This is a genomic window from Vibrio sp. D401a (assembly GCF_030248515.1).
In the GTDB taxonomy this organism is placed as follows: Bacteria; Pseudomonadota; Gammaproteobacteria; order Enterobacterales; family Vibrionaceae; genus Vibrio; species Vibrio rotiferianus.
Window position 1 is genome coordinate 114,475 of the sequence record NZ_JAHGAI010000034.1, and the last position, 57,671, is coordinate 172,145.

The following is a 57,671-nucleotide window of genomic DNA, read 5'->3' on the forward strand; positions in this document are numbered from 1 at the left end:
AGAAGACGTATTTAAAGAACTGGTTGCAGTTCTACACGCCCAAGGTCGTATTTCAGACCAAGAGCAATTTCTAACAGATATAAAAGCACGTGAAGAATTAGGTAATACCGGATTTGAAGATGGCGTAGCTATCCCACACGCAAAAAGTGCAGCAGTCATCGAACCAGCGGTTGTGATCGGCGTAAGCAAATCTGGTATCGAATACGGCGCGGAAGACGGTTTGCCTTCAAAACTGTTCTTCATGATCGCTTCTCCAGACGGTGGCGATAACCACCACATCGAAGTACTTGCAGAGCTGTCTTCAAAACTGATTGAAGATGGTTTTATTGATGCGTTCTTAGGTGCAGCAAACAGCCAAGACGCACTGGCACTCCTACTTGCTAAAGAAGAGCCGCAAGCAGTGGCAGACGCACCAGCAAACCAAGGTTTCATCATTGGTGTTACTGGTTGTCCTGCAGGCGTTGCACACACTTACCTAGCGGCAGAAGCGCTTGAGAAAGGTGCAGCAGCGATGGGTTACGAAATCAAGGTTGAAACGAATGGTTCAATCGGTGTGAAAAACAGCCCAACCGCAGAAGAAATCGAGCGTGCAGATGCAATCATCGTAGCGTGTGACAAACAAGTCGACATGAACCGTTTTGCGGGCAAACGCGTGGTTAAAACCAACGTTAAAGCCCCTATCCGCGATGCACAAGGTCTGATTAACGAAGCGTTAAGCGCTCCAGAATACCAAGCAGATGCAAGCAGCAATGCGCAAACTTCTGTTGCAAACAAAGCCTCTCAGGCTCGCTCTGACCTTTACCGCTACTTGATGAACGGCGTATCACACATGATCCCATTCGTTGTCACGGGTGGTCTGTTGATTGCACTTGCTCTTGCAGTCGGTGGTCAGCCAAGTGAAGCGGGCATGGCTATTCCTGAAGGCAGCATGTGGAACCAAATCCTCAACGTTGGTGTAGTTGCCTTTACGCTGATGATCCCAATCCTAGCCGGTTACATTGCTTACGCGATTGCTGACCGCCCTGCTCTTGCTCCTGGTTTGATCGGTGGTTGGATTGCAAACAACGGTTCTTTCTATGGCGCAGAAGCTGGTACAGGCTTTATCGGTGCCATCATCGCTGGTCTGCTTGTGGGTTACTTCGTGAAGTGGATTACGTCGATTAACTATCACAAGTTCATTCAACCTTTGGTGCCAATCATGATTGCACCAATCACAGGTTCGCTATTCATCGCTGGTCTATTCATTTTCGTTATCGGCGCGCCAATCGCAAGCCTAATGGACGGTTTGACTGCGCTACTAACGAGCATGAGCACAGGTAACGTCGTTCTACTGGGTATTGTACTTGGTGGTATGGCTGGCTTCGATATGGGTGGTCCATTCAACAAGGTCGCATTCCTATTCTCTGTGGGCATGATTGCGAGCGGTCAAACTCAATTTATGGGTGCGATGGCGTGTGCAATCCCTGTTGCACCTCTAGGCATGGCACTGGCAACGGCGCTTGGTCGTAAGTTCGACCTGTTCGAAGAATCAGAAACCGAAGCGGGCAAAGCAGCTGGTGCAATGGGTCTGGTTGGTATCTCTGAGGGTGCGATTCCGTTCGCAGCGCAAGATCCAATGTCAGTGATTCCTGCAAACGTACTTGGCTCAATGGTAGCGGCAGTAATGGCGTTCTCATTCGGCATTACCAACAGTGTTGCTCACGGCGGTCCAGTTGTGGCTTTACTTGGCGCGATGAACCACCCAGTACTTGCTCTGATTTGTATGGCAGCTGGCGCAGTAGTTACCGCAGTAACGTGTGTAACTCTGAAGAAAGTTCGCAAAGCAAAAATGATGCAAGCAGCCGCTTAATCACCCCTACCCCCAAATGGCTCCTATGGCTTGGGCAATGTCGCCCAAGCCATGATTTTCTCTCATGGTGACACTCTATGTCTGATTTAACGATGTCCGATACACAAACGATTCAAACTCAAGCTAAGCATCCGATGTTTTTCCTGATGAACAACGTGATTCAAAACTACGCTTGGGGCAGTACTACTTCTGTTAACCAACTGTTTGGCATTGAAAACCCAACGGGCGAACCACAAGCAGAAGTATGGATGGGCGCGCATCCAAACGGTTGCTCATTGGTGATGGTAAACGGTGAGGAGACCAAACTGTCTTCACTGATTGCTCAAGACATGAATGCCTTTCTGAGTGAAGAAGTCACAAACCGTTTTGGTGAACTTCCATACCTGTTTAAAGTGCTTGCCGCTGAGAAAGCACTGTCGATTCAGGTTCACCCAAACAAACAGCAAGCAGAATTAGGCTTTGCACTGGAAGAAAAACAAGGCATTCCCTTAACTGCTGCAAACCGTAACTACAAAGATCCAAACCACAAACCTGAATTGGTTTACGCGCTAACCGAATATCAAGCGATGAATGGCTTCCGCCCAACCAGTGAAATCATCAGCTTCTTCTCTGAACTGGCGATTCCTGAGCTACAAGGCTTGGTGGATGACCTTCTCGCAAACCAAACGCCAACGGGCTTGGCGACCTTCTTCTCGGGTCTACTGTCACTAGAAGGCGAACAGAAAGAGATGGCGTTGATGGTGCTATTGGCTCAAGCTCGCATCACCGACTTACCTCTGTTCAACCTGATTCTTGAACTAGAGAAGCAATACCCTGGCGATATTGGTTTGTTTGCACCACTGATGCTCAATGTGATTACCCTACAACCGGGTGATGCCATGTTCTTGGATGCAGAAACGCCACACGCTTACTTAAAAGGTACAGGTCTTGAGATCATGGCAAACTCAGACAACGTACTGCGCGCGGGTCTGACACCAAAATACATGGACGTGAAAGAGCTCGTTGCATGTACACGCTTCAACGAGAAGCCATTCGACAGCTTATTGCTTGCACCCAATGAAATCGACGACATGTTGGAATACCCAATCCCTGTCGACGATTTCAAATTCGCTATCGTTAAGCAAGCTCACCAGCGTACTCTAGAAGTTCAAACCGCTGAGATCCTCATGCCTCTGGATACCAAGCTTGTGCTAACTCACGCAAACGGCGAAACGTGCGTGGTTGAAAAAGGACAATCAGTTTTCATTCCGGCTTACGCAAAACAGGTCACTTTGGATTGTGAAGGTCGTGTCGCACGCGCTTACAGCTAATCGTAATTATTAATAGTACACCCCTAAAACCAACGCCTCGCCACTCGCGGGGCGTTTTGCTTTTAACCCTAGTCTTTTTAACCCTAGTAAAGCAATGGTTAATTGAGCACTATAGTCTTGATCCAAAACAGAAAAATTTCCCTACAAAACCAAGAAACTGTGTAAGACTTATTGAGTAGCCCTGTTGATAAAGGTGGCAAGATGACTCATAGAAACGCTCGCTCTCTTCATGCCATTATCGGCGCACTCGTCGGTGATGCAGCATCTCTCGGATTTCATTGGCTTTACGATCAAGAACTCATCAGGCAGTTTGGTTCTCCGCATCCCGAATTTCATCAACCTAACCGAACTGAATACCATGACAAAGGTTATTTTGCCCACGGTAACAAACAAGTCGGTGATCTCACCCACTATGGCGCACAGCTTGTTGCCATGTTAGACGCTCTAGTTCAAACCGGACACTACGACGAGGCGCGTTACATTCGCTCCTTTCGAGAGTGGTTTGATTTTGGCGGTAAATGGCAGGGCTACACAGACAAACCGACTAAACAAACACTGCTCAACATTCATGAGTTGGAAGACAAAGAATTACGCGTAACTTTGTGCGGGGCTGACGACACACAGAACCCAGCATTATCCAAGCTTCCGCCGTTGGTGGCTTTTCACTCCGATGATGACAAACTCGCTAAACTGGTTGATTCCGCGGTGCGGGTTACCAATAACAACGACACCGCAGTTATGTATGCCCAAGCTGTCGCAGTGATGATTCAGATGGCGTTGCAAGGCGCTGCGCCCAAAGCGTGTGTGATGGCAGCTCAGACGGTTTCTCCGACGATTGCCAACGACATTCAACGTGCAGAAGCGATGAGCGGCAGAACCGCCACCAGCGTTGCGGAGTCGATTGGGATGCATTGCGGTTTAGACGCTTCGTTTGTGGTGATTTGTCATTTGTTGATGAATTCCGAAAGTTACGAAACCACCATGCGTGAGAACATTTACTGTGGCGGCGATTCAAGTGGACGAGCTATACCGCTAGGTGCCATTCTTGGGGCAAGTTACTACGACACACCAATGTCGATTCCAAATCACTGGATGGATAAAACATCGCTTCCTCGTCGTTTATTGCAGTGTTTATAGATGCAAAGAAACACTTATTAACACACGATTCCCTGAAGACAGAAAAAAGCGATATCAATATTGATATCGCTTTGGATAAGGTTGCTAGACCAGTAAATATTCCGGAAAAATCGATCGGACCCCTCCATCTCTCTAAACGGATATTAATAGCCCGGCACAAGCAACAAACCTAAAATCACTTTTACTCTTTAACCGTTCCCAACAGCCTCTATGTTGAGAGATACGCTGTTTTAGCTAGCTCGAACGGTCACTAAACTATGTTATAACATAACACTTATTTCATTAGTGAGTAGCGATTGCTTAGTGATAATAGTCACAAAATAAACTCATGAATGGCTTAAAGCCCCTACCTCAGAAGCAAATAAAGAGCAGAGACGAATCTCTGCCCTTTTACTTAGCTTAATGAATAAGCTTGATAGTAAACGCCTCTTCCCGACAAATTAGCGCTGTATTAACTTCTGTATGCGTTATTTCTTCGTGTGGAACATCGCTTGTCCACTCTTGTCTTTATTCGACCAAAAATTGATGTTGAACTGAGCATCATCACTCATCTCAATACGGTGCCAATATTGCGGAGGGCTGGTAGCAAACTGGCCTGCATTAATCACCACCATCACTTCTGCTTCTGTAGCATGTTCATCAGCAAAGCCGTAGTAAGTCACTTGCCCTTCCATGACGCACAGCTGTCCAAATACACCCTCAGCAGTATTGTGATGAGTCAGTAGCGCTGGTGGTACATTCTCTTTAGTGAAGAAAGGCGTTGAACGTTGAACGGTCCAGTCTTTAGGAATTCGTAAATGCGACATAATGATAACCTCTCTAATTACAATTCTTTTCGTTTAAATCAGTCAAGCCTGACCGGCTTGAGACAACTCTCTAAGTAATGGAAATGCTTGCGTAACTTGTTCTCCCGTCACGACGAAGCCCATGAGTCGGCTATTTTCATCTTGTGCTTTCGCGGCAATGCCAGTTTGAGAAATCTGCACACTCCAACTCGTCACCGAACTGAAATCACCCGCCAATTGAATTGGATAACTCGGTGTTTTGACCTTTACCATCATAGGCGGAAGCTTCAACTCAGCTTCCTGTCCCAATAGTTGCTTGCCTAACACATTGGCGCTTAGCACGATTGGTTGGAGATACGGCATCATTCGGCCTTGAATCTCAGCACAATCACCTAATGCAAACACATTGGCTACTGATGTCTGTAATCGAGCATCCACCTCAATGCCTTTATTGACACGCAACCCACAAGCCTTCGCTAACCAAGTGTTAGCACGTAGACCCGCCGCTGAAATCACTACATCGGCTTCGATTGCTTTACCTTTGCTCAAGCTTGCCACCAGCGAATCATCTGAGTGATTGATCGCGACAACCCCAGTCTCCAAGGCAAGTTGAATACCTTGCTGCTTAAGTTGGTTCTCCAGCGGCAATGCGACGAATTCAGGAATCAAGTTAGCGAGCAAACGGGGATTTGGCTCAACCACCGTAACCGCTTTACCACTGGTTGCGAGATCCATGGCGATCTCGACGCCGATCAAACCACCACCCATTACTAGAATTCGTTTCGCACGACTGATTTGCTCTTCCGCTAATTGATATTCTTGTAGCGAGTTCAGCGTTATCACCTCAGGTGCTGCATCACCAGATATTGGCGGCACAAAGGCTTTCGCGCCTGTCGCAAAGACCAGTTTGGAGTAAGGATAGGTTTGGCCGTTGGCTACCACTTGCTGGGCTTGCACGTCGACATGCTCAATCATGGTATGGGCGAACAGTTCGATGTTGTGTTCCTGTGCAAACGCCTCACCACTTTTAACCACTAAGTCTTGGGCAGTTTGTTTGTTACTGAATACATGACTCAAATCAGGCTTGTTGTATTCCGCGCCATCATCAGCAGTAAACACTTGCAGCGGAATATGTGCGTCCAATCGACGCACTGTTTTCACCAATTGGTAAGCCGCAAATCCGCTACCAATAATCACAATAGGTGCTTGCATATTCGCCCCCTTACCCGTTGTATTCGACAAAGACGTCTTTACCCAAATGGCATTCTGGGCACAAGAAGTAATCTGGCACTTCCGACCAAGCTGTACCCGGTTCAACACCTTGGTTAGGCTCGCCTTGAGCTGGGTCGTATACCCAATTACAAACGGTGCAAACCATGCATTGGCAATCTGCTGGATGCGCCTCTGTACTAGGGTTGCTAGGAGCAGCATCTACTACCGCTTGTGTTGTCGCTGGCGCAGCGGGTTGTGATTGAACTTGTGGTGCGGACGAAGTAATCGCCGGAGCAAGAACAGGACTAGTCAGGTCATGCTTTGCCCACAATTTCGCGATGTTCTGACCATGTTCGCGACATTCACGCATCGCTTTACCATCTGGTCGCCATTTGGTTTTCAGACTGACTGCAGTTTCAAAGCCTGCATCAGTTAATCGAGCGTGGATACGGTCTACCGCACCACCATTCCAACCATAGCTACCAAATGCAGCGGCTTTTTTAGCTTTAAAACGTAGACCAGTAATTTCTTCTAGCATGCCAGCGATCTTAGGCATCATGACGTTGTTCATGGTAGAAGAACCAACCAAGATGCCTTTTGAGCGGAATACGTTGGCGAGAATTTCATTCTTATCATGCTTAGAGACATTGAAGACTTTGACCGCCACGCTAGGGTCGACATCATGAATGCCTTGCGCGATAGCATCCGCCATCATTCGGGTGTTGTTTGACATAGAATCGTAGAAAATCGTAATGCGATCTTCTTGATAATTGTCTGCCCACGCCAAGTATTGCTCGATGATTTGAACCGGATTATCACGCCATACAATACCATGTGACGTGGCGATCATGTCGACAGGCAAATTGAAGCTCAGCACTTCTTTGATTTTGGCGGTTACCAAACTGCTGAATGGCGTTAGGATGTTTGAGTAGTAACGCAAACACTGTTCCATCAACTCATTTTGGTCCACTTCATCATTAAATAAGCGTTCATCGCAGTAATGCTGACCAAATGCATCATTACTGAATAACACCGCATCGCCAGTTAGGTATGTCATCATGCTGTCTGGCCAATGCAGCATTGGAGCTTCCACGAACACCAATTGCTTACCGTTACCAATATCGATGCTATCGCCCGTTTTTACGGTTTTGAAGTTCCACTCAGGATGGTGGTGATGACCCACAATCGAATCAATCGCCGCTTCTGTACAGTAAATTGGCGTGTTCGGAATCTTCTCCATTAATGCCGACAATGCACCTGAGTGATCTTCTTCAGCATGGTTTACTACGATAAAGTCGATAGACTTAAGGTCGATTTCCATTTCTAAATTTTGGATGAATTGTTGACTGAATCGATGATCGACCGTATCAATCAGTACGGTTTTTTCTTCACGAATTAGATAACTGTTGTAGCTGGTACCTTTTGTCATTTTGTATTCTGTACCGTGGAAGTCTTGAACTTCCCAATCGCGTTGACCTACCCAGTGAATGTTGTTTTTTACGTGAATTGTCATAATTACTACCTTGAATGACGGGATAAACAAAAATAATTTCTTCTTGTATTGCACTGGGCGTGCCAACTTTTAATTGCTATACATTTCAATACTTTAATTCAAACCCAACTTTAACAACTGTCATTTAGACATAGTTGAAAATTGTCATTAAGACACTACAATAGTCATATTGACACAATCGGTATTGGCTATGACTTCTTTAATCGCGCAATGGCTACACATCACGCAAGACCTTAACTCGGCGCTCACTCAACAGGCTCGCTTTGATACGTTATTAACCACGATTCGAGAGGTATTGAAGTGTGACTCTTCTGCCCTGCTTTTGTATGAAGACCAGCACTTTAAACCTCTAGCGATCAATGGATTGGCGAAAGAAGTGCTTGGACGCCGTTTCTCCATTGAGCAGCATCCAAGATTAGAAGCCATTGCCCGAGCTGGCGACATCGTGCGCTTTCCCTCTGACAGCGACTTACCTGATCCTTATGATGGCTTGATCCCAAACCACGAAGACAAACTCCATGTCCATTCGTGTATTGGCTTACCTTTGCTGATAGACGATCAACTGATTGGCGCAATAACTATCGATGCCTTCGACCCCAACCAGTTTGATGGGCTACGCAACCAAGAGTTACGTTTTGTCAGCGCATTGGCAGCAGGTGGCTTGCACACTGCACTCCTACTAGAGCAATTAGAAACACAAGCGAGCTTGCCACGTGATTCTTACGCTGAGAAACGCACCCTGAGCAATGAAATCATTGGTCATTCTCAAGGCATGAAAAATCTTCAAGAGCAGATTGATGCAGTCGCCGATACTGAATTGTCCGTGCTGATTACGGGCGAGACAGGAGTGGGTAAAGAGTTAGTCGCTAATGCTATTCATCATCGATCCAGTCGCTCTGGTAATACTTTGGTTTACCTAAACTGTGCAGCGTTACCAGAATCGGTTGCTGAAAGTGAGCTATTTGGGCACATAAAAGGCGCGTTTACTGGGGCCATCAGCAATCGAAAAGGCAAATTCGAACAAGCCGATGGCGGCACACTGTTTTTGGATGAAGTCGGCGAACTGTCGTTAGAGCTGCAAGCCAAGTTACTTCGCGCCCTGCAATATGGCGACATCCAACGCGTAGGTGATGACCGCCATATCCGAGTCAACACGCGCATTGTCGCTGCGACCAACCGTGTTTTACATGAGGAAGTCACAGCTGGCCGTTTCCGAGCCGACTTGTATCATCGTTTAAGCGTCTTCCCGCTTCACGTTCCACCTCTTCGTGAACGTGAAGACGATGTGGTGTTACTAGCAGGCTTTTTTGCCGAACACTTAAGAAGCAAACTGGGACTGAACAGCATTCGTTTGTCCCCCACTTTGGTGCAGGCACTTAAAGACTATTCATGGCCTGGCAACGTACGAGAACTTGAACATGTCATTAAACGTGCTGGTGTTTTGGCAAAAGCGCGTACCCACGCCATAGACATTGAGTTGGTTGAGCAAGATTTTGATATTCGAACGCCGAATCAGAACATCAAGAATGTTGAAGAAACGGAGCAAAACTCTCGGCTTGAGCTACCAGAAGGTGGATTAAAGCCTGCCACAGATGCCTTCCAAAAAGCGATGATTGTTCGAGCACTGGAAGAAAACCAAGGCAACTGGGCAGCAACGGCACGTCAGTTGGAACTGGACAACGGCAACTTACACCGATTAGCGAAGCGCTTAGGGATAAAATAGGGATTGAGTAAAAAGCGTGTGAGATGGTGGAATTCAGCAAGAAAATCGATGTTGCTTGTGTCAAAATGCGCCATCTCAATCGACAAGTCATAAAGTAATGAATTATCAAGCAGCTATTTTCGACATGGATGGGTTACTCCTCGACACAGAACGCGTTTGTATGCGTATCTTCAAAGAGGCATGCGAAGCACAAAATCTTCCTTTCTTCGAAGAGGTTTACTTAACCATCATTGGCCGCAATGCCGCTGGCGTTGAAGCGATTTTTCGTAAAACCTATGGTGATGACTTAGACCGTCTGCACAATGAATGGCGTACTCGCTACGATGCGGTCGTGAAGCATCAAGCCATACCGGTAAAAGACGGTGTGGTTGAACTGCTTGAATGGTTGAAAGAACAAGGCTTACCTATTGCGGTTGCTACTTCAACTGCAAAAGAAGTGGCAAAGAAGAAGTTGGAACTGGCGGGCCTAAGCAAGTATTTCGACAACTTAACGACAGGCTGTGAAGTGTCCCACGGCAAACCAGATCCAGAGATCTACCTGCTTGCAGCAAGTCGTCTAAACGTAGATCCAACCAAATGTATCGCATTTGAAGATTCCAACAATGGCGTACGTTCTGCAGTAGCGGCGAACATGGTCACTTTCCAAATCCCAGACCTTGTTGAACCTTGCAAAGAAGTTCGTGCCTTTGGCCATACGATTGTACCTTCCCTGCATCACGCATTAGCTGAGTTAAAACAGGCATAACCCGCTTCCTCTCATCTAACTGACTAAAAACGCTCCATCTTTTGGGGCGTTTTTTGTGGGTAATATTTACCCAACTTTACACTGAGATGTGTAGTTCTATTCACAGCATTGATGGATAATTGCTCGCATAACCACAAATAAAACGAGGATTAATTCATGCTCAACAAGAAGCCATTAACTTGGCAAACCATTACATTGCACTGGATAACGGGGCTTGCCTTTATCGGTGTATTCGCGCTTGGCCTTTACATGGTTGATTTGCCGCGCAGCCCAGAAAAGTTTGAGTGGTATGGCATCCACAAATCACTAGGCGCTATCATTTTAGTTGTCGCTCTTATCCGTCTAGTGTGGCGCTTAAAAGAAGGCGCTCTGCCACCCGCTTCAGAAATGCCTGCATGGCAAGACAAAGCGGCCAAAGCAGTACACGGTATCCTTCTGCTTGCTACTTTGGCAATGCCTATCTCTGGTATCGCAATGAGCGCAGGTGGTGGCCGAGCCGTGGATATCTTCGGTTGGGTTATTATCGCTGAAGGTCCAGAAACCCCTTGGCTTCAGGAACTCGGCTCAACCATTCATCACTCTGCAGTGGAAATCTTGATTGCCGTGTTTGTTCTCCACGTTGCTGGCGCCATCAAACATCAAGTGGTCGACAAAGATGGCACCATTTCTCGAATGCTTGGTCGCTCATAGGAAATAACTAGATACCCAAGCAATTTTAGACAGCTTGGGTATCTTTCGTATTGCTCTCAAGGATACAAACTGGCAAGCCTATTTCAATTTCAAACCCTGTTGGCTTAAACATCCCACTCTGTTCATCACGTTGGAAACTAACAATATTATTTGAATGCTGATTTGCAACAATGAACCACTTACCATCAGAACTGATCGTGAAATCTCGGGGAAACGCCCCGCCACAATCAATATCATGGATTCTTTCTGGTTGCCCACTCTTCACATCGAATAGCACAATTCTATTTTGGTGTCGGCACGATACGTATAAGAACTGCTCACATGAAGAAAGCTTAATTGCAGCCGCCGCCTCTCCTTTCTCGCTATCATTTAAAAGATCACATTCATGTTCAATACACCATTCGTTAGCCTGTTTTTTTAGCGTAACGAGTGTTTCAGACAGTTCGCAAACAATGTAAGCAATGTCTTCGTTCTTATTTAATACTAAATGTCGAGGCCCTGCGCCCGCAGGCAATTCTATTGATTGGCGTAACTCAAATTGACTATCCGCATAGCCATAGATGTACACACGATCAGCGCCAAGATCGACAACCCATAATTCGGAACTCCGAAGCAAAAACTTGACTTGATGCGCGTGCGGTGAAGTTTGTCGCTGTAAATTTGGGCCACTACCTTCGTTGAATAAGTTTGCTATCAGGTTTAATGGTTTCCCCTCGCTATCAAGTTGGTAAACGCTCACATTCCCTGAACCATAATTAGCTACGGCAAGCAAACTCTCTGAACTGTCAGAGTCTAAGTGACAAGGATAGTCGCCATTGATATCAATATAATGGGTTTGCTGCTTGGTCAAAAAAATAAGCTGGGCGCCTTCTACTTCTTCCACTTCATTAAAACTATATAAGCCATTTTTGGTTAGGTGCAGATATGAAGGGTTAGAGGTATTCAACAGAGTTGAGTGACTCGATAGTTGACCAGTCGCTGTATCTAATGAAATAGACTCAATTCCTTTGCTCAAGGAATCTGTGTATGTGCCAACCAAAAAACGTAAGCTGTTGCTAACTTCCATGAAAACTAAACCTAAGAGGGACTAAAGAGGTGACTTTGCCTAGTCTTAGTAAGGACTACAAGACCATAGTTGTGGTTTCATGGCGAAATGTGACAATAAACAAGAAGGAATAAATCTCTAGCATTTCATAGTTAACCACCTTATATTAATAAACTCTAAAATAACTATTTACCTAAATAATAATTGAGTTTATTATTTATATATACATACCCCTTCAACTAAAATAACCAAATATCAATAACTTGATAACCAACTTATTTTACAGCGCATTAAAAAATTTCGAGACACCCATCACACAATATTATTATTCCAAGAATTAGAATCCGATCTTTTACAACCTATACATTCAGTGGAATTATGAATTTATCCAATTTAAGTGTTAGAAAAAAAATCGGAGCGCTGATTTTAGTTATTGCATTCTCAGTTATAGCGCTGTCATTCTTTTTTGCTTCTCAAATACAAACAATTGAAGGCAAGTTGGTTGTATTTTCAGAAACAACAGTACCAAGTGTTATTCTAGTAAAGAATACCGAGATTGAACTTGGCATTCTTAGAAAAGATGAGTTTTCTTTACTTACAAACGTTGATCACCCTGAATTTCAAAGCTGGGTAAAAGGTTTGGAAGACACAGAGAAAAAAATCGACCAGTATTTAGATGAATATGAAAAAGGCTTATGGGACCAACGAGATCATAATGCCTTTAATAAAGTTAAAGATGCTTGGATAAGATATCGCGCATTCAACAATAATTATGCACAATTATTGTTGAATGATAACATAGACGAAGCTAATAGAATTCTCCTCAATGGTTTCTCTACGTTCAATGAGCTATCGCAAGCAATTCGTGGACTTGTTGAATTAAACCAAACCTATATTTCTGAAGACATTAACGGTGCGCACATTGTTGTCGCCAACGCAATCAAATACAGCATTGCTGCAATTGTTGGTTTGTTAGTTTTAATGTTTATTGCGGGCATGTACTTAACCAAGCAAATCTGCACACCACTTAATTATGTTGTTGAAATGGCATCAAAAATTGCATCAGGTGATCTGACTTATCAATTACCTCGCGATCAAATCGGCAATGATGAATTGGGCCTATTGGCTGATGCGTGTGTCGACATGCAAGCAAAGCTTCTTAGTCTTGTCGACAGTATTGCTTCAACAACGGCTCAGGTAAGTACCGCGACGGAAGAAGTTAGCGCTATTTCAGAACAAACCTCTTCGGGCATGGATGAGCAGCAACAGCAACTGAACTTAATTGCTACTGCAATGAATGAAATGCAAGCCACGGTCAATGAAGTAGCTAATAATACAGAAGCTGCCTCGGAAACAGCGAATGGCGCATCAAACGACGCTAAGCAGGGTCTAGAAGTCGTTCAAGTGTGTATCGATCAGATTCAAGAGGCTTCTGTGGCCATTCAGTCTGTTGGCACCATGGTGACCGAACTTGAGCATGACGCATCCAACATCAGCGTTGTAGTTGATGTTATTCAGGATATCGCTGAACAAACCAACCTGCTTGCTTTAAACGCAGCAATTGAAGCAGCACGAGCTGGTGAACAAGGCAGAGGCTTTGCGGTGGTTGCCGATGAAGTACGAACCCTTGCAAGTCGTACCCAATCATCGACAGAGGAAATCGTAGCCATCATTAGTAAGCTACAAAATTGCTCGAAAGATGCTGTCTCTTCTACAACGCATAGTAGTGACCTCATTCAGGCTTGCGTCGAGCAAGCTCAAAAAACAGGTGCAACAATTAGCCACCTTGAGCAAGGTGCTGACAACATTGCGGAAATGAGCATTCAAATCGCAAGTGCATGCAGTGAGCAAAGTTCTGTAACGGAAGAACTGCATCGTAATGTTGAGCACATAAATCAGTTCTCCAGTGAAGTGGCGACAGGCTCTCGCCAGACTGCAATTGCTTGCCAAGACTTAAGTGAACTTGCGGTTGGTCTACAAGAAATCGTTGGCCAATTCAAAACTGCGTAACCCTAGTTTATCGCCCTGATAAACTCATCTCAAAAGCCCGATGTTCCCCCTCCGGGCTTTTTATTTGCGTGTTAAACCGAAAATCGGAGCCCGATCTCGACTCTAACTAATCCTCTCTAACGCTACCTTATTTAAGCTAAGCCACTATATTTGAATAAGAATATTCTTAGAAACGCATTTAATAGTGAAGCCAATTTCGATAATTAATCAATTGATGAATATTGAAGTAATTATCTTCCTAGTCGAACAAAACTGACTCACGTTACACTGAATGCAGTCCCACACTCTTCTATAGCTTGATACGAATTCGAGCTCACCTTCTTAGAGGAAGCGTCGCATGATGAAGCGAATCATTCTTGGCACCCTAGCCCTGACTCTTTTAACTGCCTGTTCCAAAGATGACGGACAGCAAGCCCTTGGCACACTAGAGCGTGACCGTGTAACCTTTACTGCAACCTCTAGCGAGATAATTCGTGCCTTACCCATCAAGGAAGGTAGCCAAGTCACCGAAGGAGAAGTGTTGGTTCAGCTCGATACCAAGAACCAAGAAGCCGTTTTAGCTCATGCAGTCGCCGAGCAAGCCAAAGCGGACGCTTACCTTTTGAAATTGACCAATGGTGAACGACCAGAAGACATTGCCGCCGCGCAAGCACGCGTTGCCAGAGCGGAAGCTCAATTGGTTGAAGCGCAAAAGAACTACCAACGCAAAGCGGAGTTAGTTCGCAAGAAACTCATCAGCCAATCAGAAAAAGACACCGCTTTAGCAGCCAGAGATTCTGCCCGTGCAGAGCTAGACTCCTCACAAGAAGAGTTCAGCAAACTGACGGCTGGCTCTCGCCCTGAAGATATTGAACAAGCGAAAGCCGCACTCATGGCAGCAAAAGCCGATGTGGCACTGCAAAAACAAAAACTGGCAGAACTCACCATCACTGCCACGCGTGACGGCTTACTCGACAACCTACCGTTTAACCTTGGCGAACGCGTCCCTGTGAATGGCGTGGTTGCTGTAATACAAGCCAGCCGCGTCCCATACGCTCGCGTTTATGTTCCTGCTAACTATCGAGTCGACTTTGTTCTGGGTAAAACGGTTAACGTACATGTAGATGGCGTTGAGCAACCATATAGCGGCACCGTTCGTTGGGTTGCGACTGAGCCTTCATTTACGCCTTATTTCGCGCTTACCGAGGAAGAACGCTCGCGTTTGATGTACCTTGCAGAAGTCGACCTTCAAGACTCCGCACAATCCTTGCCTTCAGGTATTCCAGCGCAAGTGGATTTGGTGGAGTAAGCCAATGACCGAATACGCGATTCAAGCTGAAAATGTGGTGAAAAAGTTTGGTGACTTCACCGCCATCAACAACATCACGCTCAATGTGCCCAAAGGCAGTATTTATGGTTTTCTTGGCCCGAACGGCTGTGGTAAATCGACAACCATTCGTGTGCTGACTGGCTTGCTTAGCCCAAGTGAGGGCAATGTCGATGTACTCGGGCTAGAGATCCCAAAACAATCTGAGCTTCTGCGCCTTAAGATAGGCTACATGACACAAAAGTTCTCGCTTTATGATGACCTGACGGTTCAAGAGAATCTTGAGTTTATTGGACAAATCTTTGGTATAGAAACCAAGGCACTGAAAGCTCGCATCGAAGAACAACTAGCCACCTACGGTCTCGACCAACTGCGTAAACAGCGCGTGGGCGGAATGAGTGGCGGCCAGAAGCAGCGCTTGTCTCTCGCCGCTGCTACCATGCACAAACCAGAACTGTTGTTTCTCGATGAGCCCACGTCTGCGGTTGACCCTGAGAACCGCCGCGATTTCTGGGAGCAATTGTTTGATCTTTCTGACCAAGGTACGACGATTTTGGTCACAACGCACTACATGGATGAAGCGGAACGCTGTCATCGTCTGGCTATTATGGAAGCTGGGGAAATCCGCGCCGATGGTGAGCCAGAAGAGCTCATGGCGCAAATGGGCGTTAACATCGTCGAAGTCAAAGCGGATAACTTACGCGAGCTAAAAGAGAAAGTCATCCAGCGCGAAGAAATCCGTTCTGCCGCTCAGTTAGGAATCCGCTTACGCATTTTGATCCACCAGCACATCGCACAACCGATCGAATGGTTAACCCAAACCTTTCCTGAGCTTGATGGCTGCGAGATGAACATTGCTCGCCCGAGCTTGGAAGATGTGTTTGTCAGCGTGACGGGAGAAGGTCGCCAATGATGAAATCTATCGCCCGTATGAAAGCGGTAATGATCAAAGAGATCCGTCAGCTTTCACGTGACCGCATTACCTTTGGCATGGTCGTGATGATCCCGTTGATTCAGCTCCTGCTGTTCGGCTTTGCCATTAATACGGATATTCGTAATATTCCCGTTGGCGTCGTCGATCAAAGTGGCAGTACTGCCGGGCGTGTGATCACCGAGTCCGTCAAAGTCACGCAAGTGGTCGATGTGATCGAAACCTTCGCTACCGCATCAGAAGCCGAGCAAGCCATTCAAGACGGCTTGGTACGAGCGGCTTTGATTCTACCTAGCGACCTAACCCAACGGATGGTGCAAGGTAGAGAGCTTGGACAATGGATTGTGGATGGTTCAGACACCATGATCAGCTCAGCGATTCTCTCTCTACAAACCATGCCGTTAACGGATTTTGATTTTGAGATTCGCCCTGCCCCAACCAAAACCTTTGAAGTTGCGCTGTATTACAACCCGAGTCGGCGCTCGGCGGTGAACATTGTCCCTGGTTTATTGGGCGTGATTCTGACCATGACCATGATCTTGTTCACCAGTGCGGCCATTGTTCGAGAACGGGAACGCGGCAATTTGGAGTTATTGATCACTACGCCAATCCACTCCATCGAACTCATGGTGGCGAAGATCATCCCTTACATCTTTGTTGGTCTGATACAGGTGTTTATCATTTTAGGCTTGGGGCACTGGATATTTGGTGTGCCGATAAACGGCGCCATTAGTCAGATACTGTTTGGCACGCTGTTGTTTATCGCCGCGAGTTTAACCTTAGGTTTGGTGATATCCACCATTGCGACGACACAGCTTCAGGCCATGCAGATGACTGTGTTTATTCTTTTGCCGTCGATTCTTCTATCCGGATTTATGTTCCCTTATGAAGGAATGCCCGTCGCGGCACAATGGATATCAGAAGCCCTGCCAGCCACTCACTTTATGCGTATTATTCGGGGTGTGGTGTTGCGCGGTGCAGATTTAATGGAGCTATGGCGAGATACAGTCTGGCTACTTGGCTTTACGGTGATAGGTTTAGTTGTTGCGTCATTACGCTTTAAAAAATCACTCGATTAATCCATCAGATTCCAAAACTAAAAACGCCTCCAGGTTTGGAGGCGCTTTCTAAAACCACTTTTAGTATCAGTAGTATTCACCCAATGAACAATCGTGCAAATCGGAAATACTATAGTTTCTTAATTAATTGATTTTAAAGTTAAAAATCACTTCTTTACAGACATTGTGTCCCCGCTCACTATAGGTGATGTACCCTTCACTATAAGCTCTCTGTCCATCAGATGACGTTACATGGGCAGCAAACTCTAAATGCGCAGTATGTGCGTGAACACGTTTTTTACTCTCATACATATCAAGCCATTCTTCTCGATTGGCCATCTGCATCAACATCGACTCAGCTTGCGACTCTAACTGCTGTGGATACACATAAAATCGATTGTAGGCAAAGTACGAGCTCATCAAAAAAAGTATTAACACTGCTGAGGCTGTTCTTGTCATAGAAGCTTCCTCTTATCTTTATGAATTTTTTATACTCATAAAGTTTAGGTTATGAAACTGACTTGAATAACAGCTTACAGTCAGAATCAGTCAATTCCATGACAAGCCACACCGCGATTTAACCTAATTCTAAATAACTAGACACTTTGCCATTAGCTCATTGCCCGATTAGAGTCGTCACCAACCTGTGATCAGAGCCATTCGGTTGATTTGTCGATGCTCTTGAGCAGATCATCCGATTTGAGTTTTCTGACTTAAGCCAGAGGTGATCAATCCCTATCATGGCGAAAGCAGGAACCGGCAACTCCTTTACTGATGTTGGCCAACTGGCAACAGGTTGAGTTTGGAAACGAGAGAACAGCTTGCTAAACCTTGGGCTTGCGGCTGAAAGGTTGAAGTCCCCAATCACAATCATTTCCGGTGTTGGGTACAAATCAGAAAACGTTTCTATGGTTCGAATCAACGCATTTCTGCGTTGCCACAGCGGCTCGGTTCTTGGTGATGGAGGATGCGCCGTCATTAAGGTAATTGGGTTGTCCACTTGCCATGTTGCTCGAATCACCTCTTGACCATCTGGAGTGTGATAAATCGAAACAGGCTCCAAAGGATAACGGCTCAAAATCATCTGATTTGACGGATAACCAACACCGCGCTGGCCGCCATAATAGAAAGGATAAATATCGTCGAGAAGATGAAGCTTCTCCCCCACTTGAGGTGAGAGCTCTTGCATCACCACCAAATCTGCAGGATGTTTAAGCAAGTAATTGATGAACTGATTGATGTCCGGATTTTCGTAGAACAGGTTGAATTGGACTATCGTCAGCGGATTTTCGCAGGTTTGGTTGTTCGTGATCTGAGTGGGTAAGAGATACGCAATAGAAGCAAAGCCGATTAAAGCAGAGAAAATGGCTTTCGCCCAGTGACGACAAACCAAAAGTACCAGAGCAAAACCTAGATAGACGAATAAAAGGAGAGCGGGAATCGAGGTTAGATTCTCCGCCCACCAAATATTATGATATTGCCTTGCAACCAGCCAAATTGAAGCGGGTAAAAACAACACAATCCATTGAATGACTCTCAGCACACGCACGGCTCATTTAGCGATTACATATCATAAGCTTATATGTAATCGCCCAACTCGCCAGTGCGCTACTGACCTGTATCTAAACAGATTGGCTTAAATGGAATGAACCGCTTCCGTTGCAGGCTCTGTGAGCAGCGCTTTTTCGCTCACTTCCACTTTAACCGCAGCGACCTTGAACTCAGGGATTTTCGCATGCGGGTCAGTCGCCGTTGTCGTTAAACGGTTCACCGGCGATTCAACAAAGTGGAATGGAATGAACACCACACCTTTTTGAATACGCTTAGTCACAAAGGCATTAATCTCAATGCTGCCGCGACGTGTAGACACCGTCAGACGCTGACCATTACTGATGCCAAGTGCTTCTGCGTCTTCCACGCTCACCATCGCTCGTGGGCCAGCAAGGTTATCCAACCCTTTGGTCTTACGCGTCATGGTGCCGGTATGGAACTGCTCAAGTACGCGACCCGTCGTTAACACAAGTGGGTACTCTTCATCTGGCAACTCAGCCGCATAACGGAACGGTACACCCACCATCTGCCCTTTACCACGTGTAAACTGGGTTTGGTGCATGATGCGAGTACCTGCCGGGTTGTTCTTGTTGCTCGGCCATTGCACACCGTTTGGCGTAATTGCGTCCCAACGAAGACCCGCGTATTGAGGTGTCACTCGTGCGATTTCATTAGTGATATCAGACACGCAGTGGTAGTCCCAATCACTGCCCATGGCATTGGCGATTTCTTGAATAATCCACCAATCTTCTTTCGCTTCACCCGGTGCAGTGACAACCGGATTCACGCGCTGAACACGACGCTCCGTATTGGTGAAGTGACCCGCTTTCTCTGCAAACGAGCAAGAAGGCAGAACCACATCCGCGTATTGCGCGGTTTCCGTTAAGAAGATGTCTTGAACCACCAAGAAATCGAGCGCTTCTAAACCTTCAATCACATGCGCTTGGTTCGGGTCACTCAACACTGGGTTCTCACCCATGATGTACATACCACGAACGTCACGATGGCAAGCCGCATCAATGATTTCTGTCAGGGTTAGACCTTGCTCAGAAGGCAGATTAGGTGCGTTCCATTCAATCGCAAACTTCTGACGCACAATTGGGTTGTATACCTTTTGGTAGCCTGGGAAGCTGTTTGGCAAAGCGCCCATATCACACGCGCCTTGCACGTTTGATTGACCACGCAGCGGGTTGATACCACCACCTTCAATACCGATGTTGCCACACAGCAATTGCAGGTTAGCGATAGAACGCACGTTGTCATGACCTGTCGTGTGCTGAGTAATCCCCATCGAGTAGTACACAGCCGTACGATCTGCCGTACCGATCATGCGCGCCATTGCTTGAATGTCTTCGGCTTTTACGCCCGTAACCAACTCCACTTTATCGAGGTTGTAAGCTGGCGACATCACCTCTTGCAACAAGGTATCAAAGCCGTCGACACGTTCTTCGATGTACTCTTGATCGTACCAACCGTTCTTGATGATCTGCTGCATGACGCCGTTCAGGAGCATCACATCCGTACCCGGACGGTGCGCCATATACAGCTCTGCATGCTCTGCCATATCGACACGTTTCGGGTCAGCCACAATCAAGCGAGCGCCGTGGTGACGAATTGCTTGTTTGATGTGTGAAGCGATGATCGGGTGTGCTGATGTAGTATCCGAACCGATAATAAAGATCACATCCGAGTGCTTAATGCTTGGAATGTCGTTGGTCATTGCACCACTACCGAGTGATGCCTCAAGACCGGTTACACTCGATGCGTGACACAAGCGCGCACAGTGATCGACGTTATTGGTGCCTAGTTCACGACGGACAAATTTTTGGAACGCGTAGTTGTCTTCGTTGGTGGTTTTCGCTGAAGAGAAGCCCGCCAATGCGTTGCTGCCAAAATCTTGCTTGATGCCAGAGAACTTGTTCGCAATCAGTTGAATCGCCTCTTCCCAGCTTGCAGGCTGCAACCAACCATCTTTACGGATCAATGGCGTGGAAAGACGCTCTTCACTGCCAATGAAGTCAAAACCAAAGCGTCCTTTCACACACAGCATTCCTTGGTTAACCGGTGAGTCACCGCCTTTCACGTAACGAATCGTATTGGTTGTTTCGTCCACGAACATGGTCAACTTACAGCCCACACCACAGTATGTACAAATGGTGTCGACCGCTTTCAGATCTTCAGTACGGCCTTGCGAACGGTCACGACTATCGACCATTGCGCCCGTTGGACACACTTGAACGCAAGCGCCACATTGCACGCAGTTCGAATCACCCATTAGGGTTAAGCCATTCTTGTTACTTCCAAAGTGTGGACGATCGTCAGGACGTAATGCCGGACGACCTTGTTTATCGCACACGAAGTTCAGTACACCGTGTACGGCTTTGTCGCGGCACGCTTGGATGCACTGACCACAGCTAATACAGCGGTTAGCATCAAACTCAATAAACTCAGAGCTACGGTCAACTTCGTACTTATGACGCAAGTCTTTCGCACGAAGATCTAACCAATCTTGATGCGATTTAATCTGCAAGGAGAAGTCAAAGCTTTGCTCAGCCTCATATTCGGTGGAGTAATCACGCAGCGAACAATCGGTATTTGCCTGACAGCCACATTCTAGACAGCGCGCTGCTTCTTTCATTGCTTCTTCGTTATCAAAACCCAACTCCACTTCAGCGAAGCTTTGCTCGCGTTGCGCTGGAGTCAATTCTGGCATGATAGAGCGAGCGACTTTTTGGATGTTCTCGAAGTGAAGCGGGTCGACTTGAGAGAGTTTCTTCTCTTTACGCGAGTTGAACGCCGCCTTTGGCATGTCTGCCATATCGCCATTCAAAAACAGGTCAATGGCTTTTGCCGCCACGCGGCCATCACCCACCGCTTCAACTGCCGTTGCTGGACCACGGCGGAAATCACCAATACTGAAGATATTGCCCGTGCCGGTGTGCATGGTCTTTTCATCTGCATCGGAGGTGTTCCAACGCGTAAGCGGAATCGACAAATCTTCACCTTCGAGGAAGCTCAGATCTGGCTTTTGCGATACTGCCGCAATCACGGTGTCGAACTCTTCGGTGAAGAACTCGCCGGTTGGTTTAGGGCTTCGACGGCCAGATGCATCCGGCTCACCCAACGCCATGCGCTCTAGGCGAATCGCATTCACGCGTCCGGTTTCATCAGCAAGGTTTTCTGCAGGGTTGGTCAAGAAGTGGAATTTCACCCCTTCGTGTTCCGCTTCGACAATCTCATAGTCTTCTGCTGGCATTTCGTCACGGGTACGACGGTAAATCAACGTGGTGTCTGCACCAGCACGACGCGCAGTACGAGCACAGTCAATTGCCGTGTTACCACCACCGATCACCGCGACTTTCTGACCCGTGACGTAGTTTTGCTCAGTAACGTAATCTTTCAGGTAATCAACGCCCAGATAACAACCTTCAAGGTCGCTGCCTGTGTAATGCATTTCAACCGCTTGAGACGCACCGACAGCCAAACACACTGCATCGTATTCTTCGCTCAATTGAGAAAGCGTGAAATCCACACCCAGTTTTTGGTTGGTGCGAACCTGCATGCCATTGCGGCACATCAGTTCGATTTCTTTATCGAGAATGTCTTTTGGTAGGCGATATTCAGGAATACCATAACGCAACCAACCGCCCGCTTTTGGCATGGATTCAAAGACAGTGACGTCGTAGCCTTCATTCGATAAGTAGTAGCCAGCCGTTAGACCACCAGGACCACTGCCGACGACGGCAATGTTCAAACCTTTGCTTGATTTCTTTTCTGGTACATAGGCTTCATGCGCAGACAAATCCGCATCCGCGGCATGACGCTTAAGCTGACGAATTGCAATAGGCTCATCGACTAACGAGCGGCGACATTCGCTCTCACAGAATGCCGGACACACACGACCAATCGATAACGGCATAGGAAGCGTACGCTTAATCACTTCAATCGCTTTTTGATGATCGTTCTGTGCGATGTGATAAAGGTAGGATTGGATGTCTACACCCGCTGGACACGCGGTTTTACATGGCGCTTCACAATCGGCGTAATGGTCCGTCATGATGCGGTTAAGTGCTTTTCTGCGGTGCTCGCTTAATTGTTCTGATTGCGTGACCACATTAAGGCCGCGGTAAACTTCGAGTTCACACGCACGCTTAGTACCGCCACTTTCGACTTCAACTACACACAAGTCACACGGTACTTTTTCATTACTTTTGTTCATTCCGCACAGCGATGGGATCTCGACCCCACACACTTTTGCTGCTTCTAAAAGGGTTAGACCCTCTTCTACAATTCTATATTTTCCATCGATGACAATTTCTATCATGCAACCCCCGCAGCAAAGCAAATCCAAATCTGCACAAGTAAAACCATGCATTCTATAAGGATAATCATTTGTAAGACAAGTTAGTGTGATGTAAAACTTATAAACCACATTTTTCACGTGTCATAAAAAGCGAGGGCTTCTTTCGCTAACTTTCAACACTCGGTGTTTAACAAACGTTTTACTCCCTCGAAAGTGCGAAAACTGAAGGGTTGGACTATTTTGATAATAAGAGTAATAAATGATTGACCTTACCCTTAGGTTAACCTTTAGAATCGAAGGGTTTTCATCATTTTCATCAAACACATGGGAAAGGGTATGCACTTAAAATCGCTGCATACAATTTGGTTAACTCTCTTCACGACGCTAGTGCTATTGGTATCTAGTGTGGCGAACAGTGAGCCGTTGATGAATATTCAAATGATGTCTACTGGCATGGCTCACCATCCTTCTATGATGAGTGACAGCGAACACTGCGGTATGCCTGGCATGATGGACGTCTCCATGACTGACGCTTCTATGTCCGAAGATGGCGATGCAAGAGAAACCAGCATGAACTGTGGTGGAGGCTCTGGCATGGTTCATACCTGCTGTACTGCTGCGTGTACGATAGTTTTCGTCCCCCTACCGAATCCTGTCAATAGCCCGATGCCCGTCGTCTATCGCGCAACTATTACTCCTGAAGTTGCTTCCCCAGTCGTACACGTCAGCCGCGACCTGTACCGACCTCCAATAGCCTAAATCCATCCTAGCATTCGACCCTGCGCGTGTATCGCAGGTTGTTTTAATGCGCCTGAACGATGAGGTAACAAGGCTTTACTGTTCCCGCAATAAAATCTGCACCTCCATCGATCCGGCGAACACTGGATTTAGATTATGGATATCAAACCATACCGCTTAGCTGCACCTATTTTTATGGTGGCTCTGGTCGCTGCGCCAACCTTGGTTAACGCCGCAGGTAAAGAGACGCACGCAGCGCAAAATTCCACATCAAGTGAGCGAGCTTCAACGACCAAGCTTGCCCAACTGATCAACGTCGCTTTGAGTAACGATGGCAATCGTAAGCAATACTCAGCGCAATCTGCTGCCATGCGTGAAACGGGCGTCGCGAGTGCGACCTTGATGGACCCAAAACTAAAAGTGGGTTTTGGTGGCTTGCCTGTCGACAGCTTCAAATTCGATGAAGACCCAATGACCAATATCTCCGTTGGTTTAATGCAACAGTTTGAGCGTGGCTCTACGCTTGATTTACAACAGAAGAAAGCCAATCAACAAGCCGACGGCCTTGGGCTTCAAGTTCATGCTCGTGAGCTTGAGGTAGCCAACAGCATGACTCAACTTTGGTTAGAGCTTGGTTACCAGCAACACGCGGAGCAAATCATGCTTGAGAACCTCAAGTTGATGAAGGAGATGGAAAGCTTTATTCAAACCAACTATTCGATTGGTAAGAGTGAAGCGCAAGACCTACTCAACGCTCAATTACAAGTCAGCAAGTTGGATGAGAAACTGCAAGCCAACGCACAAATGCAACGTCGTCTTATCTCTCAACTCTCCGAATGGTTGGGGTCAGACTGGTTGGCAAACGAAGAGGCTCTGCACGCGAGCAATCAATTGAACTGGGACACACTGAACAGCAAACTTGCTGCCAGTCAGAATTCCACCAAGCATTATCAGCAACTCAGCCAACACCCGATGGTTAAGATGGCAGACGTTAGCATTTCTGCCAATAAAACTCAGGTGGAGATTGCTGAGCAAGCCTACAACCCACAATTTGGCGTCGAAGTAATGTACGCCTACCGCCAAGCCGACAACATGATGGGCGAACCCGCTTCTGACTTGGTCAGCGCTTACTTAACCATGGACATTCCACTGTTCACTGGTGACCGCCAAGATCGCAATCTTGCTGCCGCTCAATACCAAGTTGGTGCGGCACAATCGCAAAAAGACACCTTACTAACGCAGATGAATGCCAAGGTGAACACTTTGCTGGTTGATCGCGGCAACTTAACCCAACGTTTAGAACGTTATCAATCCACCTTATTGCCTCAAGCGAAAGCGCGCATTCAAGCCGTTGAGCGGGGTTATCAAAACAACACAGCGCAGTTTAACGATGTGATTTCTGCCACGACTGACGAGTTGGCTCTGCAATTAGAGCAACAACGTCTGCTGACCGATCTCAACATCGCAAACAGCAATTTAGCCACCCTACTCGGTGGTTTCGACTACCAAGTGGCTTCACCGGAAGCTCGCTCTATTTCGACATATTAATTTGTGATTCCCCAAGACAGTTGGGGCTACAGCTAGGCGGCAAACGAGAGAATCCCATGAGCATAGATCTGCTATGTGATTTGGGTGAACGAGAGCTGGCAACAACGCTGTAGCGTCAAATGTGAAGGGGAAAATAAGGTAAAACAATGAAAACATTTAAGATTGCAACCATCGCGCTGATTGTTGGTGGTGCTTTAGGGTTTGGTGCTAATCATTTTCTTACGGGCTCGGCTCACAACATGAGTGCGATGGGTGGCGAATCTGCTGCAAGCTCTAATGATCCGCTTTACTGGGTTGCCCCAATGGATCCGAATTACAAACGCGACAAACCGGGTAAGTCCCCAATGGGCATGGATTTGATTCCGGTTTACGCAGAAGACCTATCCGGTGAACAAGATGCACCAGGTACAGTGACTATTGACCCTTCAGTAGAAAATAACCTCGGGGTTAAAACCGCAAACGCGACACTACAGCAGTTGTCACCACGCATCGAAACCGTTGGTTATATTGCCTTTGATGAAAGTCTGTTATGGCAAACCAACGTTCGTGTGGCGGGTTGGGTAGAAAAACTCTACATCAATGCCGTGGGTGAGAAAGTGAAGAAAGGCGATGTGCTTTTCACGCTCTACTCTCCTGAGCTGGTTAAAGCACAAGAAGAATTGCTGAATGCGTACCGCACTGGCCGCAAAGGTCTTGTAAAAGGCGCGACCGAACGCTTGGTAACGCTTGGGGTTGACCGTGCTCAAATCAAATCCATTACTCGTAGTGGTAAAGCATCGCAAACCATTGAAATCAAAGCGCCTGCTGATGGCGTTATCGCGAGCTTAAACGTGCGTGAAGGTGGCTATTTGTCCCCTGCTCAAGCGGTGATCAGTGCAGGTCCTTTGGACAATGTTTGGGTTGATGCAGAAGTCTTTGAGCGTCAAGCACACTGGATGAAAGCGGGTTCTCAAGCCACGATGACCCTTGACGCGATTCCGGGCAATGAATGGCAAGGTGTCGTAGATTACGTGTACCCAATCCTCGATCCGAAAACACGTACGTTACGTGTGCGTCTTAAATTCCCTAATCCAGATGGCGCATTGAAGCCAAATATGTTCGCCAATATTGCCCTGCAGCCTGTCACTGACGACGCAGTATTAACGATTCCTAAATCATCTGTTATCCGCTCTGGCGGTATGACTCGCGTTGTCCTGGCGGAAGGTGATGGCAAATACCGTTCTGCTCGAATTGAAGTTGGCCGCGAAGCTGGCGAACAAATCGAAGTATTACAAGGACTTAAACAGGGCGACAAGATAGTTACTTCATCTCACTTTATGCTCGACTCTGAATCAAGCCAGTCGGCGGATCTATCTCGCATCAATGGTGTAGAAGCGGCAGCAGAAACGGCATGGGCCAAAGGTGAGATCACGGATGTGATGAAAGATCACCGTATGCTGACCATCAACCACCAGCCTGTACCAGAATGGGATTGGCCGGGCATGGTAATGAACTTCACTTTCGCAGATGGCGTTGAAATGGGTGACTTGAAAAAAGGTCAGGCTATCAAATTTGAAATGCAAAAGACAGAGTCCGGTCAGTACCAAATCATCGACTATAAGGCAGACAACAGCGTCATTGCAGCTGAAGTTTGGCTGACTGGTGACATCACAATGCTGATGGCTGATTTTGGCATGATTACCTTAAACCACCTACCGGTTGCAGAATGGAACTGGGATGCGGGCGAGATGAACTTTTCAGTGGGCGAAGACGTTGATTTATCGGATTTTGAAGAAGGACAGAAAGTTCGGTTTCTAGTTGAAAAACAAGGATCTGACTACGTTCTTAAACAGCTAGTTCCTGCAACAACAGCCGTCGAGGGTTAATTATGATCAATGCTATTATTCGTTGGTCACTGAGCAACCGATTCCTAGTGTTGGTCGCGACCTTAGCCCTTGTATTAGGCGGACTTTACAGTGTAAAGAATACGCCTGTTGATGCGATTCCGGATCTTTCTGATGTGCAAGTGATCATCAAGACAAGCTATCCGGGTCAAGCTCCTCAAGTCGTCGAGGATCAAGTTACTTACCCACTCACCACCGCCATGCTTGCCGTGCCGGGTGCTGAGACGGTTCGTGGCTACTCATTCTTTGGTGACTCTTACGTTTATATCATTTTCAACGATGATACCGACATGTACTGGGCACGTTCACGCGTGTTGGAGTACTTAAGCCAAGTAGCACCAAAGCTGCCACCGAACGCAAAACCAACCCTAGGTCCTGATGCAACGGGCGTGGGCTGGGTTTACAGCTACGTATTACAAGACAAAACCGGCAAGCATGATTTGGCGGATCTTCGCAGCCTACAAGACTGGTTCTTGAAGTACGAATTGCAAACCGTGGATGGCGTTTCTGAAGTCGCGACCGTGGGCGGCATGGTGAAGCAGTATCAAGTGCAGATTGATCCTGCCAAGCTGCGTGCGTACAACCTCACTTTGCAACAAGTGAACATGGCAATCCAAAACGGTAACCAAGAAACCGGCGCGTCCGTTATCGAAGTGGCTGAAGCCGAACACATGGTTCGTACCACGGGTTACTTAACCAGCATTGAAGACATTAAATCACTGCCGCTAAAAGTCACCGAGACAGGCACGCCGTTGCTCTTAGGAGACATCGCAGACATTAACCTTGGTCCACAAATGCGCCGTGGTATCTCAGAGCTGAATGGCGAAGGTGAAGCGGTCGGCGGCGTTATCGTGATGCGCTTTGGTGAAAACGCCAGTGAAGTGATTGCAAAAGTCAAAGACAAACTCGCCGACCTACAACGCAGCCTGCCAGAAGGCGTGGAAATTGTTGCAACCTACGACCGCTCTACCCTTATCGATTCAGCGGTAGAAAACCTATGGAAGAAGCTTGCAGAAGAGTTCATCGTCGTTGCGATTGTGTGTGCGTTGTTCTTATTCCACATTCGTTCTTCATTGGTTATCGCTCTGAGTCTACCGGTTGGCATTCTCACTGCGTTTATCGTAATGCATTGGCAAGGCATCAATGCCAACATCATGTCCCTTGGTGGTATCGCGATTGCCATCGGTGCCATGGTGGATGGTGCAATCGTGATGATTGAAAACGTTCATAAGCACATTGAACGAACGCCACTGACCGATAAAAACCGCTGGCAAGTAATTGGCAAAGCCGCAGAAGAGGTTGGCGCACCGCTGTTCTTCTCGTTGTTGATCATTACTCTTAGCTTCGTACCAGTGTTCGCCTTAGAAGGCCAAGAAGGCAAGATGTTCTCGCCGCTTGCATTCACTAAGACTTACGCCATGGCAGCGGCTGCAGGTTTGGCGATCACACTCGTCCCTGTTCTTATGGGCTACTTCATTCGCGGTAAGGTGTTACCGGAACACAAAAACCCGGTTAACCGTGGCTTGGTCGCGTTGTACCGTCCGCTGTTGAACACCAGCTTAAAATACCCTAAGACCATGATTGTTATCGCATTAGGTCTAATGGCATCGGCTTACTACCCAACCAGTAAACTGGGTAGCGAGTTCATCCCGCCGCTGGATGAAGGCGACTTGATGTACATGCCAACGACCTATCCGGGTATCTCGATTGGTAAGGCGCGTGAGCTTCTACAACAAACCAACAAGCTGATCAAAACCGTTCCAGAAGTGAAAACCGTATGGGGCAAAATTGGCCGAGCTGAGACCGCAACCGATCCAGCACCACTCACCATGATCGAAACCGTGATTCAGTTGAAGCCACGCGACCAATGGCGTGAAGGCGTAACAACCGAGTCACTACGCAAAGAGTTCGACAAACTGGTTCAGTTCCCTGGTCTTACTAATGCTTGGGTAATGCCGATCAAAACGCGTATCGACATGCTGGCAACGGGCATCAAAACCCCTATCGGCATTAAAATCGCGGGTCCCGACCTGAAAGTGATTGAGAAGATCGGTTCCCAGCTGGAGCCAATTCTTAATGGCGTACAAGGTACAGCATCGGTTTACGCAGAACGTGTCGCAGGTGGTCGTTATGTCACGATCGACATTAAACGTCGTGCAGCGGCGCGTTACGGCTTGAGCATCAAAGACGTTCAGCAGGTGATCTCGACCGCGGTGGGCGGCATGAATGTAGGTGAAACCATCGAAGGCTTGGAGCGTTACCCAATCAACGTTCGTTACCCACAAGACTACCGTGATTCAGTGGTTAAACTGCAAAACCTACCGTTAGTGACACCAAATGGCGCTCGTATTGCGCTGGCTGATGTAGCGGATATTCGTTACGAAGACGGTCCTCCAATGATCAAGACGGAAAACGCACGTCCAAACGGCTGGGTGTTTGTCGACATCGATGGCCGTGACCTTGGCTCTTACGTCGTGGAAGCACAGCAAGTCGTGGCCGATCAGTTGGAGCTTCCTGCGGGTTACTCGCTGGCTTGGTCTGGTCAATACGAATACATGGAGCGTGCGAAAGACCGCTTGAGCGTCGTGGTACCAATCACCATTGCCATCATTATGCTGCTGCTTTACTTCAGCTTCCGTCGTGTCGGCGAAGTGATGATCATCATGCTTACGCTACCGCTCGCTATGGTCGGTGGTTTGTGGCTCATGCATATCCTCAACTACAACTTCTCGATTGCTGTTGGGGTCGGCTTTATTGCCCTCGCAGGCGTCGCGGTTGAAATTGGGGTCATCATGCTCGTCTACCTCAACCAAGCATGGCACTACAAAAAGCTGGATACGGAAGAGAGCCAACAGAAGCTTGAGGCGAAAGACCTAACCGATGCCATTCGTGAAGGTGCAGGCCTGCGTGTCCGCCCAGTAATGATGACGGTACTGACGGTCATTATTGGTCTGATTCCGATCATGTACGGCGAAGGTACAGGATCAGAAGTAATGCAACGCATCGCCGCACCAATGATTGGCGGTATGGCATCGGCACTGCTGCTGACGCTGTTGGTACTTCCAGCCATCTTCAAGCTGTGGAAACAACGTGAGTTGCGCCCAAACAACTCAACTCCGAGCCAAACAAGCACGCAAACTGGCAACCAAATCGAAAACGCCGACAGCACAGATCGCACTGGCAACAACGCTTAATCCCTACCTTCCCCTCAAACATGCCGTTTTGAGGGGAAGCAACCAAGTTATTAATGAATTAAAACAAGGATATAAAAATGAAAAAGACACTAATCACTCTTGCTCTAGCCCTAACAACAACGACTGCGTTTGCCCAAATGGATCATTCAAACATGGACCACGCGAACATGGACCATAGCAACATGAAGCATGAAAATATGGACCACGGCAGTATGAAGATGGACCACAGTAAAATGGACCATTCAAACATGATGGATATGCCGGGCATGTCGGCAGTAGGTATGCCAGCAAAAGGGGCAAAGCCAGACAAGGTGGTACACGTTATCTTGGGTGATGACATGACCATCAAGTTCAAGAAAGACGTTAAGATTGAGCCAAACGATGTGGTGCAGTTTGTAGTCATGAACACAGGTAAGATCAACCACGAGTTTACGATTGGTTCGGCTAAAGAGCAGTTAGAACATCGCGAAATGATGAAGACAATGAGCGGTGATCATATGCACGACTCGGGCAACTCTGTGACGGTCGAACCGGGCAAAGCGAAGCAGTTGTTGTGGCATTTCCACGGTGACAACAAGATTGAGTTCGCGTGCAACATTCCGGGCCATGCAGAAGCAGGCATGACAAAGAACATTACGCTGTAAATCGTACTTGAACACAACAAAAAGGAGCTGACATTTCAGCTCCTTTTTTCTCTCTGATTCCTTACTTACGAACCGATATCGGCTCAGAAGTTATAGGCTGCCATGACTCGAACCGCCATCTCATCTTCCTCCGACAAGCTGATGTCCTCGTCAATTTTGTAGCCTTCAACAATAAGACCAACGCTGGCAATATCGACTTTGACGCCTAAGGTTGGTTCAAAGTTGTTTTGGCTATCTGTGTCGACATACTCACCCGTCTCTTCTTCAAAATACTCAATCTCGACATTGTTGTAATTCAACCCGATACGCGGCGTTATCGCCAACACATCGTTTACGCGAATTTCGTAACCCAACGCAGTATGTAATCCCCAAACTTGCTTCTCTGCCCAATGCGTGCCGAAATGCTCTTGCTCACCGCTGTCTATCGGTGCATTGAAGCCGAGTGACCAATTGATATTGGGCAACACTTCTGCACCCATCTCTACACTTAAGACCTCATGCTTATCCAAAAACGTTACGCCACCGGCGATAAAGGGTTCTCTCTCTTCTGCAAGCACTGGAGCGCTAAGCAAAAGCACCAAAATGAATAAGCCAACCAGATCTTTAAGCATGACACCTCCGAGCAATGAATACGTCGATTTACCACTCTCAGAATACGTGGATTACGTGCGCATTTTTGACGGTTAAGAAGCTCAAATTTGAACCTTTGAACACCACACAATGTCGTAACCAACGACGTAAATTTATGCTTAAGGCGCTTTGTGAAACACTCCATAGACCTCAACCTGTATCGCTTTTTAAACCTGATTTTTGAACAGAAGTCGTTGCCCAAGGTGTGCCATACGCTCGATATCAGCCGAGCAACGTTTAATCGCCAGCTAGCTGACTGCCGTGAGTTATTTGGCAACGAGCTGTTCATTGCCAACAAAGGGCTGTATTTCCCGACCCTGTTTTGCAGTCAACTCATGAACATTATCGAGGAACCGTTAGAACAACTGGAGTCTGCTCAAACTCAAGTCAACGTCCTTGAAGCCGCTACGCAACCGACCCAATTTCGCTTTTTTGTACCAAACCCTCTGAGCGCCATTCTCACCACACCCCTACTCGAATTGCTCAGCCAACACGACAATATCGCTGATTTCTCGATGGTCGATTGGAATCTTGAAGGCATCGAATTTCCAAAAGCAGGCTCACTTGCCGTCGGTATTTCTGGCTACCCTTCTGTTATGAATGAACGCGTGGTTGAGCGGAAAATCGGTGAGCTTGGTTTGTATCTCTATACCTCGCAGAACAACCCGCTTTGGCAACGAGATCATATTGATATTCAACGTCTACAAAATGAAAAATTGGTGCGAGTGTCGATGGGCGCACTGGATGATGCCATTTACTATGAGAGGGTGAAGCGACAACTTGGGTTTGCTTTGGAAAGACGTTTAACCGTGCCATCAGTTCATGCCGCTTTGGATTGGTTAATCAAAACCGATTATGTTCTGATTTGCTTTGCCCTGCCCAATTCGGCTTTGCCGCAAGGCATCAAGAAGATTCCGTTGATTCAGGATAACGCTCAGATGTTCTTTGATATCGGCTTGCAGTTTCACCGTGGCTATTATCAACACCCAACGATAGTGAAATTAGAAAAGCACCTGTCCGATATTCTCAACGATTTATAGCCTCAATGGCCATCGAGATACTGGACATACAAAAAAGCCGCCCGGTACAGGCGGCAAACAAGCAGTATGTGCAATAAAACGATAAAAATATAAAGGTCGATGAAAAACGTTAGAAGTTGAAGCTCAACGTAGCGCGAACCACATCTTCTTCAAATTCTTTACCATTGATCGGGTTAACCGCTGAGTCGTTGATCTTACCGTAATCAACCGTTAGGCCGACCATACGCCAGTTAACCGTACCGCCAACAGAAGCGTAAACGCTATCAATGTTCATGCTCTGGCCAGAGTGAGTGCCACCATTGATATCAACGTCCGCATTAAAGTAGTTGATACCAAGCTTAGGAATGATATCGAACTCAGCAATTTCAAAGCGGTAACCAATGTTCGCGTACATACCCCAAGCGTCTTGATCGTTCTTTACGGGCATATCAATTGCGTCAGAGCCAACAAAAATACCACCACCGGTGACAATGTTGTTACCCACATCGCGGCTGTAACCCAAGGTATACATTTCGTGGTCGCCAACGAAGGTCGCACCCGCTTCAATTGAGTTGTTGCGGCCTTCTGCCAATGCGTGGCCAGAAGCGGTCACAGTTGCCAATGTTGTTAGCGCTAGAATGCGTTTTGATGTGATAGTCATCTTTACTCTCTCGGTTTGGATTTGCTTATTACCCTACCCATTTCTGAATATCGAAATTGAGGCTTAAAAAGCTCACCGCTGAGCTAACTTATGACTAACAATCTTGACACTTAGCGCATAATAAACAGCTCTTCGTGATAACTCTGCTCAATATTAAATTGATACGCATCTAGCTCTTTTTTCAGTGTTTTTGAGAAAGCTTCTGGTCCACAGAAGTACATTTCATACTGGTTCAAATCACCACACTGAGCCGCAATACGTTCAGCATTCAAACGTGGCGATTTCATGGTATCTATCACATGCAGTTTGACGCTTGCTTGGTGCGCTAAGTGCCAAAGTTCATCGACCAACTGGCCGTCGATACCACGACTGCAGTAAAACAGATGAACATCGCTAGTTTGCGCTTGCACTTTCAATGCTTCCAAAGCGGCAAAGAAAGAAGCAATCCCTACCCCACCAGCAATCCAGATTTGAGGTTTCTCTAAATCAAATTCCAAACGTCCGTAAGGCCCCTCTACCATTACCGCATCGCCCGCTTTTACGCGCTCATACAAGCCGGTAGTAAAATCGCCTAGCTCTTTGATTAGGAAACGTAATTCATTGCTTTCACTGCCAGAGACGATAGTGAACGGATGGGCATCTTCATCACCAAAACGTAAGTAAGCAAATTGCCCCGCCTTGTGCCCTTGCCAAGACGCATTTGGTTTAACGACCAATTCCATCACTTCAGCTTGAGGGAAGTAACGTGTCGACGCCACAACCGCAGAATGTTTATTACGACGACCAACGAAGCCAAACAAGCTGTAGAGCGCGGCAATCGAACCGACGACGGCAAACCCAACAGTAAGATAGTAAACAGGCTCGCCCCAATACGCGCGTTTGAGCAGCAGTACGGAGTGAATCGCGATCAGCAAATACGCCACCGACATAAAGCGGTGCGATAGTTTAAAGGGTTTGTACTTCACTGCGCCCCATAGAGAAACCACCAGCAAAACCAACAGCATGTAGAAGCCCCACTCACCCATGCCTTGAGCAAGATCGCGCAGACCATGAATCCAAGCCTCGATTCCAAAGAGGTTACCCTCAGGCCCTGCACCTGTGTGTTTCTCTGGTCTTGCTAATACACCAGACATGACTAGCCATTTCGGCACTTGATACCAAAGCCAGTGCGCCAAACCTAATGCAACGCCACCAATGCCGAGCCATTTGTGCACTCGATACGCTTTGTCCATGCCATGTAGCCAGTTTTCAACCACAGGAAGGCGCATTGCCAACACCATGGTTATCGACATCAGCATCAAAGACAGAATGCCTGAATATTGGATCATGGCAGATCGCCATTCAAAGACATTGGTAGAAGACAAAAGCTGCGGTTCCATCGCAAACCATAATACGGACATCGCGGCGATCATTGCCCAGATGATATTGCGGAATGTTTTCATGATTGGTTACTCGGTTAATCGACAATTTTACTTTAGCGCTTCACATGTAAAGCAACGTCAATAAGAGTAAAAGCGGGTAAAGCTCGACATATGCAAGGATTCCTACAGAAAAAAGACAAGAATCTAACAGTCATTAGAGTATTCACTCGTTATAGTTCCGGCTAAATTCGCCAAGGTGCGAACTGGAATAAATAACACTAAGAAAATCAATAATGAAAAAGCTATTTCTGCTACTCGGATTGTTAGTCTGTTCGAGTGCAACGTACGCCGCCAAACTGAATGAAGACCTCTCCGCAATTGAAGACCACATAACGGGTCGCATTGGCGTTTCTGTTTGGGATACACAAACAGACGAAAAGTGGGATTACCGTGGCGACGAGCGCTTCCCAATGATGAGTACCTTTAAAACGCTGGCGTGCGCGACCATGCTGAAAGACATGGACAGCGAAAAGCTTGATAAAAACGCCACCGCGAAAGTCGAAGAGCGCAACATGGTGGTGTGGTCACCTGTCATGGATCGAATGGCAGGCCAAACTACCCGTATTGAACATGCCTGTGAAGCCGCAATGCTGATGAGCGATAACACCGCCGCCAACATTGTTTTACGCAGCATTGGTGGCCCGCATAGTGTAACCAGATTCTTGCGTTCTATTGGTGACAAGGCCACTCGCCTTGACCGTTTTGAACCAAGATTGAATGAAGCAAAACCTGGCGACAAGCAAGATACAACAACGCCTAACGCCATGGTAAACACTCTACACACCCTGCTAGAAGGTGATGCACTCTCTTACGAATCACGTATTCAGTTAAAGATTTGGATGCAAGACAACAAAGTCTCCGATTCTTTGATGCGATCTGTGTTGCCAAAAGGCTGGTCGATTGCCGATCGTTCAGGTGCTGGCGGGTTTGGCTCGCGTGGTATCACGGCGATGATCTGGAAAGAAAACCATAAACCGGTTTACATCAGCATTTACATTACTGAGACCGATTTATCGTTGCAGGCGCGCGACCAAGTCATCGCTCAAATTAGCCAGTTGGTGTTGGACGAATACAAAAATATTTAGCGCTAACTTGATGATTTAAAACGGAGCTTTCGGGCTCCGTTTTTTTATGTCTGCGATCTTGGTTGACACAGGTAGAACGATCGCTTTACCCTAAAGGTAGAACATTCATTCTACCCATGAGAAGACGCTATGTTGAAAGAACAGATCGCCGCCAGTTTAGAGCAAGCTTTTAGCGAGCTTGGATTTGCCGAGCCGAGTGTGGCACAGCTCAAGACGGCCTGTGGTGTTAGCCTACGTACCTTGTACAAGCACTACCCTTCTAAGGAAGACATGATCGTGGCTGCGTTAGAACACCGCCACCAGCGCTACTTAAACTTCCTGCTGGATAACTCGCCACAAGCCGGGCTAGAAGCGACTCAGCACGTATTCAACAAGCTCAAACAATGGATGGAAGACTACGCACCGCATGGTTGCATGTCGATGAACGCGATTGCGGCATTTCCCGAGCACGACATCATCAACCAAACCGTGAAAGCGCACAAAGAAGACGTTCGACAATTTTTGGGTAAACAGAGCCTTCGCCAAGACCTCGCCACGCAGCTTTTCTTATTGCACGAAGGTGTCTCCAGCGCTTGGCCAGTACTGGGTAACGAGGCTCTGAACTCTGCGCAACAAGCTGTTTTAAGATTGCTAAAGGAAGATTAATCATGACAACACTACCAACCACAATGAAAGGTGTTCTATTGACCGGTCACGGCGGACCAGAAATGTTGGAATACCGCCAAGATATTCCTGTCCCAACGCCAAAAGAGAACGAAGTGCTGATTCGTGTATCCGCAGCAGGCGTGAACAATACCGATATCAACACGCGTATCGGCTGGTATTCAAAAGGCGACAACGATAGCGAGGACGCAAGTTGGAGTGGCAATGCACTGGTTCTTCCACGCATTCAAGGCGCTGACGTCTGTGGCGAGATCGTTGCCGTGGGTAGTATGGTGCGTGAAAGCCGCATAGGTGAACGCGTGCTGATTGAACCTTGCTTGAGCGATGTAAATGGCGAAACCATTAATCCACCTTGGTACTTTGGCTCAGAATGCGACGGTGGTTTTGCAGAATACACCGTGGTCTCAGCTAAGCACGCCTACCAACTAAAGACGGATTTAACTGACGTTGAACTTGCTTCTTTCCCATGTTCGTACTCAACGGCAGAAAACATGCTCACGCGATCTCGTGTTGCCAAAGGAGATCGTGTCCTGATTTCTGGTGCTTCCGGTGGTGTGGGCTCTGCAGCGATTCAACTCGCCAAAGCGCGCGGTGCCAGCGTTATTGCCATTACAAGTCCAAGCAAAAATGAACAAGTTCTGGAGTTGGGCGCAGATGAAGTCGTGCCACGTAATGCAAATCTTGTTGAAGCGCTTGGCAGTAACAGCGTCGATGTGGTGATTGATTTGGTTGCTGGCGACCAGTGGCCACAGTTCCTTGAAGTGTTGCGCCCGAAAGGTCGTTACGCGGTATCAGGTGCCATTGGCGGTGCGATGGTTGAGCTAGACGTTCGCACTTTGTATCTCAAAGATCTCAGCTTCTTTGGTTGTACTGTCCTTGAGCCTGAAGTGTTTGGAAACTTGGTTCATCATATTGAACAAGGCAACATCAAACCATTAGTCGCACAGACATTCCCACTGGAAGACATCAACCAAGCGCAAGCGGCATTCCAAGAGAAGGGCCACGTAGGCAAGATGGTTCTTACCGTGAAGTAATTAGCTACCTCTACACTGATAGAGCATATTAATAAGCCCCTCTGCAAGTTCTTCGCAGAGGGGCTTTTTCGTTCAGGTTAGATCAACAATTGCCGGAGCTTAATGGGTTACCAGTAAGCAGGAGTATCCAAACCTTGCACACAAGAGGATGTGCCTTGGATTGGCGTCAATTCACCTACAAGTGATTGTGCCAACCAACCATGTGGGAAGCTCAAAGTATGAGGCGCTTTGAATTGCGCTTCCGTCACTTGTTGGAAACCAACGCGCGAGTAGAAGTTAGGGTCGCCGTAGGTAAACACCAACTCGAAACCTTGCTGTTTCAAGTGTTCAAGGCCAAAGTTGATCAGGGCTTGTCCTACGCCTTTCCCTTGGCACTCTGTTAGTGTTGCCATTGGCGACAATAAGTAACCCACTTCACCATTCTCAAAACGTAGCGGTGTAAACAACACGCCTGCAATCAAGCGCTCATCTTGTTTCGCAACAAAGCCTTTCAATTCTTGCTCTGGCGTTGTAGTTAACAAATCGCCGACGAGTAAGCCAATGGTTTTGCCTTCTGCTTCACCTTCAGAATCAGAAAAGGTTTGAGTAAACAAAGCGATCATCTCGCTGCTCATAGCTCTCTCATATTGAGAAAGTGTGTAGTTAGATTTTTGAGTATTCTGATTTGTTGTTTCGTTCATTTTTCTATCAATCTTTTTGTAAGATATACATCTGATACGCCACTTCATTACCACGGCGTTTAACGATATCTAATTCAACTTGTATGTCTTTTAATGCTTGTGATGCTGGCATCTCAGCTTTCAAACTTTGCACACGCTCATCTAAAGGAGCGTAGTAGTTATCCCATGCCTGTTGGCTAATTGGGAATGTATCTAACACTCGGTAGCCTGCTGCTTTCGCCTGCGCAATACGCTTCTCGACACTGCCCACATCTGGGTATTCTTTTTGCCAGAACGCCACCGTATCTTCGCTTGGTGTATCCGTGTTCCAAACCAAATCGCTCACCACTAAGATACCGCCGTCTTTAAGCAATGGGCGCCATGCTTTGAATGCGTTCTCCACACCCATGATGTAAGCACTGCCTTCTGCCCAAATGACATCAGCCGAGCCCTCTGCAAATGGCAGTTCTGTCATGCTCGCACACACCGTGGTGATATTGTCATTTAAGCCAAGAGCCTCCGCTTTGTCTTGTAGGCGTTGCAAAGACGGCTCGTCGTTATCGACCGCAGTGATGTGTGCATGTTTTGCCAAAGTACGAGTCGCAATGCCCTGCCCGCACCCGATTTCCAATATTTCATCAGGTTGAGTTGGTAATAGGCTCAATGCTTTCAACGTATCTTGCTCTGAACCAGGCCCCCAAAACTCCAAGGCTTCATATACGCGAAAGAAGTCCGCCATGTAGTCGTCGTGAGTATTCATATCTTTTGATAACCAACGTAAGTGAAGGGCTTCTTTCTCGCTAAAACCTTGCGTCATCAGCCATTTAAAGTGCGCATCCGGCGCGACTTCATCCAACGATTCATGCCAATCGGTTAACGGTGTTTCACCCAGCAGCGCTGCCAACAGCTGTCGCGATTTCTGCTTTTGCTCAATCTCTTCATCGAGCTGTTTGAGTCTTTCCAACATCAACTGTCGATCTACTTTGGCTTCCAAACAGGCTTTACACTCCTTGAGCGTCAGTCCGCCACTCTGCAATTGCTGGATCAAACGCAAGCGTTGTAGATCCGCATCGCTATACGCGCGGTAGCCGTTGCTTAACCGTTGCCCTTTGATGAGCTCAATCTTCTCGTAATAGAGCAATGTGGTGCGAGACAAACCCAGCATTTCTGCCAGTTCCGATATCCGATACATGTAATTTTCCTCAGCGCTGATGAAAGCATCTTAAACTGTAGAGTTATAGACAGGTCAACATGAATTGTAGAAAAAGATACGCTGAAAGATAAAACGCGGTGAGAAAGCATCAGGTTACTAAAAGGTAACTGGTTGAATTCACACTCTTGGTCTCCATATCCATTTTATAACTCGAAAAAGTAAGGTCTGTTTTATGGAATCAGTAATCAAAATCGACGTAGTGTCGGATGTGGTTTGCCCTTGGTGCATCATCGGCTACAAACGCTTAGAACAAGCAATTCAAGAGCTAGGATTGGAAGATAAAATTGAGTTGGAATGGCAACCGTTCGAATTGAACCCAAACATGCCAGCAGAAGGTGAAAACCTACGCCAACACCTAGCGAATAAATACGGGACAACGCCGGAAGACAGCGTTCGTGCACGCGATAACCTGACTAATCTGGGTAAAGAAGTGGGATTCGACTTTGACTACTTTGATGACATGAAGATGGTTAACACGCGAGATGCACACGTACTGCTGCAGTGGGCAGAGCAATTTGGTAAGCAAACTGAACTGAAGTTAGCCCTGTTCGCGGCCTTCTTTGGTCAACGCAAAGATGTCTCTGACCGAAACACACTGGCAACGATTCTGACTGACATTGGTTTAGATGCAAATATGGGCATCGCCACCCTAGACGATGCAAGTAATGCTGACTCTATCGAGTATCAAGAAAGCCAATGGCATCAACTTGGCGTGAGCTCAGTACCAACAGTGGTGTTCAATATGGAAAGTGCAGTGACAGGCGCTCAACCAGTTGAAGTCTACAAGCAGATCCTAAGCGAATACGCAGAAAAACTGACTAAGTAAAAGCTCATAAGAAAACGCCCACAATACGGTCGCATTGTGGGCGTTTTCGTATTCTGCTAGAGGTTTAGTGTTATTTCACTAATCCTTGTTCAACCAAGCTTGGGAACACCTCATTGCGGAAAATCGTGCTTATGGCGATGTCATCCACGTTTGAAGAATCTACCCATAGGCACTCTTCGATTTCGTTACTGGCAACCACCTCGCCCGAATAATCATTAACGAAGAACACATCCATGACCAAAGTAATGCCGTCTTTATCGTGTGCAGGCGCTTCAAAGCGACCAAACAGCGTCAATGCATTTTCCTTCACGGCAATGCTCACTTCTTCTTGAAGTTCGCGACATAACGCTTGCTCTGAAGTTTCGCCACTATCCAGTTTTCCACCCGGCGCATAGAAGGTGTCTTTGCCTTTTGAGCGCAACACTAACAACGCGCCGTCTTTGATGATGATACCTGCTGATTTGTGCATCTTGCTTTCCTTCTAGGCGCTAGAGAAACTTCTCGATCATGACTTCATTGATGTATTGGCCGTCAACCTTGGCGTGCTTCTTAGCGGTACCAATCACTTCAAAGCCATGTTTTAAATACGTAGCGAGCGCGTTGGGGTTGTCCTCTCGGACATAAGCAAACAACTTTTCATAGCCTTTGGATTTAGCATCAGCAAAGGTGGCAGTAAACAGCGCTGAAGCGACACCTTGTCGGCGACATTTGGCATCGACGAACGTACCGATAATGCCGACATGCGCGAATGCCTTGGTATAACTGGCAAAAGGTTCTACGTTTTGGAAACCTAGCACGGTGCTATCTTCCTCATCCGCTTCTTTTACATTCAATGCCACATTGAACACACCCGTTTCAGGAAAGCTTTCAATGAAGCCTTCTTCCTCTTCTGGGGTGAAGGTGGTATCAAGGATCGTGTATAAGCCCTCTTCTATGATGGGATTGAGAACTTCGGTAATGCCTTGAGCGTGCTGTTTTTTTGCCTTTGTGACGACAACTTTCATAGTATTTTTCGTTCTTTTTATAGGGATGAAATAGGAGCTCGATTATCTTCTATCTTGATCGTAAAACCAATGACCTAGCGATCGTTCGATCAGTAAATACCCACTGACTCATCCTATAGTTAACGTCCTATAAATAAACCACCGCTTCGATGTTGTTACCATCGGGATCATAAAAAAACGCTGCGTAGTAATTTGGCGCATAGTGTTCACGCAAACCTGGCTCACCATGACAAGTAAACCCAGCCTCAATACCCGCTTTATGAAAGGCCTCAACGGACGCTTTGTCATTCGCTTTAAACGCAATATGGCAAGGGGCACTTTGGCCACCCTTTTCTATCAGGAAGCGCGTATTGGCTTCACCAACTAATCCAAAGCCTGCCGCTGCTTCGTCTGACCATTTTAGTTCGATGCCCAAAGGGGTAAGCACCTTGGAATAAAAAACGACACAAGCATCAAAATCCACAACCTTAATTTCAAAATGATCAATCATATCTATCCCTACTTGATTGAATTTGTTCCATAAAAAAGACCACCTTAATCAAAGGTGGTCTCGATTGCGAAGTCTATTGTTTTATCGGTGACAAACTTGTCGGTAATGCCTCAGCTTAACTTAAAGGGCGGCCTTCATAATCGCCCGTCAGTGTTTTCAAGAACGCTTTGATGGCTTCCACTTCTTCATCCGACATTTCCACTCCGACTTGGTATTTACCCATGTCGTAGATGGCTTTTTCTAGCGTATCAGCATGTCCATCGTGGAAGTATGGCGGTGTCAGTTCAATGTTACGCAAGGTTGGCACTTTGAACTTGTGCTTGTCTTCTTTGTTACCAGTGAAGTTGTAACGACCAAGGTCTGCGTCCGTCATGTCAGTACCACGTTCAGCAAAGTAATCCGCTTTCATACCCATGGTTTCAAACGTTTCCCCACCCATCGCTTCACCTGCGTGACAGGTTTGACAATCGTACTTCTTGAACAACATCAAGCCGTATTTCTCGTGCGAGTCCAACGCTTGAGTATCACCCATCATGTATTGGTCAAAGCGGCTGTTTGGTGTGGTTAGGGTTTTCTCAAACTCGGCAATCGCATCCGTGATGTTGTTGCCATTAATCTCACCTGAGTAAACCTTTTTGAACATCGCAACCATTTCTGGATCTTGGCTTAACTTATCGACGATTTCATCCCAATCCATAGAGCCCATTTCAATCGGGTTAAACGGAGGACCACCCGCTTGGTCTTGCAGATCGGCAGCACGACCATCCCAGAATTGCAGCTTGTTGTACACAGCATTAAACACGGTTGGCGCATTGATGCCACCCACTTGGCCATGAATACCAACAGATGTTACGAGTCGGTCCACGCCGCCTGTATCAAGGCTATGGCATGACGCACATGAGACACTATTGTCTCCTGATAGTCGCGTGTCGTGATAAAGCACCTTACCCAGTTCAGCCTTGTCTGCATCGGTTTCGAACGTGGTGTAAATTGGTTGTAGAACTTTGGTTTTACGTTCTTCAGATACCGGAGACTGTGCATGACGCTCTGCACGCTTCTCACGAATCCACTTCAATAAGGTGTGTTTTTCGTCTTTCGACATGCTCGCTGACCAGTGCATAGTCAGGTAGATCGCTGGCGGCATTGAGTCGTCGTAAAGCACCTTCTCAAGACGAGCAAGTGCCACTTCAGAAACAGGATCATTCTGCTTCACGTCATCCAGCAAGTTGGTCATGTCAAAGTGACGCATCGCCACCTTCACATCTGCTTCCATAATTTGTTTCGCCACTGGCATTTCAGAATAGAAAGGCATTTCACTGTTCGGCGTATGGCAGTAGCCACAACCTTTATCCGCCAATACCTTCATCGCTTGATAATCCAGTGTCGATTGATCTAACGAACTAAATTGCGTCAGATTTTGTTGAGCCACTTTTTTATCGTCTTGGTTCACCATATAGACAGTACCGAAGTACGCCACCAAGCCAACTCCTACAATCCCTAGCGTTATTTTCTTTTTATTCATCACTGTTCCCCTTAATCAGTTGCGGCGAAAGTTATTGAAATGAAGCAACTTTTAAAAATGGGAAAAAGGAATTGAAATTAATCGAATATTTAGATGAGTAGCTTATTTAACATCTAACATTTTCTAAATCAGTTACTTGTAGATAAAAGTGAAAAACACAACATAAAAACAACAAGTTAAAAGTGGATCTTTTCTTGATATGAGTCAAAAATGGTGGGAGAGAAAATATATAACTGGGATTAATTGAAATTGATCAAAAATAAATCAGAGCGGATTAGATAAGGAATTATAGACACAAAAAAAGGCAGCTCATGAGCCACCTTTTTTGTAAGTCAGCAAATTAAATTATGCTTTCTTAACATCTTTAGCTGGGTAAGTCAGAGTTGCTTCACCAGCTTGAACGCGTACGTAGAAACCGCCGCTGCTCAGACCTGTAACAACCATTTCACCTAGATCGATACCTTTAGTAGCTACTACTACGTCACCGATTGAAAACATATTTAATACCTTGTTTATGTAGATTATGACCTTAAGTCGTTGGCGGTATTTAATCTGAAATTACCCCCTTAACCTAATCAGGTTTTTTGTCGTTATGATTAACTTTTATTATCGCTCTAAGCCTTGTTTTTATTGGTTTTATCAGAGCTTGATGGAGATCGCTTTTACGCATTGCGACTTACATAAGTAAAGGGGAGATTTCCCCCTAATGAGCTAAGATGGAGGAGTCATAATTGCCTTTGATTATGCTTTTACTCTCTGGAGATAAACGATGAAAAATGGTCTTACTATTCGTGCATTAGAACGTTCAGATCTGCGCTTTATTCACGATCTTAATAACAACCGTAATATCATGACGTATTGGTTTGAAGAGCCATACGAATCGCATGATGAATTGGAAGAGTTGTACCAAAAGCATATTCATGATGACGCTGAGCGTCGCTTTGTCGTGGAAGATGAACACGGCGTATTAATTGGTTTAGTAGAGTTAATCGAGATTAACTACATTCACCGCAGTGCGGAATTCCAAATTATAATCGCACCAGATCATCAGGGGCGAGGATATGCCGAAGAAGTAATCCATCGTGCTTTAGACTATTCATTCTCCATTCTCAATCTTCATAAAATCTATTTGCTGGTCGCGTTGGACAATGAGAAAGCGATTCACCTATACCAGAAATGTGGCTTTATTGAGGAAGGGCATTTGGTACAAGAGTTCTTTATCAACGGAAGCTACCGCGATGTAAAACGCATGTATATCCTGCAAGAACAGTATCGAGCCAAACTGGTAAGCAACGAATGAAAAAACGCAGCCTACAGGCTGCGTTTTTATTTCAGTTTAAGCCTAACTTACAGCTTTTCAACGCCCATATTGAACAAAGTAAAGCTGTAAACATCGGCAGTTTTCTCGATAACCTTGCTAGTCGGTGTGCCTGCACCGTGACCTGCATTGGTTTCGATTCGAATCAAAGTTGGGTTTGTACCCGCTTGTTTAGACTGTAGCTCAGCCGCAAATTTGTAAGAGTGCGCTGGCACCACTCGATCATCGTGGTCACCCGTTGTTACCATAGTTGCAGGGTATTTAACGCCGGCTTTAACATTGTGTACTGGCGAGTAACCTTTGAGGTAATTGAACATCTCTTTACTTTGTTCTGCTGTACCGTAGTCATAAGCCCAGCCCCCTCCTGCCGTAAAGGTATGGTAGCGAAGCATATCCAATACACCCACTGCTGGCAGTGCCACTTTGAACAGCTCTGGGCGCTGCGTCATCACCGCACCAACAAGTAAGCCACCGTTCGAGCCACCGTTAATCGCGAGCTTATCTGACGAGGTGTAGTCTTTATCGATAAGGAACTCAGCTCCGGCAATAAAGTCATCAAACGAGTTTTGCTTCTCCAACTTGGTGCCGGCATTGTGCCACTCTTTGCCGTACTCACCACCACCACGAATGTTCGCAACAGCATAGATACCGCCCATTTCCAACCATGCCGCTCGGCTTGGGCTGAAGTAAGGCGTCAGGCTGATATTGAAACCACCATAACCATATAAGATCGTTGGCGCAGTGCCGTCCATCGGCGTGCCTTTTTTGTAGGTGATGATCATAGGAATCTTGGTGCCATCTTTCGACTTATAGAACACCTGACGAGATTCAAATTGTGCAGGATCGAATGGTGCATTCGATTTGTGGTAAACCTCGCTGTCACCCTCTTTGATGTCTAGGCGATAGGTCGTGCTTGGCGTCTTGTAGTTGGTGAAAGAGTAGTAAACTTCAGCGTCTTCTTTCTTACCCCAAAAGCCGTAAGCACTGCCGATGTCTGGTAGCTTGATTTCGCGAATGAACTTACCGTCCATATCGTACTGTTTGACCATCGAAAGGGCATCAACAATGTAGCTTGCGAACAGGTAACCGCCTGCAGTTGATGGGCTAAGCACATTTTCAGTTTCAGGAATCAAATCTTTCCAATTCTTCGGCTCAGGGTTGCTCGCATCCACCGTCACCACGCGTTTGTTTGGTGCATCTAAGTTGGTGACCAAATACAACTTGGTGTCTTTGCTATCAATCACCCAAGTATCAGAATTGGTGTCATCCAAAATGGTTTGCAGCGGACTGTCTAGCTTGGTCAAATCTTTGAAGAACAGCTTATTGCCAGACGTTGACGTACTTGCTGAGATAAACAGGTAACGTTGGTCGTCCGAAGTGTAACCACGAACGTATCGGTGCTTCTCTGTCTCTGTACCACCGAAGATAAGCTTGTCTTCACTCTGCTTAGTGCCTAGCTCGTGATAGTAAAGCTTGTGTTGGTCGGTTTTTGCCGAAAGCTCACTGCCTTCTGGCTTGTCGTAACTTGAGTAGTAGAAACCTTTGTTCCCCAGCCAATTCACGCCACTGAACTTAATATCCACTAACGTCTCACCGACAGGCTTTTTGGTTTCAGTATCAAGCACAATTACTTTGCGCCAATCGCTACCGCCTTCTGAAATACTGTAAGCGACTAAAGAACCATCTTTAGTGAAGCTCACATTCGCCAGCGAGGTCGTGCCATCTTCGCTAAAGGTATTTGGGTCGAGGAAGACTTCTGGCTTGCCATCATCAAGTTGACGGTAAAGCACATCTTGGTTTTGCAAACCGTCGTTCTTGTAGAAATAGGTGTATCTACCTTCTTTGAATGGTCGCCCTAACTTCTCGTAATCCATCAACTGAGTTAAGCGTTCTTCAATCTGGTGACGATAAGGAATTTGCGCCAAGTAATCGAACGTGACTTGGTTCTGCGCTTTGACCCAGTCAGCGGTTTCTTTACTGCGGTCGTCTTCTAACCAGCGGTATGGGTCACTGACTTTGGTACCAAAATACTCATCCACCACATCGACTTTCTTTGTCGTTGGGTACTTCACCGCCATTTTGTGTACGTGTTCAACCAATTCCTTTGTTGAGTCTTCGGCATAAGCTCCCGGTAATACGCCCGTCATCGCAAACGCGGTCACCAGTGCTAAGGTTTTCTTTTTCATAGACTTCCTTTTCTGTTTTTGTTTTGTGTAATGCATCAAGCATCTTACCCATATCGAAGTAAGGATTCTAATGGCTTTGAGAAAATTGCTTGGTAAAGGTTTTAAAGTCACCAAAGCCAAACTAGCTGCTTAGCTTCGGTGAGCTTCCTTAATGTGGAGTTATAGACAAGAGCTTGTTAGCTCAGTTCAATGCTTCGAGACACACCCGACTCCGCGGCGAAATCTTGGTCGTGACTGATAAGAATAAAGCCGCCTCGATACGCGCTTAGTGCCTGAGCAAGCATGATTTTCGAATCCAAATCGAGGTGATTATCTGGCTCATCCAAGAGCAACAAAGGCTGCGTTGGTTGATGACTGACAATCAGCATAGCGAGCTTCATTTTCTCGCCGCCACTCAATACACAGCCCAAACGAAACACACTGTCTCGGCGAAAGCCAATGCCTGCGAGTAATGTTCTGGCATCGCTTTCTTTCATCCCCTCACAATGTTGCATCAGGTTTTCCAACATGGAGAGTTCAGGCTGTATCGCACCAAAGTGTTGGTCGAGATAATAAAGCGGCGTATTGATTTGAAGCTCACCACTTTGCAGTAAGAACTCCCCCAAGAGTGTTTTCAGTAAAGTCGATTTACCGCATCCGTTTTTGCCCAACAAATGCAATTTATCATCCGCATGAACTTGCGCAGTGATGGGTTGAGCCGACCCAAATGGCAACACACCTTCTAAGAGCGACACGACTTTTCGCGAGCGACTTTGACTGTCTGCCAAATACAGTTTTTGCCCTTTGAGTTGCTCTTTGCGCACTCGCAAGCTTTGCTCTTTCTCTTGCAGGTGCGCTTGACGAAGTTGCTCGTTTTTATTACGACTAGCGGCTCGGGCTGTGGCTTTATCCTTCATACCATCCAGTAAGATTTTCGGCTGGCTGCCATCCTTTCTCAGCTTGTTCCCTTGAGCCGCCCTTTGTTCTGCTCTCTCCCGATTGCGCTGAGCTTGCTCTTCCAATTGCTTTTTTTGTTTATCGACAGCAGCTAATTGGCGTTCCACCGCTTGTAGTTCAGTGCGCTTTTGCTCAGCATACATGTCGTAATTACCGCCAAACACTTGCAAACCTAAACCGGATAGCTCCCAGATTTCCTCCATTTCGCGCAGTAACTCTCTGTCATGACTGATGAGCAGAATCGCGCCTGAGAAACTGCGCATCGAATCAATCAACCACTGCTTGGCATGCGTATCAAGATGGTTCGACGGTTCATCAAGGAGCAGCAATTCCACTTCGCTGTCGAACAACTGCCACAGCTGTAAACGCGCTAACTGTCCGCCACTCAATTGCGAGCAAGGAAAGTCTGGCTGTGGCGGCAAACCCATGGTTTCTAACTGCTTGGCAAGTTGGAACGGCAAATCCCATTGTTCACCCACCACCTCAAACAATTGCTCAGAGCAATCGCCCATCTCGATCTGCTTGAGCGCGCTTAACACGTTGTCCTTTGCTAAAAACTGGGCAATCGACAGCCCTCCCTCCAACAAGTGAGATGGTTGCTGGCGATACACCGCAAAGGACCTTGGTAAAGTTACTGTACCGCTGGTTGGGGTTTGCTCACCGCTGAGTATCGATGCAAACACCGATTTTCCGACACCGTTGCGTCCGACTAACCCAACACGACGTTTGGTCATAGAACATGAGATTTGCTGAAACAGCGTTTCGCCATTACCAAATTGATGACTGATATTGTAAGCCTGTAAGACTGGCATAATTTGCCTCCTGTATGACAGGGACAACAGCCGTAGCTTGAGATAAATATAGAGATGAGATCGATGCAAATACACGCGCCCATAGAAGCGCTTCAAACAGAAAAACGGTAACTGCAAAGAAATATCGGAAAGTGAGCTACGCCTACTAACCCTGTAAATCCAAAAAATAAAATGAGAGTTGGATGACAGGTTTAGTTGTTCATGTTGGCGTAATCTCCTAAAGAAGTGATGAGCAAAGTCTAAAGGTTTTCTTGTATAAAAAGCAAGCGACTTCTGTCACAAGCCGCTTTCAGACCGAGAGCTCGTTTGGGTGCCCTAGCTTACAAGGGCACAAACCTAGGACTATGCTTCAAAGTAAATCGCCGGTTTGATATCAACCAAAGGCGTGCCGTCCAAGCAGTCCAAACCACGCGCTTTAATTACTCCCTCGTCGATAGACTCAATCGGTAAGACCGCCGCGCCAATAGGGTTTGGTCTGTGCGGCGAACGTAAAGCAAAGGTGCCCTTCTTTCCTTGCAGTATTTCAGGTTGGCGGTTCGCACCAGAAAGCCAATACAGAACCAGTATTTTCTGCCCAACTTCAAGCCCTACAAGCCCTTGGTGATACTGAGATTTAAGTTGAATTTCACACACAGGTCCATCTTGTGGCTGAATGTTATTTGGGCACTGAGAAACCTCAGTATATGGCGTACAAATTTGCCCAATAAACTCAAGTTGCGGGGTTTGATTTGTGTTCATATCAACCTCTATTTTTGTTCTGACTTCATCGCTGAAAAAGCGTAAATGGAAATAGTGACCAAGATGATTGAACCACCAAGAATGCTTGCCATTGCAGGAATTTCATCAAAGAAGATTAAGGCCCAAAGTGGTGCTAGCACGGTTTCAATCATCAGAATCATGCCAACTTCAGGCGCCGTGATGTAACGGGTAGCGACTTGTGAAAGCACACGCCCAAACGGCGCAGTAAACAGCCCCATCAAGCCCATAATCAGCCAAGTATTCGCGCTGTAAGTTGAAGGCGTAGCCCAAAACAGCATTGCTATCGCTAAAAACAGTCCACCAAAACCAACACTTGCCATGCGGCTTACGTGCTGATGCTTACGCAGTTGCACCTGATTGAGCGACAAACACACCACGGCAAACACTGCTAAACCATCGCCAATCCAGTTACCCGATTTAAAAGAACCAGAGACCACAATCGCAATACCTACCATCACAGCAACAATCGCAATCCACGTCGAACGCTGGGTCACTTCACCCAAAAACCACCAGCTAAACAATGCAGCCAAAGCTGGTGCTGCGCTCAGAATCACAAAGGTATTCGCAACCGTGGTTAGCTTAATGCTCATCACTAAACCAGCAGCACTGCCGAGCATCAATAAGCCGGACAACAAGACATGCCAGCCGCTCTCTCTCACCGCTCGAACCAGACCGCGCTCATCGCGAAGCTGGATAAATATTGGCATCGAAATGGCGGTAAATAAGCCAAACAGAAATGCGGTATCCACACCACTCACGCCCGAAAAGCGAATAAAAATTGGGTCTAGGCTCATCAGCAGTGCACCAACCAAGGTGATCACCACCCCGGCAAAGCGTGCGCCTTTGGCGTTTAGGTTATTCATTAATGCCGTCGTCATCGTCTTTGTCCTCAAAAAAGAAATCATACTCATAAGTATGATTTTATAATTTCGGAGTTGTGTCAACAAAAATCATACCGTATAGTATGATTATCAAATCAAGAGAATCTGAGCATGAGCAAGATCGAGCAAAACCGAGAGAAGAAACGCCGAGCTATTTTGGAAGCCGCGAAAGAGAACTTTTTGTCCGAGGGATATGTGTTAGCGAACATGGATAAAATCTCCGCCCAAGCAGGCATGACAAAGCAAACCGTGTATCGCTACTTTCCATCTAAAGCAGCGCTATTTGAAGCAACATTGCGCCAGATAGGTGAAAACATGGATGGTGGCTTCATTAATCACCTACAAGAGGATGACCTGCGAGAAGCGTTGAACTCATTTGGTGAACACTTCGTTTCTTTCCACCTTTCTGATGAGCACTTGGCGACCTTCCGCTTGTTGATTGCAGAAAGTGCTAAAGCGCCCGAGATCACGACGATCTTCCGCGAAGTCGGTCCGGACGATACCGATGCTAAGCTCACTCAGTTCTTCCAAGATCGTTTCGATATTAAGGAACCAGAAACACAGATTCGCCTCTGGACAGGCATGCTACTGTCGATTCGCTCTGGCGTTTTAATGGGAATGGAAAAGCCAACGCAAGCTGAGATAACGGAGCACGTGCAAGAGGTGACTGAGTTTTTGTTGGCAGCAATCGAGCATCAGAAGTGAACTAAAATCCATCGCTCGCCGTAATAGCCAAAGAGTGAAAACACCAATGGGAAACGGCTATGAATCTTTTGATTGAATCGGTCGAGGGTGGTATCTACCTCGCTTACAATGTGGAAAACCATACGAAGTCACTGATATTGAACGAGCACAAAAGCCCGCTCAAATTTGCCAGCCTCTGCGAGGCAAGAGACCACTTTCGAGGAGAAGGATACTCCTCTGCAAAACTGGTTCACCTCAACGCATCCGATGAGATGTGTGGAGAAAGAATACGCTGTGACGTGCCATTAGAGATTGAATTGAGCTGGTACTAGTACCGGCTCTTTTTTCGTCCTCCCCTCTATATCTTCTCGCTCTTAGGTGGGTGATAATTTGCCAAAACTTTGAGCGATTTCGGGATCTTATCAACACATTTTTTGTTAAAGGCGTACTATGCTATTGGTAGTGTATTCCACAAGAGGGCGTGGTTATGAAATACAAACATATCCTAGTCGCACTGGAACTGTCTGATGAGAGTACTGTGTTGATTGACCGAGCGGTATCTATGGCGAGTTATCTCGGTGCCGAGATTTCTTTTATTCATATCGATGGTACTCATGGCGAAATTTATCGTGAGCTTGTCGATATTAAAGCAAACCCAGACCAAAGACCGTTGAATGAACATTCAATGGAGTGCTTGAAGTCCTTTAGCGATTACATGGAGCAGCCATTGAAGCACTTCTTCGTTGGCACGGGTGACTTGGCGGACAAACTGGAAGTGACCATCAAAGAGCAAGAAGTTGATCTGCTTATTTGTGGCCACCATCAAGACTTCTGGAGCAAGATCATTTCTTACTCAAGACATCTGATCAACAAGTCTCCGGTCGATATTCTGGTTGTGCCGATTCACGACTAGTTTGAATGAAGGATCTAAAAAGCCGCCAACGATGGGCGGCTTTTTTGTTGTTCTTGTTGGCTCAATTAAGGCTCTATTTCACCAATCGAATACAGCACCAACTCTTCTGGGTTGTTCCCTTCCCCTAACGAGTGAATGTCTTCCCCTTCTTGCTTCAGCTCATTAATCAGCTTGAGCGCTTTATCTTGCTTCACCCCAATAATGGTTGGCATTTCAGAGGCAGAGACACCAAAACGTGTTGCAATAAGCAAGTTTCTTACTTTGGTTTTATCCGATTCAAACATGGCATGACCTCTTTATTTTCAATCATCTAAGCATAGCGAATCGCGATGAAAAAGCATCACGCAGGTCGAATCAATAACGGATTTTCCTACGAGTTAGACAAGTATGGATAGCAAAAGATCAGTTACTGAAAACACGGTCGAAATAATTGAGTGGCGCCACCTTAGTGTTGGCTCTTCGCTGCCATTTACTCTTGTTCGCCACCAACCACTTTTGTTCGGAGTTGGCTAAAATTGCTTGGCTCACCTTGGCTTCTCTCAATTCATGTTCCATCGCAAACAACTGAGTATCAACTTCAGTGCGACCAAAATTGACCATCTCTGAATGAGGCTGCGCGATTTCGGTGATACCTGCACAGCCAATAATTCCGATGTCTGCAGAAAACTGGCCGTAAAAGTGCTCTGCCGAACCATCCACCACGTCGCGATCGTTAGTACGAATACGACCACCCGGAATCCAAGTTTCGATGTTCTCAAAGTGAGAAAGAATATGCGCCGCTTCGAAGTTATTGGTCACCACACGTAACTCACTGTGATTAGCTAGACGCTCAGCAACCAAAGCAATCGTAGTACCAATACCTAGAAACAAAGTCGTGCCGTTTGGGATAGCTTTGACTACTTCATCGGCGATGATTTGCTTTTCCTGCTGATTGGTGACTTGGCGAGAGGCATAGCTGCGATTGCTCAGAGTCGCAGGCAGCCCGACACCACCATGATGGCGTCGGGTAAGTCCGAGTCGACAAAGTTCATTGATATCGCGACGAATGGTTTGCGTCGTGACTTCGAAACGTTGGGCAAGTTCTTCTATCGAGCAATATTCTTGCTGATGAACCAGTTCAATGATGTTTTGTTGACGGACGTTTAAATTATTCATTCAGTGCGGGTTCTCGTATGGCTGAAGGCACTTTAACTTTATAACGTTGAGGCGTATCTGTAATCATCATATCCACGCCCCAATGCCAATGTGCTTCAACTAATTGAGGAAAGTTTGGTGTATAGCAGAAGAGTTGATAACCATATTGCTTGATTTTCTGAGCTTGCAATTCAGTCAGGAAGCGGTAATCACAATGCACACTGTATGCATCGATATGTTGTAGCACGACAGCGGAATCATCTGGAATCTCCTGCCATAGCTGCCCTCTTCTCACTTCTGGCAGGTAGTTTTTCATCATCATTAAGGCTTCTGTGTTAAAGCTAGAAAACAGAATCGCGTCCGCTTCTACACCTAAATGTTCAATCACCTGCGCAACCTTTTCGCACAACAGATCGATTTCGTCACCAGTGTAAACCTTCAACTCAATATTGAGCTTCACACCCGCTCTTGAAGTCAGCTCAAGCGTCTCTTCTAAACTTGGGATAGGTTCGCCTGCGAAGTCATCACCGAACCACAAGCCTGCGTCGAGTGCTCTCAGCTCCTGCCAAGTCAGAGCTTTGACTTTACCTCGACCATTCGTGCAGCGGTTGACCGTTTTGTCATGGATGACGACAGGAATGTTGTCCGCACTAAGCTGAACGTCGATTTCAATCCATTCACAACCAAATTCAATGGCGCGTTGTATTGCCAATAAAGTGTTTTCTGGAGCCAAACTGGATAAGCCGCGGTGTGCTGTTATTTTCATTTTTTATTCCGTCTTTTTCATTTGTTTTCAAATGAACTATCTCAACCCTCAATGACGCTTTGATTACAAAATGGTGACGAAAACAATGTTCAAATAAGTTCATTTTTTTGTAACTAGAACGTCATTTGGCTCATTTAATGTTCATTTGAATTTTTTGGAGCGGATTCATAATCAAAATGAACATTCGCAAGGAAACACCTGTTCAAATCATCCAATGAAAAGGAATCATTATGGCTATTAAACACCTCGCCGGACTTGCAATTGCAGCGGCATTCATCAGCACGCAAGCACAAGCAAAAACAGAGGTTGAGTGGTGGCACGCGATGGGCGGCGCACTAGGTAACAAGGTTAATGAAATTGCGGCAGACTTTAACGCAAGCCAATCAGAATACGAGATCAAACCGGTTTACAAAGGCAGCTACGCAGAAACAATGACCAGTGCTATCGCAGCGTTCCGAGCAAAAGAGCAGCCAGCGATTGTACAAGTATTCGAAGTGGGTACGGCGACCATGATGGGCGCAGACAAAGCGATTTATCCTGTTTACCAATTGATGGAAGACACCAAAGAATCGTTCAACCCTGATGATTACCTTGCAGCCGTAACGGGTTACTACACCACCAATGAAGGCGACATGCTTTCCCTGCCATTTAATAGCTCTACGCCGGTGCTTTACTACAACAAAGACATGTTCGCAAAAGCTGGCGTAGCAAACCCACCAAAGACATGGAAAGAGATGGAAGAAGTTTCTCGTAAGCTGCTGGCATCCGGTGCGAAGTGTGGTTTCAGCACAACGTGGCAATCATGGACGCAAATCGAAAACTTTGGTGCGCGTAACAATGTTCCTGTTGCCAATAACAACAACGGCTTTGCTGGCTTAGACACTGAGTTTAAGTTCAATGACTCTGCGTTTGTTCGTCACATTGATCAAATGGGCAAATGGTCGAAAGAAGGTATCTTCAAATATGGCGGTCGCCAATCTGATGGTATGCCACTGTTCTACACCCAAGAGTGTGCAATGACTATGGGTTCGTCGGCAGGTCTGGCTGGCATTAAAGAGAACATGAAAGACGTTGATATTGGCGTAGCGCAACTGCCTTATGATTCCGAGATCGTCGCTAAGCCACAAAACACCATCATCGGTGGTGCATCACTTTGGGTACTTCGTGGTCATTCAAGCGAGGAATACAAAGGCGTGGCGAAGTTCTTCTCTTACCTTTCTAGTGCAGAAGTCCAAGCAGATTGGCACCAGTTCACTGGTTACCTACCAATCACTAAAGCAGCTTATGAGCTAACGAAAGAGCAAGGCTTCTACGCTAAGAACCCAGGCACAGATACAGCGGTTCTACAAATGACGTCAACCGAGCCGACAGAAAACTCGAAAGGCATTCGCTTCGGTAACTTCCTGCAAACACGCGACATCATCAACGAAGAGCTAGAAGCAGTGTGGGCAGGCAAAGCAACGGCGCAAGCTGCACTAAACAATGCGGTTCGTCGCGGTGACGAGCAGCTACGTCGCTTTGAGCGCACACAGAAGTAACGAACATTAATAACGAACAATGCTGCGCTGAGTCTTATTCGAATCACCGCTCAGATACGCACTCTCCCCGCCCATCTTGGGTGGGGAATTCGTTCACACACCTTGCCTGTTTTACTTTGGTATTTGTATGTCCTCACCTGTTGTTTTTAAACACAAATGGCTTCCGGTTGCGCTGATTGCACCTCAGTTGGTGATCACCTTGGTGTTCTTCATCTGGCCGGCAGGACAAGCCATTTTCCAATCTTCTCAACTTGAAGATGCTTTCGGCATGAGCCGTGAGTTTGTGGGCTTGGAGAACTTTGAAAAGCTCATCCATGATCCCCTTTACTTACATTCGTTAATGACCACGCTGCAATTTAGCATCAGCGTTGCGGTGCTCGCGTTGGTCAGCGCACTTGTTCTTTCCGCTTTCGCCGAACAAATCATCCGTGGCGCGACCATGTATCGTACCTTCTTGATTTGGCCTTATGCGGTCGCTCCGGTTGTCGCAGGCTCGTTGTGGCTGTTTCTATTTGATCCAACCATCGGTGTGATGACCGAATTGTTGAACTTGTATGGCGTAGACTGGAACCCAACACTCAATGGCACTCATGCAATGTGGATGGTGATCATCACCTCGACGTGGAAGCAAATCAGCTACAACTTCCTGTTCTTCTTAGCGGCGCTGCAGTCCGTGCCGAAGTCTTTGCACGAAGCCGCAGCCATTGATGGTAGCGGTCCGATCAAACGCTTTATCACCATTAGCTTCCCGCTGATTTCACCAACCAGCTTTTTCTTGTTGGTCGTGAACTTTGTTTATGCGTTCTTTGATACGTTCGCCATCATCCACGCGATGACACAAGGCGGTCCGAGTAACAGCACCTCGACCTTGGTTTACAAAGTCTACAACGATGGCTTTATCGGGCTGGATTTAGGTTCATCGGCCGCACAGTCCGTGATCCTGATGATCTTGGTCGCTTCCCTGACCGTGATTCAATTTAAGTATGTTGAGAAGAAGGTGGCGTACTGATGGTAGAAAGAAGACCGTTTTTCAATCTGTTTTGCCATGTCATTTTGATTCTTGGCATCATTTCGATTGCGCTTCCGGTTTGGATTGCAATCGTAGCAACGACCCATGAGAACAGCGCATTCGCTACTGGCACGCCACTTTGGTTTGGGGACTTGGGATTTAGCGTATTCACTGACTTGTTGAGTAACGACACTCAGTACAACAACAATACTTTGCCGATTGGCAGCATGCTTCTGAACTCTTTCATTATGGCGATGTGCATTACTATCGGTAAGTTGAGCATTTCCATCATGTCAGCGTATGCAGTGGTGTTCTTCCGTTTTCCGGGACGAATGCTGGCGTTCTGGATGATCTTCTTCACGCTGATGTTACCCGTTGAAGTGCGCATTATGCCGACGTTTGAGGTGATTACGAACCTCAACATGCTCAACTCATTTTACGGCTTAACCATTCCACTGATTGCCAGTGCGACCGCCACTTTCTTGTTCCGTCAGTTTTTCTTAACGGTACCGAATGAGTTGGTGGAAGCAGCACGAATTGATGGTGCAGGACCAATCAAGTTCTTCTTCGATATCTTGTTGCCCCTGTCGCGTACCAACATCGCTGCACTGTTCGTCATCACCTTTATTTACGGATGGAACCAGTATCTATGGCCACTGTTGATCACCACTGACGTGCAGTACTACACCATCGTAATGGGCATCAAACAGATGCTTGGAGTGGTTGATGGTGTTGTGGAATGGAACAAAATTATGGCCACCACCATTATCGCCATGTTGCCACCCGTGATTGTGGTAATTGCAATGCAAAAAGCCTTTGTTAAAGGTCTGGTAGATTCGGAGAAATAAATGTCCACGTTAACTCTTTCTAATATCGCTAAATGTTATCCGAACGGCTATCAGGCGATCCAAAAACTCAATCTTGATATCTGCGACGGCGAAATGGTCGTGCTGGTTGGCCCAAGTGGCTGCGGTAAATCCACCTTACTTCGCATGATTGCAGGCCTAGAAGAAATCAGCTCTGGTGAGCTCAAGATCGACACCACAATCGTCAATGATCTCGAACCGGGTGAACGCGACATTGCTATGGTATTCCAGAACTACGCCTTGTACCCACACATGACGGTGTACAACAACATGGCTTATGGTCTGCGCAACCGCAAAACACCGAAAGCGGAAATCGAGCGATTGGTTCACGAAGCAGCAAAGATGCTGGAGTTGGATCACCTACTCGACCGTAAGCCGAGGCAACTCTCTGGCGGACAACGTCAACGTGTCGCGATGGGGCGTGCAATTGTACGTGAACCAAAGGTGTTCTTGTTTGATGAACCTCT

General features: G+C 46.7%; 52 protein-coding genes (2 of these 52 only partly in view). 28 read left to right on the forward strand and 24 right to left on the reverse strand.

The features are described 5' to 3' along the window. From KIV41_RS13585 to KIV41_RS13595, 3 genes are all read left to right on the forward strand, one after another. Positions 1-1,849: the 3' portion of a fructose-specific PTS transporter subunit EIIC gene (locus KIV41_RS13585; RefSeq protein WP_029856912.1), read on the forward strand. The gene continues 59 nt to the left of window position 1, outside the view; the window shows 1,849 of its 1,908 coding nt (coding positions 60-1,908); its start codon lies off the left edge, out of view; it ends in the stop codon at positions 1,847-1,849. Between the two features lie 77 nt (positions 1,850-1,926). After that, entirely contained in the window at positions 1,927-3,159 is a 1,233-nt protein-coding gene (gene manA / locus KIV41_RS13590; RefSeq protein ID WP_285336670.1) for a mannose-6-phosphate isomerase, class I, read from the forward strand. A gap of 201 nt (positions 3,160-3,360) precedes the next feature. After that, on the forward strand, positions 3,361-4,296 hold the full coding sequence (locus KIV41_RS13595) for an ADP-ribosylglycohydrolase family protein (RefSeq protein WP_252042499.1): 936 nt from the start codon (positions 3,361-3,363) through the stop codon (positions 4,294-4,296). Between the two features lie 467 nt (positions 4,297-4,763). Here KIV41_RS13595 and KIV41_RS13600 read toward each other — a convergent pair whose 3' ends face one another. Genes KIV41_RS13600 through norV form a run of 3 tightly spaced genes read right to left on the reverse strand, consistent with a single transcriptional unit; the run spans position 4,764 to position 7,806 of the window. Further along, a complete protein-coding gene (locus KIV41_RS13600; protein ID WP_010452766.1) occupies positions 4,764-5,102 on the reverse strand; it encodes a DUF1971 domain-containing protein in 339 nt (112 codons plus the stop codon). Positions 5,103-5,144: 42 nt separating this feature from the next. After that, a complete protein-coding gene (gene norW / locus KIV41_RS13605) occupies positions 5,145-6,293 on the reverse strand; it encodes an NADH:flavorubredoxin reductase NorW (RefSeq protein WP_285336671.1) in 1,149 nt (382 codons plus the stop codon). Positions 6,294-6,303: 10 nt separating this feature from the next. Continuing rightward, on the reverse strand, positions 6,304-7,806 hold the full coding sequence (gene norV / locus KIV41_RS13610) for an anaerobic nitric oxide reductase flavorubredoxin (protein WP_285336672.1): 1,503 nt from the start codon (positions 7,804-7,806) through the stop codon (positions 6,304-6,306). Between the two features lie 190 nt (positions 7,807-7,996). Here norV and norR point away from each other — a divergent pair, with 190 nt between their 5' ends. From norR to KIV41_RS13625, 3 genes are all read left to right on the forward strand, one after another. Beyond that, a complete protein-coding gene (gene norR / locus KIV41_RS13615; protein ID WP_285336673.1) occupies positions 7,997-9,529 on the forward strand; it encodes a nitric oxide reductase transcriptional regulator NorR in 1,533 nt (510 codons plus the stop codon). 97 nt (positions 9,530-9,626) lie between these two features. Then, positions 9,627-10,274 carry an HAD family phosphatase gene (locus tag KIV41_RS13620; protein WP_285336674.1) on the forward strand — a complete coding sequence of 216 codons (648 nt, stop codon included), beginning with the start codon at positions 9,627-9,629 and terminating at the stop codon, positions 10,272-10,274. A gap of 156 nt (positions 10,275-10,430) precedes the next feature. After that, positions 10,431-10,964, forward strand: a complete 534-nt coding sequence (locus KIV41_RS13625; RefSeq protein ID WP_005441227.1) for a cytochrome b — start codon at positions 10,431-10,433, stop codon at positions 10,962-10,964. A 25-nt stretch (positions 10,965-10,989) separates the two neighbouring features. Here the strand turns inward: KIV41_RS13625 and KIV41_RS13630 are convergent, their stop codons facing one another. Beyond that, entirely contained in the window at positions 10,990-12,030 is a 1,041-nt protein-coding gene (locus KIV41_RS13630) for a lactonase family protein (RefSeq protein ID WP_252042496.1), read from the reverse strand. A gap of 357 nt (positions 12,031-12,387) precedes the next feature. On the opposite strand from KIV41_RS13630, the gene KIV41_RS13635 reads away from it, so the two are divergent. The 4 genes from KIV41_RS13635 (at position 12,388) to KIV41_RS13650 (ending at position 17,335) form a co-directional block, all read left to right on the forward strand. Next, on the forward strand, positions 12,388-14,019 hold the full coding sequence (locus KIV41_RS13635) for a methyl-accepting chemotaxis protein (protein ID WP_182026741.1): 1,632 nt from the start codon (positions 12,388-12,390) through the stop codon (positions 14,017-14,019). A 337-nt stretch (positions 14,020-14,356) separates the two neighbouring features. Next, the gene (locus tag KIV41_RS13640; protein ID WP_373417610.1) at positions 14,357-15,307 is read left to right on the forward strand and encodes an HlyD family secretion protein; all 951 of its coding nucleotides are present in this window, start codon (positions 14,357-14,359) and stop codon (positions 15,305-15,307) included. A 4-nt stretch (positions 15,308-15,311) separates the two neighbouring features. Further along, positions 15,312-16,238, forward strand: a complete 927-nt coding sequence (locus tag KIV41_RS13645) for an ABC transporter ATP-binding protein (protein WP_285336675.1) — start codon at positions 15,312-15,314, stop codon at positions 16,236-16,238. Next, complete coding sequence (locus KIV41_RS13650) at positions 16,238-17,335, forward strand: ABC transporter permease (protein ID WP_285336706.1); 1,098 nt, start codon at positions 16,238-16,240, stop codon at positions 17,333-17,335. Before KIV41_RS13645 ends, KIV41_RS13650 begins: the two co-directional genes overlap by 1 nt. A 123-nt stretch (positions 17,336-17,458) precedes the next feature. Here the strand turns inward: KIV41_RS13650 and KIV41_RS13655 are convergent, their stop codons facing one another. The 3 genes from KIV41_RS13655 to fdhF all read right to left on the reverse strand — a co-directional run bounded on the left by KIV41_RS13655 (position 17,459) and on the right by fdhF (position 23,189). After that, positions 17,459-17,773 (reverse strand): hypothetical protein, encoded by a 315-nt coding sequence (locus KIV41_RS13655; protein WP_285336676.1) that lies wholly within the window; start codon positions 17,771-17,773, stop codon positions 17,459-17,461. Between the two features lie 157 nt (positions 17,774-17,930). Beyond that, entirely contained in the window at positions 17,931-18,857 is a 927-nt protein-coding gene (locus tag KIV41_RS13660; RefSeq protein ID WP_285336677.1) for an endonuclease/exonuclease/phosphatase family protein, read from the reverse strand. A gap of 93 nt (positions 18,858-18,950) precedes the next feature. Then, positions 18,951-23,189 carry a formate dehydrogenase subunit alpha gene (gene fdhF, locus KIV41_RS13665; RefSeq protein WP_285336678.1) on the reverse strand — a complete coding sequence of 1,413 codons (4,239 nt, stop codon included), beginning with the start codon at positions 23,187-23,189 and terminating at the stop codon, positions 18,951-18,953. A 315-nt stretch (positions 23,190-23,504) separates the two neighbouring features. Here fdhF and KIV41_RS13670 point away from each other — a divergent pair, with 315 nt between their 5' ends. The 5 genes from KIV41_RS13670 (at position 23,505) to KIV41_RS13690 (ending at position 31,175) form a co-directional block, all read left to right on the forward strand. Further along, complete coding sequence (locus KIV41_RS13670) at positions 23,505-23,927, forward strand: hypothetical protein (protein WP_039840344.1); 423 nt, start codon at positions 23,505-23,507, stop codon at positions 23,925-23,927. Between the two features lie 135 nt (positions 23,928-24,062). Next, positions 24,063-25,454 (forward strand): TolC family protein, encoded by a 1,392-nt coding sequence (locus tag KIV41_RS13675; RefSeq protein WP_252042490.1) that lies wholly within the window; start codon positions 24,063-24,065, stop codon positions 25,452-25,454. Positions 25,455-25,600: 146 nt separating this feature from the next. Further along, on the forward strand, positions 25,601-27,319 hold the full coding sequence (locus tag KIV41_RS13680; RefSeq protein WP_285336679.1) for an efflux RND transporter periplasmic adaptor subunit: 1,719 nt from the start codon (positions 25,601-25,603) through the stop codon (positions 27,317-27,319). 2 nt (positions 27,320-27,321) lie between these two features. After that, positions 27,322-30,531 carry an efflux RND transporter permease subunit gene (locus KIV41_RS13685; RefSeq protein WP_285336680.1) on the forward strand — a complete coding sequence of 1,070 codons (3,210 nt, stop codon included), beginning with the start codon at positions 27,322-27,324 and terminating at the stop codon, positions 30,529-30,531. A 77-nt stretch (positions 30,532-30,608) separates the two neighbouring features. Beyond that, entirely contained in the window at positions 30,609-31,175 is a 567-nt protein-coding gene (locus KIV41_RS13690) for a copper-binding protein (RefSeq protein ID WP_270051492.1), read from the forward strand. Positions 31,176-31,258: 83 nt separating this feature from the next. On the opposite strand, the gene KIV41_RS13695 is transcribed toward KIV41_RS13690, so the two are convergent. After that, positions 31,259-31,786, reverse strand: coding sequence for an autotransporter domain-containing protein (locus KIV41_RS13695; protein WP_039840349.1), 528 nt, complete (start codon positions 31,784-31,786; stop codon positions 31,259-31,261). Between the two features lie 150 nt (positions 31,787-31,936). On the opposite strand from KIV41_RS13695, the gene KIV41_RS13700 reads away from it, so the two are divergent. Further along, complete coding sequence (locus tag KIV41_RS13700) at positions 31,937-32,845, forward strand: LysR family transcriptional regulator (RefSeq protein WP_252042486.1); 909 nt, start codon at positions 31,937-31,939, stop codon at positions 32,843-32,845. Between the two features lie 109 nt (positions 32,846-32,954). Here the strand turns inward: KIV41_RS13700 and KIV41_RS13705 are convergent, their stop codons facing one another. Next, positions 32,955-33,485: a hypothetical protein gene (locus KIV41_RS13705; protein WP_009706222.1), complete on the reverse strand. Its 531-nt coding sequence runs from the start codon at positions 33,483-33,485 to the stop codon at positions 32,955-32,957. 110 nt (positions 33,486-33,595) lie between these two features. Beyond that, positions 33,596-34,927, reverse strand: coding sequence for a ferric reductase-like transmembrane domain-containing protein (locus KIV41_RS13710; protein WP_252042484.1), 1,332 nt, complete (start codon positions 34,925-34,927; stop codon positions 33,596-33,598). A gap of 212 nt (positions 34,928-35,139) precedes the next feature. Here KIV41_RS13710 and blaCARB point away from each other — a divergent pair, with 212 nt between their 5' ends. The 3 genes from blaCARB (at position 35,140) to KIV41_RS13725 (ending at position 37,688) form a co-directional block, all read left to right on the forward strand. Further along, a complete protein-coding gene (gene blaCARB / locus KIV41_RS13715) occupies positions 35,140-35,991 on the forward strand; it encodes a CARB/PSE/RTG family carbenicillin-hydrolyzing class A beta-lactamase (RefSeq protein ID WP_252042482.1) in 852 nt (283 codons plus the stop codon). Between the two features lie 129 nt (positions 35,992-36,120). Beyond that, positions 36,121-36,636 carry a TetR/AcrR family transcriptional regulator gene (locus KIV41_RS13720; protein ID WP_005435424.1) on the forward strand — a complete coding sequence of 172 codons (516 nt, stop codon included), beginning with the start codon at positions 36,121-36,123 and terminating at the stop codon, positions 36,634-36,636. A gap of 2 nt (positions 36,637-36,638) precedes the next feature. Continuing rightward, entirely contained in the window at positions 36,639-37,688 is a 1,050-nt protein-coding gene (locus KIV41_RS13725; protein ID WP_306309781.1) for an alcohol dehydrogenase family protein, read from the forward strand. Positions 37,689-37,795: 107 nt separating this feature from the next. Here KIV41_RS13725 and KIV41_RS13730 read toward each other — a convergent pair whose 3' ends face one another. Next, complete coding sequence (locus KIV41_RS13730; protein ID WP_252042481.1) at positions 37,796-38,368, reverse strand: GNAT family N-acetyltransferase; 573 nt, start codon at positions 38,366-38,368, stop codon at positions 37,796-37,798. 7 nt (positions 38,369-38,375) lie between these two features. Beyond that, positions 38,376-39,539 carry a MerR family transcriptional regulator gene (locus tag KIV41_RS13735; RefSeq protein WP_252042480.1) on the reverse strand — a complete coding sequence of 388 codons (1,164 nt, stop codon included), beginning with the start codon at positions 39,537-39,539 and terminating at the stop codon, positions 38,376-38,378. A 193-nt stretch (positions 39,540-39,732) separates the two neighbouring features. On the opposite strand from KIV41_RS13735, the gene KIV41_RS13740 reads away from it, so the two are divergent. Then, positions 39,733-40,386 carry a DsbA family oxidoreductase gene (locus tag KIV41_RS13740; protein ID WP_045394676.1) on the forward strand — a complete coding sequence of 218 codons (654 nt, stop codon included), beginning with the start codon at positions 39,733-39,735 and terminating at the stop codon, positions 40,384-40,386. 70 nt (positions 40,387-40,456) lie between these two features. Here the strand turns inward: KIV41_RS13740 and KIV41_RS13745 are convergent, their stop codons facing one another. From KIV41_RS13745 to KIV41_RS13765, 5 genes are all read right to left on the reverse strand, one after another. Next, entirely contained in the window at positions 40,457-40,855 is a 399-nt protein-coding gene (locus tag KIV41_RS13745) for an NUDIX domain-containing protein (protein ID WP_045394678.1), read from the reverse strand. Positions 40,856-40,874: 19 nt separating this feature from the next. Continuing rightward, on the reverse strand, positions 40,875-41,390 hold the full coding sequence (locus KIV41_RS13750) for a GNAT family N-acetyltransferase (RefSeq protein ID WP_285336681.1): 516 nt from the start codon (positions 41,388-41,390) through the stop codon (positions 40,875-40,877). 127 nt (positions 41,391-41,517) lie between these two features. Beyond that, positions 41,518-41,880 carry a VOC family protein gene (locus tag KIV41_RS13755; RefSeq protein WP_045394680.1) on the reverse strand — a complete coding sequence of 121 codons (363 nt, stop codon included), beginning with the start codon at positions 41,878-41,880 and terminating at the stop codon, positions 41,518-41,520. Between the two features lie 115 nt (positions 41,881-41,995). Beyond that, the gene (locus KIV41_RS13760; RefSeq protein WP_285336682.1) at positions 41,996-43,402 is read right to left on the reverse strand and encodes a cytochrome-c peroxidase; all 1,407 of its coding nucleotides are present in this window, start codon (positions 43,400-43,402) and stop codon (positions 41,996-41,998) included. Between the two features lie 345 nt (positions 43,403-43,747). Further along, a complete protein-coding gene (locus tag KIV41_RS13765; RefSeq protein WP_005426336.1) occupies positions 43,748-43,900 on the reverse strand; it encodes a hypothetical protein in 153 nt (50 codons plus the stop codon). Between the two features lie 271 nt (positions 43,901-44,171). Here KIV41_RS13765 and speG point away from each other — a divergent pair, with 271 nt between their 5' ends. Next, positions 44,172-44,702, forward strand: a complete 531-nt coding sequence (gene speG, locus KIV41_RS13770) for a spermidine N1-acetyltransferase (RefSeq protein ID WP_010452814.1) — start codon at positions 44,172-44,174, stop codon at positions 44,700-44,702. 47 nt (positions 44,703-44,749) lie between these two features. Here the strand turns inward: speG and KIV41_RS13775 are convergent, their stop codons facing one another. The 4 genes from KIV41_RS13775 to KIV41_RS13790 form a co-directional block, all read right to left on the reverse strand. Next, positions 44,750-46,906, reverse strand: a complete 2,157-nt coding sequence (locus KIV41_RS13775; protein ID WP_285336683.1) for a prolyl oligopeptidase family protein — start codon at positions 46,904-46,906, stop codon at positions 44,750-44,752. A gap of 176 nt (positions 46,907-47,082) precedes the next feature. Continuing rightward, the gene (locus tag KIV41_RS13780) at positions 47,083-48,654 is read right to left on the reverse strand and encodes an ABC-F family ATP-binding cassette domain-containing protein (RefSeq protein ID WP_285336684.1); all 1,572 of its coding nucleotides are present in this window, start codon (positions 48,652-48,654) and stop codon (positions 47,083-47,085) included. Between the two features lie 342 nt (positions 48,655-48,996). Continuing rightward, a complete protein-coding gene (locus KIV41_RS13785; RefSeq protein WP_285336685.1) occupies positions 48,997-49,392 on the reverse strand; it encodes an SAM-dependent methyltransferase in 396 nt (131 codons plus the stop codon). A gap of 8 nt (positions 49,393-49,400) precedes the next feature. Beyond that, on the reverse strand, positions 49,401-50,291 hold the full coding sequence (locus KIV41_RS13790) for a DMT family transporter (RefSeq protein ID WP_285336686.1): 891 nt from the start codon (positions 50,289-50,291) through the stop codon (positions 49,401-49,403). A gap of 114 nt (positions 50,292-50,405) precedes the next feature. Between KIV41_RS13790 and KIV41_RS13795 the strand changes: the two genes are divergently transcribed. The 3 genes from KIV41_RS13795 to KIV41_RS13805 all read left to right on the forward strand — a co-directional run bounded on the left by KIV41_RS13795 (position 50,406) and on the right by KIV41_RS13805 (position 51,891). Next, positions 50,406-50,999: a TetR/AcrR family transcriptional regulator gene (locus tag KIV41_RS13795; protein WP_285336687.1), complete on the forward strand. Its 594-nt coding sequence runs from the start codon at positions 50,406-50,408 to the stop codon at positions 50,997-50,999. A gap of 59 nt (positions 51,000-51,058) precedes the next feature. Then, positions 51,059-51,310 carry a DUF6482 family protein gene (locus KIV41_RS13800; protein WP_032802781.1) on the forward strand — a complete coding sequence of 84 codons (252 nt, stop codon included), beginning with the start codon at positions 51,059-51,061 and terminating at the stop codon, positions 51,308-51,310. 155 nt (positions 51,311-51,465) lie between these two features. Then, positions 51,466-51,891: a universal stress protein gene (locus KIV41_RS13805; protein ID WP_009706243.1), complete on the forward strand. Its 426-nt coding sequence runs from the start codon at positions 51,466-51,468 to the stop codon at positions 51,889-51,891. 65 nt (positions 51,892-51,956) lie between these two features. On the opposite strand, the gene KIV41_RS13810 is transcribed toward KIV41_RS13805, so the two are convergent. From KIV41_RS13810 to KIV41_RS13820, 3 genes are all read right to left on the reverse strand, one after another. Further along, on the reverse strand, positions 51,957-52,175 hold the full coding sequence (locus KIV41_RS13810) for a hypothetical protein (RefSeq protein WP_045421989.1): 219 nt from the start codon (positions 52,173-52,175) through the stop codon (positions 51,957-51,959). A 118-nt stretch (positions 52,176-52,293) separates the two neighbouring features. After that, entirely contained in the window at positions 52,294-53,046 is a 753-nt protein-coding gene (locus tag KIV41_RS13815; RefSeq protein WP_252042466.1) for a DeoR/GlpR family DNA-binding transcription regulator, read from the reverse strand. After that, positions 53,039-53,791: a glycerophosphoryl diester phosphodiesterase gene (locus tag KIV41_RS13820; protein WP_285336688.1), complete on the reverse strand. Its 753-nt coding sequence runs from the start codon at positions 53,789-53,791 to the stop codon at positions 53,039-53,041. The genes KIV41_RS13815 and KIV41_RS13820 overlap by 8 nt, the downstream gene beginning before the upstream one ends. Positions 53,792-54,021: 230 nt before the next feature. On the opposite strand from KIV41_RS13820, the gene ugpB reads away from it, so the two are divergent. From ugpB to KIV41_RS13840, 4 genes are all read left to right on the forward strand, one after another. After that, positions 54,022-55,329 carry a sn-glycerol-3-phosphate ABC transporter substrate-binding protein UgpB gene (gene ugpB, locus KIV41_RS13825; protein WP_285336689.1) on the forward strand — a complete coding sequence of 436 codons (1,308 nt, stop codon included), beginning with the start codon at positions 54,022-54,024 and terminating at the stop codon, positions 55,327-55,329. Positions 55,330-55,456: 127 nt separating this feature from the next. Beyond that, on the forward strand, positions 55,457-56,338 hold the full coding sequence (gene ugpA / locus KIV41_RS13830) for a sn-glycerol-3-phosphate ABC transporter permease UgpA (RefSeq protein ID WP_285336690.1): 882 nt from the start codon (positions 55,457-55,459) through the stop codon (positions 56,336-56,338). Next, positions 56,338-57,186 carry a sn-glycerol-3-phosphate ABC transporter permease UgpE gene (gene ugpE / locus KIV41_RS13835; protein WP_005439065.1) on the forward strand — a complete coding sequence of 283 codons (849 nt, stop codon included), beginning with the start codon at positions 56,338-56,340 and terminating at the stop codon, positions 57,184-57,186. Before ugpA ends, ugpE begins: the two co-directional genes overlap by 1 nt. Beyond that, positions 57,187-57,671, forward strand: partial view of a sn-glycerol-3-phosphate import ATP-binding protein UgpC gene (locus KIV41_RS13840; RefSeq protein WP_285336691.1) — the beginning only. Its footprint extends 673 nt past the window's final position; 485 of the gene's 1,158 nt are visible here — the first part of the coding sequence; its start codon is at positions 57,187-57,189; its stop codon lies beyond the right edge, outside the window.

Coding starts and splice junctions, on each gene's coding strand:
- manA (WP_285336670.1), top strand. CDS start 1,927: ATGTCTGATTTAACGATGTCCGATACACAAACGATTCAAACTCAAGCT.
- KIV41_RS13595 (WP_252042499.1), top strand. CDS start 3,361: ATGACTCATAGAAACGCTCGCTCTCTTCATGCCATTATCGGCGCACTC.
- KIV41_RS13600 (WP_010452766.1), bottom strand. CDS start 5,102: ATGTCGCATTTACGAATTCCTAAAGACTGGACCGTTCAACGTTCAACG.
- norW (WP_285336671.1), bottom strand. CDS start 6,293: ATGCAAGCACCTATTGTGATTATTGGTAGCGGATTTGCGGCTTACCAA.
- norV (WP_285336672.1), bottom strand. CDS start 7,806: ATGACAATTCACGTAAAAAACAACATTCACTGGGTAGGTCAACGCGAT.
- norR (WP_285336673.1), top strand. CDS start 7,997: ATGACTTCTTTAATCGCGCAATGGCTACACATCACGCAAGACCTTAAC.
- KIV41_RS13620 (WP_285336674.1), top strand. CDS start 9,627: ATGAATTATCAAGCAGCTATTTTCGACATGGATGGGTTACTCCTCGAC.
- KIV41_RS13625 (WP_005441227.1), top strand. CDS start 10,431: ATGCTCAACAAGAAGCCATTAACTTGGCAAACCATTACATTGCACTGG.
- KIV41_RS13630 (WP_252042496.1), bottom strand. CDS start 12,030: ATGGAAGTTAGCAACAGCTTACGTTTTTTGGTTGGCACATACACAGAT.
- KIV41_RS13635 (WP_182026741.1), top strand. CDS start 12,388: ATGAATTTATCCAATTTAAGTGTTAGAAAAAAAATCGGAGCGCTGATT.
- KIV41_RS13640 (WP_373417610.1), top strand. CDS start 14,357: ATGATGAAGCGAATCATTCTTGGCACCCTAGCCCTGACTCTTTTAACT.
- KIV41_RS13645 (WP_285336675.1), top strand. CDS start 15,312: ATGACCGAATACGCGATTCAAGCTGAAAATGTGGTGAAAAAGTTTGGT.
- KIV41_RS13650 (WP_285336706.1), top strand. CDS start 16,238: ATGAAATCTATCGCCCGTATGAAAGCGGTAATGATCAAAGAGATCCGT.
- KIV41_RS13655 (WP_285336676.1), bottom strand. CDS start 17,773: ATGACAAGAACAGCCTCAGCAGTGTTAATACTTTTTTTGATGAGCTCG.
- fdhF (WP_285336678.1), bottom strand. CDS start 23,189: ATGATAGAAATTGTCATCGATGGAAAATATAGAATTGTAGAAGAGGGT.
- KIV41_RS13670 (WP_039840344.1), top strand. CDS start 23,505: ATGCACTTAAAATCGCTGCATACAATTTGGTTAACTCTCTTCACGACG.
- KIV41_RS13675 (WP_252042490.1), top strand. CDS start 24,063: ATGGATATCAAACCATACCGCTTAGCTGCACCTATTTTTATGGTGGCT.
- KIV41_RS13680 (WP_285336679.1), top strand. CDS start 25,601: ATGAAAACATTTAAGATTGCAACCATCGCGCTGATTGTTGGTGGTGCT.
- KIV41_RS13685 (WP_285336680.1), top strand. CDS start 27,322: ATGATCAATGCTATTATTCGTTGGTCACTGAGCAACCGATTCCTAGTG.
- KIV41_RS13690 (WP_270051492.1), top strand. CDS start 30,609: ATGAAAAAGACACTAATCACTCTTGCTCTAGCCCTAACAACAACGACT.
- KIV41_RS13695 (WP_039840349.1), bottom strand. CDS start 31,786: ATGCTTAAAGATCTGGTTGGCTTATTCATTTTGGTGCTTTTGCTTAGC.
- KIV41_RS13705 (WP_009706222.1), bottom strand. CDS start 33,485: ATGACTATCACATCAAAACGCATTCTAGCGCTAACAACATTGGCAACT.
- KIV41_RS13710 (WP_252042484.1), bottom strand. CDS start 34,927: ATGAAAACATTCCGCAATATCATCTGGGCAATGATCGCCGCGATGTCC.
- blaCARB (WP_252042482.1), top strand. CDS start 35,140: ATGAAAAAGCTATTTCTGCTACTCGGATTGTTAGTCTGTTCGAGTGCA.
- KIV41_RS13720 (WP_005435424.1), top strand. CDS start 36,121: ATGTTGAAAGAACAGATCGCCGCCAGTTTAGAGCAAGCTTTTAGCGAG.
- KIV41_RS13725 (WP_306309781.1), top strand. CDS start 36,639: ATGACAACACTACCAACCACAATGAAAGGTGTTCTATTGACCGGTCAC.
- KIV41_RS13730 (WP_252042481.1), bottom strand. CDS start 38,368: ATGAACGAAACAACAAATCAGAATACTCAAAAATCTAACTACACACTT.
- KIV41_RS13735 (WP_252042480.1), bottom strand. CDS start 39,539: ATGTATCGGATATCGGAACTGGCAGAAATGCTGGGTTTGTCTCGCACC.
- KIV41_RS13740 (WP_045394676.1), top strand. CDS start 39,733: ATGGAATCAGTAATCAAAATCGACGTAGTGTCGGATGTGGTTTGCCCT.
- KIV41_RS13745 (WP_045394678.1), bottom strand. CDS start 40,855: ATGCACAAATCAGCAGGTATCATCATCAAAGACGGCGCGTTGTTAGTG.
- KIV41_RS13750 (WP_285336681.1), bottom strand. CDS start 41,390: ATGAAAGTTGTCGTCACAAAGGCAAAAAAACAGCACGCTCAAGGCATT.
- KIV41_RS13755 (WP_045394680.1), bottom strand. CDS start 41,880: ATGATTGATCATTTTGAAATTAAGGTTGTGGATTTTGATGCTTGTGTC.
- KIV41_RS13760 (WP_285336682.1), bottom strand. CDS start 43,402: ATGAATAAAAAGAAAATAACGCTAGGGATTGTAGGAGTTGGCTTGGTG.
- KIV41_RS13765 (WP_005426336.1), bottom strand. CDS start 43,900: ATGTTTTCAATCGGTGACGTAGTAGTAGCTACTAAAGGTATCGATCTA.
- speG (WP_010452814.1), top strand. CDS start 44,172: ATGAAAAATGGTCTTACTATTCGTGCATTAGAACGTTCAGATCTGCGC.
- KIV41_RS13775 (WP_285336683.1), bottom strand. CDS start 46,906: ATGAAAAAGAAAACCTTAGCACTGGTGACCGCGTTTGCGATGACGGGC.
- KIV41_RS13780 (WP_285336684.1), bottom strand. CDS start 48,654: ATGCCAGTCTTACAGGCTTACAATATCAGTCATCAATTTGGTAATGGC.
- KIV41_RS13785 (WP_285336685.1), bottom strand. CDS start 49,392: ATGAACACAAATCAAACCCCGCAACTTGAGTTTATTGGGCAAATTTGT.
- KIV41_RS13790 (WP_285336686.1), bottom strand. CDS start 50,291: ATGACGACGGCATTAATGAATAACCTAAACGCCAAAGGCGCACGCTTT.
- KIV41_RS13795 (WP_285336687.1), top strand. CDS start 50,406: ATGAGCAAGATCGAGCAAAACCGAGAGAAGAAACGCCGAGCTATTTTG.
- KIV41_RS13800 (WP_032802781.1), top strand. CDS start 51,059: ATGAATCTTTTGATTGAATCGGTCGAGGGTGGTATCTACCTCGCTTAC.
- KIV41_RS13805 (WP_009706243.1), top strand. CDS start 51,466: ATGAAATACAAACATATCCTAGTCGCACTGGAACTGTCTGATGAGAGT.
- KIV41_RS13810 (WP_045421989.1), bottom strand. CDS start 52,175: ATGTTTGAATCGGATAAAACCAAAGTAAGAAACTTGCTTATTGCAACA.
- KIV41_RS13815 (WP_252042466.1), bottom strand. CDS start 53,046: ATGAATAATTTAAACGTCCGTCAACAAAACATCATTGAACTGGTTCAT.
- KIV41_RS13820 (WP_285336688.1), bottom strand. CDS start 53,791: ATGAAAATAACAGCACACCGCGGCTTATCCAGTTTGGCTCCAGAAAAC.
- ugpB (WP_285336689.1), top strand. CDS start 54,022: ATGGCTATTAAACACCTCGCCGGACTTGCAATTGCAGCGGCATTCATC.
- ugpA (WP_285336690.1), top strand. CDS start 55,457: ATGTCCTCACCTGTTGTTTTTAAACACAAATGGCTTCCGGTTGCGCTG.
- ugpE (WP_005439065.1), top strand. CDS start 56,338: ATGGTAGAAAGAAGACCGTTTTTCAATCTGTTTTGCCATGTCATTTTG.